Source organism: Cyclobacterium lianum (assembly GCF_900143075.1).
GTDB lineage: Bacteria > Bacteroidota > Bacteroidia > Cytophagales > Cyclobacteriaceae > Cyclobacterium > Cyclobacterium lianum.
On record NZ_FRCY01000013.1, the window covers coordinates 1 to 57,671 of the forward strand.

Below are 57,671 nucleotides of genomic sequence, written 5' to 3' on the forward strand. Positions count from 1 at the left end.
TCCCGAACAGAGAAGTTAAGCCCTGCAGCGCCGATGGTACTGGGGTTACACCCGGGAGAGTAGGTCGCCGCCTCATTTATTCAAAAGCCCTTTGGATCACACCAGAAGGGCTTTTTTTATGCCCTGGGGCGAAGTAAATGTTCACCACAGATTACGCAGATTCGCACAGATAGTATTTAGGAAAGGAGTCCGAAAGACACCACGGATAGCACAGATTTTCACAGATAGAATTTGAGTGTCAATGCAAAACCCCTCATATGTTCATCTATGCCTTATGTGGTTCCCTTTTTTTATAATATAAGTGATATACCAAATTTTTAATTAACCTTATTTTTCAATCAGGCTAAATTTATAAAAATCCAAATTTTCTGCCTCGGTGGCAGGAAAATAGGAATTCATATAAAACTGACCGTCTAGCAGAAATGGATTGCGTAGCATGCGATCACTATTTTTTCCAAGGGAACTTTCCATTAGTTTTTTTCCATCTGTGTCAAATACGGACAAGTAACCAATGTTATTCATTGAATTCTCTTCATTAATGTCAATATGAAACCTGAAAATCTTATCGTTTTCAAAATCAATCAGCGGAACATCGAAGCTTGTAAATAGTGTATTTCCAATTTGAGTTGTGCCTGTTGATTCCGGTGGCGAGAAATTTGTTCCATTTTCTATCTTTAAATCCAGGCTACTCATCGTGCTATTTGCCAGATTGTACATGAAAACTTTAGATGAAAATCCGAAGCCAAACACAATGTGGTTGTCTGTAATGTTGTACTTAGGCCTTTCGTGTTGCGCATAAGTTGAATTGGGTTGTGTTTTAAACTCTTCGGGAAAAAAAATATCAAGTGGTATTAATTCGACCCGCAGGTTTTCATCAATCCTCATTTTTACAAATAAGGGATATTCCGGGTAATCCGCCTTCATTTGTAGATTTGGGCGGAATACCTGTAACACATATTCATTTTGATTGATAATCGGTACATGCGACATTGAACTTGTTATATATAAGTCGTCTTCGTATTTGTCACCGAATAGGTTGCTTAGTTTGCTTAATATATCTATTTTTTTAATCGTTTCTCCAGAATTATTGATGATGTAATAAGAAGGGAATGATTCAATTAAAAAGGTGCTGTCACTCAGGGGGAAGAAATCATTTATACCGCTGGAAATAGAATTGGGCCCATCACCTGTTTTAATGGTAATTTTCCTGATAAATTTGGTTTCCACCGGGTTGGTAATGACAATATTTTTAAACCGATCCAGGAATAAATGTTGGGGACTATCTGTATTTTCGATTGAAAATAAGGAAAAAACAGGGGACACAATCGTGTCCCCAAAAGCGATAGATTTTTTCTCTACTTCGAGATCATAATCTGGCGCTTGCCGTAAATCTCCCGGGTTACATGCAGTAAATACCAATAGGAGTGCAATGAATTTCATGTGTTAATATTTGTTTTAAGCGGTCAGATGCCTGCCTGTCGGCAGACAGGGAATCTCGCATGATTTATAATCATCCCACTGTGTGACGGGTACGTCACGCTCGATTCCATGAGTTGGTGCAGGAAGAGTTGGGTCCATGACTATATTCCAATTATACTGCTCGCCATTACAAGTATCATAAACTGTTATATTCGCTATTAATTTCATTCCCACTATATTATTGGTTTAAATTAATAAAATATTTGTTAAGAAGAAATCTGGTAAGCGATGTTTCCCGTGAATGGTAGGTTTTTTCCTACGATTGTTCACCATGGGAAGTCGGCAAGTAGCTGAACAGATAGGTAAAGAAGCCGCGCCTGGCATCTCCGCTAGCTGATTGGTTGACAGGTTGTTTTTTTTCGAACTGTAGCATCGCATGCTCTTTGGTAAACGCCAAAAGGTTTTTTTAGGGCCGGGAGCAAAGGAAATTCTCACCACAGATAGTACAGATTCGCACAGATTGAATTTGAGTATCAATGCAAAAATCCCTTATATGTTCTTCTATACCTTATGTGGTTCTTTTTTTAAACCATATAAGACATATAAGGAAATATAAGGGTTAGGGCACGAGCGGGAGAAATCCCAGCAAATTGGTGGCCATCCGAGGGTATAAGAAATAGTCATTAAGGATTTTATCCAACCAGAATAGGATCCGAAGAACCCCTTATATGTTCTTCTCTGCCTTATGTGGTTCCCTTTTTTTACCATATAAGGACACATAAATATATCGTAACCCCTTCCATGTCCTTATTTTCCTTATGTGGTTCTTTTTTCAAACCATATAAGACATATAAGGAAATATAAGGGTTAGGGCACGAGCGGGAGAAATCCCAGCAAATTGGTAGCCATCCGGGGGTGTAAGAAATAGTCATTAAGGATTTTATCCAACCTGAATAGGATCCGAAGAACCCCTTATATGTTCTTCTATGCCTTATATGGTTCCTTTTTTTTACCATATAAGGACACATAAATATATCGTAACCCCTTCCATGTCCTTATTTTCCTTATGTGGTTCTTTTTTCAAACCATATAAGACATATAAGGAAATATAAGGGTTAGGGCACGAGCGGGAGAAATCCCAGCAAATTGGTAGCCATCCGGGGGTGTAAGAAATAGTCATTAAGGATTTTATCCAACCTGAATAGGATCCGAAGAACCCCTTATATGTTCTTCTATGCCTTATATGGTTCCTTTTTTTTAAACCATATAAGTGGTATAAGGGCATATTAGGCTTAGACCACAAAGAAAAAAATCTGTGGAAATCTGGGTTCATCTGTGGTGAATCCTTCAGCGAAATAATTGAAAATAAAATAGCCTCCCTAATAAGAGAGGCTATCTGATCAATTCCCGGATTTTTATTTACCCTACAGTAATTTGCTTTACCTTATTCTGGATTTCCTTTTTGGGTATGCTGACCAAAAGAATGCCATCCTTGTACTGGGCATTGATGTTGTCAATGTCCGCTTTCTCTTCAGGTAGGAAAAAGGACCTTTGGAAGGATTCATAATGAAACTCCCTTCTGGTTACCTGATCTGTTTCTTCCTGAGCTTCGGATTTCTTTTCTGAAGCGATCACCAGGTGCTCATTTTCATAAGAGATGTTGAAATCTTCTTTTTTCAGACCGGGAACGGCCAGTTCCAACAGGTAATTTTTATCATTTTCTTTGATATTGACTGCCGGTACGCTGGCTTTGAAACGGCTCAGGGGAGCACCCAGGTCAAATGCCGAAGGCATGTCGAATAACCTGTCAAACAAATTGTCAAAGGCAGGTACCTGGGATCTTTTTCCGTTGTTTGCTACTTTCATCAGTGTCATGGCTATAATAGTTTTTGGTTTTACAATGCTTTTTTCTTCTTGAAAAACAAACCAAATGCCATTTTTAAAATAGCTATAAACAACTGAAAATTAAGACAATAAGTCATAGGGGAGCTCTAAAATAAGTCAAATTGTCTAATTAAATTTTGAAATAATGCCAAAATGTCAATACTGTAATCAGTCGTAAAATAGCCCTGGAAGCCACAGGCTGATTTCGGGAATGTAGGTGAGCAGCATCAGTACTCCCAAACTGACCAATAAAAATGGGAATCCTGCCCTGGCAATTTTTTCTATGGAAACCTGCCCTATACTGGAGGCCACAAACAGGCACACCCCCACAGGAGGTGTAGTCAGGCCAATGACCAGATTAAAAACCATGATGATGGCAAATTGTACAGGATCCACACCTACCTGCATGGCTACTCCCAGCAGAACAGGAAAAAGGATTAAAAGTGCTGCTATGGTTTCCATAAATGCCCCTATAAAAATCAGGAGCAAATTGATCAATAGCAATAAGATCCATTTGTTTTCGGTGAGTTCCAGCAGGCTGTTGGCGATCAAAAGGGGCAGTTCCTCCACCGTCATGATCCAGGCAAAGAGGTTCGCAAAACCTACCAGTACCATCAATGCTGCAGTGGTTTTGGCCGATTGCAGCAAAATGGCTGGTATCATCTTCAATTTCAACTCCCTGTAAACCCAAAGACCGATGGCAACAGCATAAATGACCGCAACTATAGAAGCTTCAGTGGGAGTGAAAACCCCGCCAATAATGCCAAAAAGAATTACAAAAGTCATCATGATCGCCCAAAATGCTTGTATAAAGCTTTTGAATATTACCCTTAGAGGTTGTTTGTTGCTTTTGGGGTATTTCTTCTTCACGGCAATAAGGTAGGTAGTCAGCATAAAGCCCAGACCCAGCAGCAAACCAGGGACAATTCCGGCTACGAATAATTTTCCTACAGATAAACCCGTCAATGTAGCCGCAATGATCATGGGAAGGCTGGGAGGAATAACCGGTCCTATGGTGGAAGATGAGGCGGTTACGGCACAGGAAAAGGGAGCATCATACCCCTCTTTTTTCATGGCAGGGATCATGACTGAACCTATACTGGCAGTATCGGCTATGGCCGTACCGGAGATGCCTCCAAATAGCATAGAGGCCCCTACATTGGCCAGGCCCAGTCCTCCTCTGATATGTCCCAGGAGGGCATTGCAAAAATTGATGATCCTTTGGGTGATTCCGCTGGCATTCATCAGGTTGCCAGCCAGGATAAAACCTGGAATGCTGAGTAAGACAAACACATCTATGCCGGCATACATCTTTTGAGGAATGACCATCAATGGAATATCGCTAAAGATCAGGTAGGTGAAAGCGGAAATCCCCAGGGCAAAAGCGATAGGGAAACCCAGGATCAGTAAAATCAGGAACACCAGAAAAAGCAAAACGGTCATTTGATCTTCTTTAATAGTTCAAAAACACTATACAGACCCACAAAAAAACCCATAATGGCCATAGCACCATACATAAAGGCCATGTTGAGATGGAGCGAAGGAGATTTTTGTAAGGTGACGATATCCATCAGGGGGAGACTAAACGCGAATTGGGTAAACATCAGACAACTGATCAACACCAGGATAAAAACCTCCATTTTGGATTTTGTCTTAGGAGACAGCCTGTCCAGTAGCGTATTGACACTCACATAGCCATTGTCTTTTACAGCAAGGGCGGCACCGATGCTAACGAGGTAGATAAAACAAAACCGGGCCAACTCCTCCGTCCAGTTTGGTGACCAGGGGAGCGCATATCTGGCTACAACCTGCAGTACCACCACCGCAATCATCATGACAAAACTCAGGTTCAGGAAAAACCCCAGAATTTTGTCCAATAGGGGAAAATGGGTCTTGATCATTCTACCTGCTGGATTCTGTTTAACAAATCGATCTGATCGGCATCAAAAGCTTCCATTACTGCCCTGTTGGCGGCCTTCCGGAATGCTTCTTTGTCCACTTCTATGAATTCCATGCCCTGGTCCAAAAGGAATTGGTAATCTTTCTTCTCCTGCACCAGAAACAACTCATGCTCATACTCCTGCATCACCGCAGCAGCTTCATCAATGACTTGCTGAAGGTCAGGCGGCAGGATTTCGTACTTTTTATTGCTCATCACCACATAGGCCCAGCTTTTCACATGTTCGGTCAGCATGCAATATTTTTGCACCTCGTACAATCCCGCATCCTTGATCAAAGCGAATGGGTTTTCCTGACCATGTATGGTAGATTGTTGCAATGCGGTAAATACTTCCGAAAAGGCCATGGGAGTAGGTTTTGCACCCAGGGCACTCCAGGTATCTACGTACAGCGAGACAGCCGGCACCCGCAGGATCATTCCCTGCAGCTCCTCCGGATGCCGGATGGGGCGGTTAGCCGTAAGGTTGCGGGCTCCTCTTTCAAACCAGGCGATGGGTCTGAATCCGGCAACGTCCAGAATATGTTGCTCTATCTCTTCTCCAAGGGGGCCACCGGCTACCTTTTTCAGGTGATCGGAATCGCGGATGGCAAAGGGGGTGGCACACAAAATGGATTTGGGCAGGCTCCAGCTCTGAAGGGATTCTCCGGTGATCATGATATCGGCACTGCCTACAAGGAGTCCGGTAAGGACATCCATTTCTTTCCCCAGTTGTTCATTGGGATAGACTTTTACTTCCAGCCGGCCATTGGATCTTTTCTTCACTTCCTCGGCAAACTTCAGGCTGGCCTGGTGCCAGCCATGTTGGCTGTTGGCCAGGTGACCAAATCTCAGTACATATTCGGGTTTGTTTTTTCCTCCATCGCTACAGCCCGTTACTGTCAGCGCTATTAAAAATAGGAATAAGTGCAAAGCAAATTTTGGGTGCATTGTTTTTGACATCAAAACCATTGTGCCGGGTTATGGCTTTTCAAATTGCTTTCAAAGTACAAAAAAATTCGGCCACAGCCTTTTCTTTTCTAAAATTTAGCCCCGACCACCACGGTTTTTCTGATCTGCAGGACCTTACCGTCCGGGTGGAACAATTCACAGGAAACAATATAGTAACCCGCATTGACTTTTTCTCCCCTTTCGTTGGTACCATCCCAGGTGTAAAAACCACTGCTACCCCATATCTCATTTTGACACAGCTCCCTGATGGGTATACCTGTAGGTGAAAATATCCTTAAAGTGGCCTGGTAGCCGGGCCTTTCCATTTTGTAGGAAATGGTAGTAAATGGCTGTTCCCCCGTCGCTTGTGGTACAAATACCTCAGGTGAAAGGTGAATGCCCCAGTCCTGTGAGGGATCGTCAAAAACCTGTGAATTTCTGAACCCCGGACTTGCATGGCCTACATGAGCGCTTGCCGAATGCCAGTTTTCGGGATCATTGACCGGTGACATTACAGAGTATCTTTCCAGCGAGATGCCCTTTACATCCCTCAGAAATCCATGGTGCATGCTTTCATCATAATCCAACCTTTCTTCCCAAAGCTCTCCAGGGTCCAGCAATACTACCGAACCGGAACGGATGGGGAAGCTGGGCAACGACATCTCCCAGAAATTTTCTCTATTGGCAGTGGGATATTGTGTTGCGAGTTTTTCCCTGTCCGTGGTGAGTACCAGGTAGCTGAAGGGGTCCATGATCAGATCCTCACCCGATATCACCCTTCTATTGGCGGTTTCCCCGTCTACTTTATTGGCCAACTTCCAGTTTTTCAGATTCAATATCTTTGGCGAGTTGTTGTACACTTCTACAAATTTTGGCGCTCCTGCCGGGGGATTAAACAAGACCTCATTCAGCAGCAGGTCTCCTTCCTCGGCGGGCACAGGAATTTTGATCCAGGCATGGTTGGCTTCGGTAGCTATGGCATTGCCCGCACAATCTCTCCAGGAAATAACACGCAGTTCATAAGCCTGATTTTCCTGCAGTTCCGATTCCAGGACGATGACCCATTGGTATTGATTGGTGGGGTCGGGGTAGGAATCCAGTATGTGTACTGCGGGCCTCAATTGAAATTCGCTGGTGGAATTATTGACTCCGGCAGGCTTTGAAAATTTGAGCAACAGTTGATTTCCCTCTCGGGGAATTGCAGAAAGGAGTTTCGGGGCCTGCCGATCAGGGCTATCGTCAAATGCACTGTTTTTTGCTCCGGGAGTACCTCTGCGTTCACTGCTCGATGGGGCATAGTTTTCAGGTGATTGGCAGGGATTAAATGGGTTGATCAGCTCCAGGCTGAAACCATTACCGGCAATTTCTCCTCCCAGGGGCATGGAGGGATCATAAATCAGGCGGTCTACCAGATCTCCCTGGCTGTTGTAGAGAGACATTTCATCGCCGCCATTGAGTATCGTTGGCCAATGCCGCAGACCCAATACCTGACCGAAGGGGGCAAAAGCTTTTTTCATCCCTTCCGGACAGAGAATCAGGTACTCACCGGCAGCCAGTGTCTCCCTGGGCAGGCTGGTTTCACTCCGTGAGTTGGCAACTTTCATTCCGCCCAAATGGAAGGATTTGTCCGTAGGATTGTAGATTTCAATGTATTCGCTTTCCGGAAGTGGATTGCCAGACCTGGGTGCCGGCATGATTTCATTGATGACCAGCTCTCTAAACGAGGGTATTTCTGGCGGCTGATAGCTGAAGGCCATGGATTGATGGGTTATTGCATGGCCATCCAGGTCCTCCAATGAGTGGATTTCCAATACAATTTCCTGACCGCTTTCCCAACCACTCTCGAAGGTAAGCAGTACCTCCTTTCCCTCGTTCTCCAGAATGACTTCACCTGGAGAAATGCCCTCAATTGCATAAAATTCCGGAACCAGGGCCAAAACGGGATTCAACGCTTTATCGAAATAGAGAAGTAGACGATTTCCAGGCAAGGGTACTACGGCCTGCAACTCAGGAGGGAAGGGGTCCCATTCCAGCTGCCTGAGACTTCCCGACATGAGGCTTCCGTTTGCAGCGTTCCGGGGAGGTATTTTTAAAGTCCATAGGCTACCGGAGGTTAAAGGCTCATCGATGATCAATTGAATCTGGTTGGGTTGACTTTTATTGAGCAGCGAGACTACGCTCCGTTCATCTTCCAGAAGACGAAACTCCCCTTCCCAGAAATTGGCTGTATCTAAAGGTTGGAGCTGATTGATCAGGACTAACTGTGGATGTTCAACCCAGAGGTCATAAATACCGTCAATATAGAGCAACCGCGTCTGAAAGGGCAAACCATTCGCGCCGTTTTTTGCCAGGATAGGCTGAATGAACACTGAGAGGCTGTCGTTTAGCTGAAGCGGCTCCGCCAACCGAATTTTTGCCTGGTATGTGTTTTCCATCAGCAATACATGCTCTGCCTGGGTATCGCTAATACGATAATTTTCAGGAAAAAGCAAGGTCGCCGGATCCGGATAACCCGTGAAAGTTACCATGAGGTGTTGCTCGTCCCAGATTTCTACTGCGCCGACGCTCATATATTCATTGCCAATAGTTGTACTGATAGCTGAAGCAGTTTCTCCGCTTATAGCCCGGACCTTGGGAATCATCACTCTGAGCTGCTTGTCCAGGAGCGGATTTTGAGAGTGGATGGTCAGCTTGAGCCGATCCTCTGAAAGGTAAGCCTCCTGAGCAAGACTTGCGGCTACCCAGACCGAATCGGGCTTTTCAATGGCTTTGGTCCAGACCAATTCAATCACAAAAGGAGACCTTAGAAAGGCCGTATCGATTGCGGGAGCCAGGGTGTCCCAGGTAAAATCCCGGTGGATGCTTCGGCTCATTTCGGCTCCGTAGAGATCCCGGAGCTGATGCACACTGAGCCGGTATGCGCTGCCCGTAGTCCAGGCTGAATCAAATTCAAGACTTACCTGGCTGGAATGGGGCATGGATAGTTTGGAGGGATGGCCTACTCCCCCATCTACTTTGTATAGCTGAGGTATCAGCGCCCATTTCTGATCCAATGCCTTATTGAAAGTCAGTAGTAGGCTGTTGGCCGAGGGGACTTCTAACTCACTGATATTGATGTTGCGGGTATCCCAGACAAATTCCTTGCTCAACGAAATTCGCTCCCGCCCGTCTGGATCTCTCATGCCGGTAATTTCTAACTTGAGTTGTTGATCAGGGGGGAAGTCTCTGTCAAACACCAAAAGAAAGGCATCTGCTTCTTCTTCAACGGGTAATATTTGTTCCGGGCGCAAGGCTTCAGGTCCCAGTTGGTAATTTTCGGGATCCAGCGTGCTGTTTGGCGCTAACGCGGTATTGAACGCAATCATCAGCATATTTGGAGAAGAGAAAAAGACACTGTCCACGACGTCCTCCCAATAGAAGGAGATGGTATCAGCAATGAAATAGTTGCCATACTGGTCCGCCAGGCTATCGGCGACCAACAGGTAGTCCTTGCCTAATTGGAGAGGGGTATCCAGTTGCATCCGCAGCTTATTGAGCGCGGTTTTCTCTACACTGGCGACAAGGATTTTGGTGGAGTCATCCAGAAACCTGAAATTTTCCGGCTGAATGGTTGGTGACAACGCCTCATCAAATACCCACAAGATTTCGTCTTCATTGATCCCCCATATGCGCTCAGATTGGGGTGGCGTGACATCATATACGAAGGCAATTTCCTCGGTAGAAAGATCGACGCCAAAGCAATCAAACATGCTACCCACTTGCAGTTGATAATGTTGGTTGGATTCCATTGCGCCTGGCAGCTCCAGTAGTAGCGTATTGTCTGTATAAGCCAGAACCTGTAATTTTTCACCCGAAAGGTAAAATTTCGGCATAGGACTAAGCGTCTCTGGTAAGGGCTTGGAAAAAGTCAGTTGGAGCTGATTGGCTGTAATTGGCCTTAGCCCGGTGATCTCAAAGGGACGACTATCTGCCAGCTCGCTGAAAATAGAATTTTGCTGTCCGGGTGTTCCCCCTTTTGAGTCGACGGAAGCATTCCAGTTGTAGGCATTGCTGCAGGCCTGAAAAGGGTTGATCCTTTCCAGCGCCCAGCCTCCCCGGGATTTTTCCGGATCCCGGTAGTGGGCAACAGCATAAAAAAGGCTGTCAACCAGCATTCCAAAACCATCCCGGATAGTAATTGTACCAGAACTGTTGTTGAGATTCGGGAAAGCGTCTATGGCTGCAGTCTCGCCAAATTGCTCAAATAGCGTTTTATTGTCTGCCGAACAGAGGATAACATGGGAAAGCGGATCCATTGTTACTTCTTCGACCCGCCGACCGTTCAGGGAAAAGTTCTTCAGCAAAAGCGGTTTTTCGGTACGGTTAAAAAGCTCAATGTACTCTGCACTGGATTGATCGGGTAATACTGGATCTGGAGGAACCAGTCCTTTGGGATTGGGGTCAGCCATGACTTCATTGATGATGAGGCTGGCTTGAGGAGTCGGACTGGACAGCTCAAATACATACTTCCAATCTTCATACAGCTTCTCTTCCTTCAGTCCGGCTATCCGTTCAATTGTTAGTGTGTAGCGGTTGGCATAGAGGTAATCGTCAAACTCCAGTAGTAATTTATCGGGTTCTACCAGATTGGTGCTCAGGGGAGTACCATACAGGTTGTCGAGAAAAATATTCCCGGTAGGGAGTTCGATTTCCTGATTGAAATGCAGCAGCAGGTAATTGCTTTCCCTCACTTCAACTTCATTTACCGCCAGCGCTAGAAGCTGAGTTTGCTGCTCCCTAATCGAGAAATCATCGATAAACAAACGGGCTGCCGTCCCGTTGCCAGCTCCATAGTTGACTTCCAGTCGTATCCATACCTGTTCCAGGTTTCGAAAAGGCTCCGGAATCACCGGGTAAAAAGGGGCATAAGGTGTGTCTGCATTTGGAAAGGTTGTGGCATCTCCAATGGGGATTCTTTCAGAAAACCCCAGCTCCGGATTTGCTGAAAGAGAGAGGAATAAGCTGACTGGCCTATCGCCCGACCCGTTTTTTCCGGTCCTGGCATAGAAGGAAATTATAGGGTTTTGTAACCCTGCAGTCGATGTTTTTATGTAAATTTGCGCATTGAAACTGCCGGTGGACTGAATTCCCAGGGCATTGGACTGATTCAGTCCCTCTCCGGTGGCCTGAAAGACCCGGCTTGTGCCTGTACTAAGCTCGTTGGCGGACCAGCCAGGCAAAAATTCTTCAGGATGGTTGCTGATGGTAAAATTGCTTTCGAAATCCTGAACTAACAAGGTTTCGGTTTCAGGCGAATGCGCAAAACCTAGTATGGCAAAAGCAATGAAACTCCATACAGAAAAGATGGCTTTCACTGAATGAATATAACTAAAAGTATATAAAATAAGTATTCTTAAATAAAAAATGTTTTTCTGATCACAAAGCAGGAAAACAGAACCGGTCAAAATTTAATCGACATGAAGTTAGCCGTAGTAGGAGCCACCGGACTGGTAGGCTCAGAGATTCTTGAGGTGCTGGAAGAGCACAATTTTCCTTTTGATGAATTGTTGTTGGTCGCCTCCGAGCGGTCGGCAGGGAAGAAAATTACTTTTAAGGGGAAGGAATATACGGTAATTGGCCTCAAGCAGGCCGTAGCAGAAAAACCGGACATTGCCATTTTTTCTGCGGGAGGCAATACTTCCAAAGAATGGGCTCCTTTGTTTGCTGAAGCCGGTACCATAGTGATTGACAACTCATCGGCCTGGAGAATGGACCCCAGTAAAAAATTGGTAGTTCCCGAAATCAATGGTAAAGTCCTTCGGATTGATGACCGCATCATTGCCAATCCCAATTGTTCCACCATACAGATGGTACTGGCCCTGGCGCCTCTCAGGGAAAAATATGGGATCAAGCGGATAGTGGTATCTACCTATCAGTCCGTAACCGGTACAGGTAAAGATGCCGTGGACCAGATGATGGCCGAAAGAAAGGGTGAGGAAGCCACTATGGTTTATCCCTATAAAATTGATTTGAATGTACTGCCGCATATAGACGTTTTTCAAGAGAATGGCTATACCAAGGAAGAGATGAAGATGATCAATGAGACCAAGAAAATCTTTGGTGACGACAGCATTCAGGTGACCGCAACGGCGGTCCGGATTCCGGTCATGGGTGGGCATTCAGAGTCAGTCAACGTGGAGTTTCATAAGGATTTTGACCTGGATGAGGTAAAGCGTTTGTTGTCCAATACGCCAGGAGTGGTGCTGGAGGATGATCCGGCCAATAACGTGTACCCCATGCCGCTGAATGCGCACAAGAAGGATGAGGTATTTGTGGGTAGGTTGCGCAGGGACGATACCCAGCCCAATACGCTCAACATGTGGATTGTGGCGGACAACCTGAGGAAAGGTGCTGCTACCAATGCGGTGCAGATTGCCGAATACCTGATGGAACACAGCATGGCCTAGGTGGAGCTGGAAGCCACATATCATCCACGCCTGATGCAATTTGTGCAGGATCATTTCAATGAAGATCCTGCACAATTGCTTTTGAGGCATAAGGAGATCCCGGGCCTGGACATCAAGGCTGCTGCCCGGCAGATTGCCATGCGGCAAAAATCCAGACAAAAACTGCCTTCCTGGTCGGCTAACCCTTCCCTGATTTTTCCACCGGCACTCTCTATGGAGCAATGCTCCTCAGAGGTTACGGCCCGGTATAAAAGCAGTTTGTTTCATGGAAATACCCTGGCTGACCTCACCGGTGGCTTTGGGGTGGATACTGTTTATCTGGGAGAAAACTTTACTCAGCTCACCTATATAGAGCAACAGGATGAATTGGTGGAACTGGCCAGGCATAACCTCCCCCAACTTTTGAATAACCGGCAATTGAGGATTATCCACCAGGATGGTATCGCTTTTCTCCAACAAACCAGGGAAAAATTTGACCTGCTCTTCGTGGATCCTGCGAGAAGAGGAAAAGGCAACCAAAAGTTGTACCGGCTACAGGACCTGGAACCGGATGTAGTGGAGAATTGGACCTTGCTACAGAAGAAGTCGGCCAATATCCTGATCAAGGCCTCCCCCATGCTGGACATCAGCATGGCCAGCCGGGAATTGCCTGGTATCTCAGAAATCCATGTATTAAGTGTAAAAAACGAGGTCAGGGAATTGTTGCTTGTGCACAATGGCTCGCATCAGCCCCTGAAAATTATGGCCGTGGAAATCAATGGTCAGGACCAAAGTGTTTTTTCTTTTTCCCCGGAAGAAGAGCTCAATGCAGCACCCGCATTTTCCTTTCCCCAAAAATACCTGGTCATTCCCTATGCCGGTATATTGAAAGCAGGAGCATTTAAAAGTTTTGCGGTCAGGCAGGGATTGGCCAAACTACACCCTCACACCCATGTATACACCACCGATCAATTTCCGGAGGCCGTTCCGGGGAGGGTATTCGAGGTGTTGGAGGAAATCAAAGCGGACAGGAAATCAATAAAAAAGCTTTATCCGGAGGGGTTGGTCCATGTAATTTCACGAAATCACCCCTTAAAGGCAGACGCATTCAAAAAGAAATTCCGGCTAAGAGATGGGGGAGATGAATTTTTGCTTGCAGTCAGGCTAATGAATGAAAAGACGGGGGTTTGGCGGTGCAGGCTGGTTTGATGTGCTGATTTGCTGATGTGTGGATGTGCTGATTGTTGATGATGCAATGATTGGATGGTTTGATGATTTGATTTTGTGCACAAAAACAGTCCTGCCTGCCAAGACAGTAAACTCCTATCTAAATTCATGAAAATCATTTTGAAAGTGGATGTTTTAAGCTTATCAGGATCATTTTTCGTAAAATACTTGAAATGATTAATTTTCCTTTTTAAATTAAAGGAGATATGATTAAAGAAATTAAAAAATATTACAAAGAGTTGAGAGATACTGATTTGAAGCGAATAAAAGTAACTTCAAGCGGTGATTTTTATATGACGAGTGAGGACCTTTTTAATGACAAGAAAGAATCGGCCAATCTGATCCAATCCCTGACTAAATCTGTACAAGATTACAAAGAGAAGGCTATTCAAAAAAGGATTAGTGAGGAGTCCCGACCCCATTCCAAGGGAAATGCCTAGATTTGATCTTTTATTGCTTCCTTTATTAGGTGGTTATTGGTTCTTGAATTTATTCTATTACACAAAATATTATCATCAACGAATTGAAAGACAAAGACTAATTTTTAATTCTTCTATTGTTGCTGTTTTTATTTCGGGTATTGGTTTTTTATTGGATTCAATTTTAGAGAAATATTTTTTTGGTATACGAGAATTTTTGGGTCATCTGATTCCGTTTGATTGTAATGGTTTTAATCAATCCCTTTTAATTTTCGGGATATCACCTATTTTGGCATTCTTGCTGAATATAACGCTACCTAAAAGTTTTCTTTTTCAATTGATTTTGAAAAGTAGAGGGGATCAATTGGAAAGAATATTCTGGGAATCTTTAAAACAAAAAGAAGATAAAAATAAGCTGCTGATGGTAACAACCAACAATAATAAGGTTTACGTTGGTTTTGTAAATAACATCCAAAAACCAATCGGAGACAACTATGTTGGAATTTTACCCTATTTTAGTGGGTATAGAGATAAAGACACGCAAGAACTGGTTATTACAACCGATTATTTTTCAATTATTGATAAAATGGTTGAAGAGGGGAAGGAAAAAATGATTGATAGCAAAATTGGAGTTACATTACATAAATCAAGCATTCTATTTGTTTCAAAATTTGATCAAGAGGTATTTGATAGATTCAATTCTTAAAAGCCCGGGGTTAAGTATTATTTAATGAATAGTTTGCTATCACCCAATTCAAGTTGGTAACGTGTTTAAAATATTCATTATCAAACGGTTTTAGTGTAGAAGCAATAATAGAAATTGGTTAATTGTCAATTCAAAACGCCTCACATGTTCGACATCATCGGCGACATTCACGGGTACAGTGATCAATTGCTGGTATTGCTCAGGAAGCTGGGGTACAGGATGGAAGGAGGGGCCTTTTGCCATCCGGCCAGGACCGTACTTTTTTTAGGAGACTATATCAATAAAGGACCAAAAATCAAAGCAACGCTGAAAATCGTAAAGGCCATGTCAGACAAGGGTTCGGCCATCGCTTTGATGGGTAATCATGAGTTCAATGCCATTTGGGACCTGTTTCGACTCGAAGATGAAAGCCTGCCGGCAGACCATTCTTTCCAGTGGGAAGACAGCCTTTTGGCATTTGATAATAATTGGCAAGAATTCAAATACTACGTAGATTGGTTTAAAAACCTGCCTCTTTTTTATGAAAACGACTATTTCCGTGCTGTTCATGCCTGTTGGGACTCTGGGCATATCGCTCTTTTAAGGGAAAAACTAGCTGGAAAAGCACTTACGGGAGAGTTGATCACAAAAACACCTGAATGTAACAGGGCACTTGCAGAGACGCTCAATGGAAAGGAGTTGGCATTGCCCATAAATCTTTCTATTCAGGATGGAAACTTAGCAGAAGTAAGCAGGATCAGGTACAAATGGTGGGAGGATCCCGCGCAAATGAGCTATAAAGATTTCAGTGTTGACCCGGTGGATTTGCCCGACCTTGCTCTGGACCTGTCACTGATAAATGACAGGCAATATTATGGGGGAGGAGAAAAGCCTGTGTTTTTTGGCCATTATGGACGGGCCGGATTTTCTTCCATTATCCGGCATAATGTGTGTTGCCTGGATTTCGGAATGGCCAATGGAGGATACCTGGCAGCTTACCGAATGGATCAAAGTATGAATTTGTCCAATGGGAAGCTGGTGTATGTATGAAGGTTTTTTTTCTTTATCTTACCTGTGTGAACCAATAAACCTGAAAATGAATCGAAGAAACTTCACCAGGAAAACCGCGATGGGTCTGGCCATGGCCGGAATATCACCTTACCTTACAGCTTTTGGTGCTTCACAAGGAAGCGTCAGACTCGGAGGCCCCATATACCAAAACTACCAGTCTCCGGAAGACTGGGTAGCGGCCGTTCGAAATAAAAACTACAGGGCAGCCTACTGTCCGGTAAGTCTGGATGCCGGAAGCGATGAAGTCCGGGCTTTTGAAGCTGCGGCCAAAAAAGCAGATATCGTCATTGCGGAGGTCGGGGCCTGGAGCAACCCCATCAGCCCGGACAAGGACATGGCCCGGGAGGCCTTTGAAAAGTGTACCCGATCCCTGCAACTTGCAGAAAGCATTGGCGCCAACTGCTGTGTCAATATCAGCGGCTCAAAGAATACAGATCACTGGGCCGGACCACACAAGGATAACCTAACCTCCGACACCTTTGACCAGATTGTAGAGGTTACCAGAAAAATCATCGATGAAGTGCAGCCCAAAAGGACTTACTTTGCACTGGAACCCATGCCCTGGGCTTTTCCGGACTCGGCAGACAGCTACCTGGACCTGATCCGGGCCATAGACAGAAAGGCCTTTGGCGTACACATGGATCCCATGAACCTGATCATCACGCCAAATCTATATTACGGCAATGCAGCAATGATACAATCCTGTTTTAAAAAGCTCGGACCCCATATCCGGAGTTGCCATGCCAAGGACATACAAATAAGGGAAGATTATTACATGCCCCAGTTTACGGAAGTACGGCCAGGCCTCGGGGTATTGGATTATCAGGTGTTTCTTCAGGAGCTGAGCCAGCTTTCAGACATTCCCCTTATGATGGAGCACCTCAGCTCTGCCGAAGAATATGACCTGGCAGCAAGGTATATCCGTTTAGCGGGGCAGAAAATCGGAATTACGGTTTAATCTTCCAGAATTTTCTATTCCCATTTAATGCAAAATACCTATCGTCATCCCGATTGCTGCGTTTTTTAAAAGGTTAATTCCCCTAATGACAGCAGACTCAGGAACAGCAGCAATGCAGGGACACCATAATATTGCAAGACCATAAGGCGGTTGCAGCGCTGCATGAACCAGAGTACCAGTACGGGGCGAATAAACCCCAGTATCAGGCCAAGACCCGCCAGCAGGAATAAGATTTTCAGACTTGCGATAAGGATTTCCATAAGGCAAAAAAAGGACAGCCTGCAGCTGTCCTTTATCAATAAATTAGCATAATCTTGACACCGGCAAAACCAGTACAGGCTCATCTGAAGTTTGGAATGCCTTACTTTTTGCGCTTGACTTCTTCCATTTTATAGCCCTCAAAAGTATCACCGACCTGGATGTCGTTGAACCCTTTGATAGAAACGCCACATTCATAACCATATTTGACTTCGTTCACGTCATCTTTGAAACGTTTAAGGGCGCTGATTTCACCTTCATGGATCACGATACCATCTCTGATTACCCTGATTTTATTCTTTCGCTGGATGTACCCATCGGTCACATAGCAACCCGCGACGGTACCCACTTTCGAAATTTTAAATACCTCTCTGACTTCGATATTTCCGGTAATGACTTCTTCGAATTCAGGTTCCAGCATGCCTTCGATGGCATCCTTGATCTGGTTGATGGCATCATAGATAATGGAATAATGCCGGATTTCAATTTCCTCTTGCTCAGCGAGCCGCTTGGCGTTGGCGGACGGCCTTACCTGAAATCCTAGTATAATGGCGTCTGAGGCAGAAGCCAGCAATACATCTGATTCAGAAATCTGGCCCACTCCCTGGTGAATGATGCTTACTTTCACTTCATCTTTTGAAAGTTTGAGAAGTGAATCAGACAGGGCCTCTACGGAACCATCCACATCCCCTTTGATGATGATGTTGAGTTCTTTAAAGCTACCTATAGCCAGTCTTCGACCAATCTCATCCAGCGTGATGTGTTTTTTGGTACGGAGACTTTGTTCTCTTTGTATTTGTTCTCTTGAATTGGCAATTTCTCTCGCTTCCCGCTCCGAGTCGTACACTTTGAACACATCTCCTGCCTGAGGTGCACCACTTAAGCCCAAGACCTGTACAGGAGTGGAGGGACCGGCAGCTTCTACCTTCTGACCCAGATGGTCAAACATGGCCTTTACCCGGCCATAATGCTGCCCCGCAAGAATGGTGTCACCCACTCGCAGCGTGCCTGCCTGCACCATGATCGTGGTCACGTAGCCTCTTCCCTTGTCCAGGGAAGCTTCCACTACAGTACCGACAGCATTTTTATTCGGGTTGGCTTTGAGTTCGAGGATTTCAGACTCCAATAGTACCTTTTCCAAAAGATCATCTATCCCCTGCCCACTTTTGGCTGAAATTTCCTGGGACTGGTATTTTCCTCCCCAATCTTCCACCAATAAGTTCATATTGGCCAATTCCTCCCGGATCTTGTCAGGGTTGGCATTCGGTTTATCTACCTTGTTGATGGCAAATATCATGGGCACACCTGCCACCTGTGCGTGGTTGATGGCCTCTTTGGTTTGTGGCATCACATTGTCATCAGCGGCAATTACGATGATGGCGACATCAGTAATCTTGGCACCCCGGGCACGCATCGCGGTAAAGGCTTCGTGACCAGGTGTATCCAGGAAGGCAATTTTATGACCTGTGGAGGTTTCCACGTCATATGCGCCGATATGCTGGGTAATCCCTCCAGCCTCGCCGTGGGTCACCTTGGAGCGTCTGATATAATCCAGCAAAGAAGTCTTCCCGTGATCCACATGTCCCATGATGGTTACGATGGGAGCTCGTTCTACCATTTCCTCCGGATCTTCCTCTACCTTGATCTCGGCTTCCTCTTCGTCGGATTTGGTAAACTCAACATCATAATTAAACTCATCGGCGATAATGGTGATGGCCTCTGCATCCAGTCGCTGGTTAATAGACACAAACATGCCCAGGCTCATACAAACGGATATTACTTCGTTGACGGAAACGTCCATCAGTGATGCCAGGTCATTGGCAGAGATAAACTCTGTTACTTTGAGCAGTTTGCTTTCCTCAGGAGTATCGCTGACTTCCTTCGATCTTTCAGAGCGCTTGTCTCTGCGGTTCTTGCCTTTTCCCCCCGCTTTACCGCCACCCTGCAGTCTGGCGAGGGTTTGTTTGATTTGATCCTGAATCTCTTTCTGGGTAGGCTCTTCTTTCTGGAACCTTGCATTTCCCGGCCTTCCTCCCGGCCGGGCGGCGCCTTTGTTGCCGCCTTTTCTGGCACCCTGACCGGGACCTTTTCCTCCCGCTCCTGCGGCACCAGGGCGGGCGCCCTCAGCTCCTCTGGCAGACCTGTTGTCAATGCGTTTCCTGGGTCGTTTTTTCTTTTCTTTGTTGCGCTCATCCGATGAGGCCACCGGTTTGCTTTTCTTTTTGGATTTGTCCTTCGGGAGTTCTATTTTTCCGAGGACGGTAAGGCCTTTTAAAGAATCTGCTCTTGCAGAAATCACGCGATCCTCTGATTTCCCAGCTTCGGTTTCGGTAGCCTCTCCTGACCCTTCTCCTTCAGCAGCTTCTTTCGTGTCAGCAGGCTTTTCTGCGGCCGGTTTTTCAGTTTCAGCAGGCTTTTCTGCAGCCGTTTTTTCTTCTCCGTTGTCCGGGCTCTGCTGGGGCTCTGGCTTCTGTTCTTCCTTCGCCGGAGCTTCAGCCTTTTCTTTTTCTGCCGGCTTAGCGGGTTCCTCCCGGCTGCCGGATTCTTCTTTCGTTATTTCCTTCTCTGCATCCTTTTGAGGAGTATCCGCAAAAGGCTCCTTAGGGGCTACTTTATCGTCAGATTTCTTATCTTCGGCTTCTGCCTTGGTGCTTTTACCCTCCAGATCGATTTTTCCTACTACTTTAATGCCTTGTAGCTTAGGGGCTTCCGTAGAAATTTTTCCGGTATCTTTATCAGATTGTTTTTTCTCTTCTTTAGCTGCTGCGGCAGGTTTTTCAGGTTCAGGCTTTTTGATTTCCTTCTCTGGCTCAGACTCAGATTCAGCGCGTATGGTAAAATTCTCATTGTGTCTTTTACCAATTGACAGATGGGAGGCCTCTTCCTTCTCCTGAGCAGAAGACCTGAACTCTTTGGCAAGCATATTGAAATGCTCCAAACTGATCTTAGAGTTCGGGTTACTTTCTACCTCAAAGCCCTTCTTCGCCATGGACTCAACAATGGTGGCTACACCCACATTGAGCTTTCTGGCTACCTGGCCTAATCGCATCATTTTTTCTTCTGACATACTAATACCTATTCCTGTACTTTAATATAATGCAAATATAAAGGGGATAACGAATTATCTATCGTTATTTGCTATTCAAATTCCTGTTTTAATATTTTAAATACATCATCAATCGTTTCTTCTTCCAATTCAGTTCTCCTCAAAAGGTCTTCCCTTGTAAGCGCCAGGACGCTTTTTGCAGTATCCAGGCCGGTTTTCTTGAGCTCCTCAATTACCCAACCTTCAATTTCATCAGAAAATTCGGACAAGTCTACATCTTCCTCGTCTTCATTACCTGATGTTTCCCGGAAAACATCAATCTCATAGCCGACCAGTCTACTGGCCAATCTGATATTGAAGCCTCCTTTACCGATGGCAAGAGACACCTGATCCGGTTTTAGATAAACCGAAATCCTTTTTTCCTCTTCATTTACCTGAAGGGAAGAAACCTTTGCCGGACTCAATGCCCTGGAAACATACAAGTCCAGGTTGTCCGTATAATTGATGACATCAATATTTTCGTTCTGCAGTTCGCGGACTACAGCGTGAATCCTGCTCCCCTTCATACCTACGCAAGCTCCTACCGGATCGATGCGATCGTCGTACGATTCTACGGCAACTTTGGCACGCTCTCCCGGCTCCCGCACGATTTTCTTTATGGTGATCAGGCCGTCATATACTTCAGGAACTTCGTTTTCAAACAGCCTTTCCAGAAAAATAGGAGAGGTCCTGGACAAAACGATCCTGGGATTGCCATTGATCATTTCCACTTTGTGAACGATGGCCCTTACCTGGTCACCCTTCCGGAACCGATCCTTTGGGATCTGCTCTGATTTGGGCATGATCAGCTCATTGCCTTCACCATCCATCAAAAGCACTTCCCTGCCAAGGATCTGGTATACTTCGGCATTGATGATCTCACCTACCAATTCTTCATATTGCTGAAACAGCAAATCTTTTTCAAGGTCTTTGATCCGTTGTATCAGGGTTTGCCTGGCCATCATCACCGCCCTTCTTCCGAAATCTTCCAATTCGATCTTTTCATAGGTTTCTTCTCCTATTTCGAAATCAGGCTCAATTTTTCTCGCCTCTGACAAACTTATTTTGTCATAATCCCAGATGTCCTCAGAGTTGTCATCCACAATTTCCCTGATCCTTACAATCTCCAGATCCCCCTTATCAGCATTGATGATGACATCAAAGTTTTCATCTGTTTCGTACTTTTTCCGAATCATTGCCCTAAATACATCTTCAAGAATGCGGATCATCGTCGGTCGGTCCACATTTTTTGATCTTGCAAACTCTGCAAATGATTCAATCAGAACTTTAGCATCCATTGTTTTTATTTGAAAGAGACTAATACTATAGATTTCCTAATTTGGTCAAAAGGCAAATTCAGACTTTCCTCAACGGCCTTTTTTCCTTTTTCTTTTTTCTTCGTCAAAAGCGAAATTCCCCTTTGATCTACTGCTGTCAATTTGCCCTCTATCGTCTGATCGTTGGCAAGCACTACCATGAGGCTTCTACCAATATTTTTCTGGTATTGTCGTCGGAAGCTCAGTGGAAAATCTACCCCCGGTGAAGAGACCTCCATGACGTATGCGGTATCCATGAGTTCCTTGGCCTCAATTTCTTCTCCCACTGCCCTGCTTACCAGGGCACAAGTGTCAATATTGATGCCATGGTCAGCATCAATCAGGATTTTCAGCGATTTTTTAGGGCCTTTCTCAACGATCTGAATATCCACCACAAAGTGGCTGCTATCCGGGAGGTGCTTATCCACTATTTCCGCTATCGTTTGCCTCATATTCATATCTTTTTGCTTACTTGCTCCAGACTTTGCTCCCAAAATGATTCATAATGAAAGAGGGGACTGCATGTCCCCTCTTGTTTCATTAACTAATTCAAGCACAAATGTAATAAAATTATTTTCCTAAAAAAAGTATTGAAAGTTTGATAAATTTGCCCCATGCAATCAAAAAAGTTGAAAATATACAATACACTATCCAGAAAGAAAGAATTTTTTCAGCCCCTCAGTCCGCCCCATGTGGGCATGTATGTATGCGGACCGACCGTATATGGCGATGCCCATCTTGGGCATGCAAGGGCGGCCATTACCTTTGATGTAGTATATCGATACCTTTCGTTTTTGGGATACAAGGTCAGGTATGTTCGTAATATTACCGATGTAGGACACCTGGAAGCAGATGCCGATGATGGAGAGGATAAAATCGCCAAGAAAGCCAAGCTGGAGCAACTGGAACCCATGGAAGTGGCCCAGCAATATGCTACCTCCTACCACCGGGATATGGATTTGCTCAATACGGTGAGGCCGGGTATAGAGCCCAGGGCCACCGGGCATATACCCGAGCAGATTAGCCTGGTAGAGAAAATTCTTGAAGAAGGCCTGGCATACGAAGTAAACGGCAGCGTTTACTTTGACGTATTGAAATACAATGAAACCAAAAAGTACGGGCGCCTTTCTGGTAGGGTGGTAGAGGAATTGATGAGCGGCAGCCGGGAACTGGACGGTCAGTCCGAGAAGAGAAATCCGCTGGATTTCGCGCTTTGGAAAAAAGCCTCTCCCGAACACCTGATGCAATGGGACTCCCCCTGGAGCAGAGGTTTTCCTGGTTGGCACCTGGAGTGCACTGCCATGAGTTCTAAATATTTGGGAAACCAATTTGACATACATGGGGGAGGAATGGACCTCATGTTTCCTCACCACGAGTGCGAGATCGCCCAGGGCAATGCCTGCCATCATGCCGATCCGGCCAGATACTGGATGCACAACAACATGATAACCATTAATGGGCAGAAGATGGGCAAGTCTCTCGGCAACTTCATCACCTTGCAGCAGTTGTTTTCCGGAGATCATGACAAACTGCAGCAGGCATACAGCCCCATGACGGTGCGTTATTTTATCCTTACCGCACATTACCGGTCTACCTTGGATTTCTCCAACGAAGCATTGCAGGCGGCCCAAAAAGGATATATAAAACTGATCAACGGACTCCGGATTGCAAAACTGCTACGCTATCAGGAAGACCCGCAGGTGCTCCCCGAGGAGAAGCTGGTGCAGCAGATAGAAAAGAGCATTGCAGAGGCCTACGCTTCGATGGATGATGATTTTAATACTGCCCAGGCAATCGGACATCTTTTTAATTTGCTGAAAAAAATCAACAGCCTGAACACGGGGCAGTTGCATCCGGCACAACTTGGTCCGGCCGTATTTGAAAAGCTGAAAGCGACTTTCAACTCCTTCATCTCGGATATACTTGGACTCGTAGAAGAAAAAGGCGACCATCAGGAAGCACTGCTCAAGGTGATTCTGGAGTTTTACGAAAAAGCCAAAACCGCCCGGGAATACCATAAGGTCGATGAAATCCGTAAAGCACTGAAAGCTGCCGGTTTGATTATAAAGGACATGAAAGACAAAGTGGATTGGGCATATGAAGAGTAAAATAGGCATTCTAATTCTGACACTCCTTTATTGTTCTTGCGGGGAGCAATCTGTGCAGGAGGAAAGGGCAACAGCAGTAACCCCTACCAAGCCTGTACCCAGTTTCAGTGCAGACTCGGCTTATGCCTTCATACAGCAGCAAGTAGATTTCGGACCCAGAGTGCCCAATACCGCTGCCCATAAGGAAACCGGTGACTGGTTGGTGGAGAAGTTAGTAAGCTACGGGTTTTCAGTGACAGAACAGGAATTTACCGCCAGGGCTTATGATGGAAAGATCCTGGATCTGAGAAACATCTTCGGTAGCTACCGGCCTAAGGCCACCAAGCGGATTCTGCTGGCAGCCCATTGGGATACCAGACGAATAGCCGACAAGGATACCGAACGCATAGATGAACCGATAGACGGGGCCAATGACGGTGGCAGCGGAGTTGGGGTGTTGCTGGAGATTGCGAGGGTTTTGCACACCGACACGCTGCAGCCGGAGGTAGGCATTGATATCATATTCTTTGATGGTGAAGACGACGGTGAGCCCGAGCATCGCAATTTCAGGGATGGGAGTCAGGTCTGGTGGTGTCTGGGTTCGCAGCATTGGTCAAAAAACCCCCATGCCAAGGGATATACCGCTTATTATGGCATTTTGCTGGATATGGTAGGAGGTAGAAACGCCCGCTTTTATAAGGAAGGTTACTCCATTCAATATGCCAAAAACCTGGTAGACCGGGTATGGAACAATGCCCACGATCTGGGATATGGGGAATTTTTTCCCATGCGGCGTACCGAGGCCATCACAGATGATCACCTGTTTGTCAATCAGGATGCCAATATTCCCATGATCAATATCATCGAATTCAGTCCCGATTACGGATTTGGTCACTACCACCATACCCACGAGGACAACATGGAGCTTATTGACAGGAAAAGTCTGGAGGTAGTGGGAGAAACAGTCTTATTCACCATATTTCAGGAAAACTGATTCAAATCCAATAGCCATAGTTATGTCTGTCGCTTCCAGAATAAAAGCAGTATTTCAGGAAAAATTCCATTCGGAACCTCTTTTGGTGCGTTCTCCGGGCCGGATCAACCTGATCGGAGAGCACACCGATTACAACAATGGTTTTGTGCTCCCCGCAGCCATAGACAAGGCCATCTATTTGGGTTTTGCCAAAAATGGACGGCAGGAATGCCGGGTTTTTTCAGTCGATTTTGAACAGGAAGTGACCTTTTCGCTGGAGGCCATGCAGCCCCGGAAAGGATGGATCAACTTTGTGATGGGAGTGGCTGCTCAACTGGTGAAGGCGGGCCACAGGCTGGAAGGATTTGATTGCGTCTTCGGTGGGGACATTCCCATAGGGGCGGGACTGTCCTCTTCTGCAGCGCTGGAGAATGGCGTCGGATTCGGACTCAATGAGTTGTTTGGGTTGGCGCTTTCTCCTCTTGAGATGCTGCAGTTTTCACAGCAAGCCGAACACGAGTTTGCCGGCGTTCAATGTGGTATCATGGACATGTTTGCTTCCATGATGGGAAAAAAAGACCATGCCATACGCCTGGATTGCAGGTCTCTGGCCCATGACTTTTTCCCTGTGGAGCTTGGTGACTATCAGTTTTTGCTTTGCAATTCCATGGTGTCCCATTCCCTGGCAGAATCGGCCTATAACGAAAGAAGAAAAGAATGCCAGCAGGGAGTGGATCGGGTGAAAGCCCGGTTTGAAGCCGTGAACAGTCTGCGGGACATCAGTAAAAGCATGCTGGATACCGTTAAGCATGAATTGAGTGGAAAAATTTTTCAGCGCTGTGCCTTTGTCATAGAGGAAAACGAACGGGTACAGCAGACTTGCGAAGCACTGTCCCGGAATGATCTGGATGAGTTTGGTACCAACCTTTACAAATCCCATGATGGTCTGTCCCGCGATTATGAAGTCAGCTGCCCGGAAATGGACTTTTTAGTAGATTTTACCAGAGAGCTACCCCATGTGTTGGGAGCGAGGATGATGGGAGGGGGGTTTGGCGGCTGCACCATCAATCTGATCAAAAAAGGGGAGAAAGAAAATTTCAAACGCCAGATAGGAGCTGCTTACCAGGCCCGTTATGGAAAATTGCCGGAGACTTACGAAATAAAGATAGTTGACGGCACCAGCCTGTACGAGTCTTAATCCACCAAACATTTTTATTATCGGGTATAAAATCCGTATATTTTCGGGTGTTTTTTAACAATAACCAAATCTGATAATAATGAGAAAAATTTGTTTGCTGGCCGCTTTGTACCTGTTGTTTTTTCAGGTAGAAGCGGCACTTAAGATGCCCAGGGTATTTGCAGATCACATGGTATTGCAGCGAGGTCAGGAAATACCCGTTTGGGGTGAGGCTGATCCACGGCAATGGGTGAATGTGAACTTTCAGGGTAAAAAATACCGGGTCAGAGCAGACCGCGAGGGAAAGTGGATGCTAAAAATGGATGCCTATCCGCAGGGCGGTCCCTATACCCTAAGTGTGGATACCAAAGATGATTCGAAGGTTTTTGAAAATGTAATGATGGGCGATGTATGGCTATTGGGAGGCCAGTCCAATATGGAATGGGCGCTGAAAAACACCAACAATGGTGAAGATAGCATCAAGGCCGCTGACCACCCAAACATCCGCTTGTTTGAAGTGGGCAGAAACCTGAGTCTGGAACCCATTGATGATGTTCCGGAAGCCAGATGGTCAGTTTGTTCTCCGGAGACTGTAGAGAATTTTTCTGCTGTGGGCTATTATTTTGCCAGAAGGATACAAACGGATTTGGACGTTCCTATTGGACTGCTGGATATCAACTGGGGAGGTACCGTTTCAGAGGCCTGGACCAGTGCGGAGGCCCTGATGTCTCATGAAGATTTTCGGGAACGTGTCGCTACCAACAAAACTGAGGGACCTCGTGATTTTTCGGATCCGGAAAACAGAAAGCCAAACCTCTGGCCATCCAGCTTATATTATGGCATGCTGGAGCCGGTAATTCCATTTGCGATCAAAGGGGCCCTCTGGTACCAGGGCGAGTCCAATGCAGGACGTTCCTATCAATACCGGGAAATTTTTCCTTTGATGATCAGGGATTGGCGCGAACAATGGGACCAGGGAGATTTCCCTTTCCTCTGGGTGCAATTGGCCAATTTCAGAGCGGCAAAGGAGGAGCCTGGTGACAGCGACTGGGCAGAGCTGCGGGAGGCTCAGAGCATGACGCTCTCCCTGCCCAATACCGGTCAGGCGGTAATCATCGATAAGGGAGAAGCGGACGATATCCACCCAAGGGACAAATGGACGGTAGGAGAACGGCTCGCCCGGGCGGCCAAAAAAATTGCTTATGACATGGATGTGGTGTACAGCGGGCCCACCTTCAGGAGTATGGAAATCCAGGACGACCAAATTAGGATCAGCTTTGACCATGTGGGCTCCGGCCTCGTGGTCAAGGACAAATATGGCTATGTAAAAGGTTTTGCTGTAGCAGGTGCAGATAAAAAATTTCAATGGGTGAAAGGCTATCGGGACGGAAACCAGATCGTGCTGGAAACGGGAGATATTGCCGATCCTGTTGCCGTCAGGTATGCCTGGGCAGACAACCCTGATGATGTAAATCTTTACAACAAAGAGGGTTTACCTGCCAATCCATTTCGCACAGATGAGTGGCAGGGGATAACTTACGGTAAAAAATAAAAATGGATTGACAAGAAAAACACCCCCGGGGAAAGGTCCTGAATTGACCTGGCCGGGAGTGTTTTTTGCCATGGTTTATCGTTCCGGTTGCACCGGTTATGACCCCCTTGACGAAAATTGCATGCCCCATTCTGTTGGAAGCTACCGGAGATTACCTATATTATTTCCATCGAAAATACAATGAAACTCTTCATAGAAGGTGTACAAAATTAGTGGGATCGACGGTGCTAACCTTCTGCTTTTACCGATAGGTGTAGGTTTTTTGACATGGAGGAAAGGACACGAGAATTTCTGACAAGAATCCCAAATGAAAGACCGCTTCGGAGCCGGTTACCAAAACGCCGGAAGAAGAAGGGCTGATTTTTCGGATTTTAGTCAGTCCACAGCAAATTCAGATGCTACTGGAGCGTGAATATCCAAACATGGACCTTTTGGTCCGACGGGAATTGACGAATAAATTTACAATTCAAACAAGCTGATGCTGAAGTAGGATTTGGTATCGGTAAAATGGTGGTCTGACTTAAATCCTGCCTGCATCCTGATCTGATCCAGGTCTTCGAGACTGTATTTTTGGGAGACCTCCATGTGTATGGCTTCATTGGCAGAAAAATTAATGATTTGATCGGCTACACTCACCTGCTGCTGAATTTTGCTGATCAGGAAACTTTTCGTAGCTCCGCTGATGGGATCATAACTGGCATAGTGGTCAAACAGTGCGGTATCAAAATTGCCGGACAATTCCCGGTTGATTCTTTCCAACAGGTTGAGATTAAAACTTCGGGTAATACCTGCGGGGTCATCATAGGCAGCCAAAATAGTTCTTGGGTGTTTTTTCAGGTCAACTCCCAACATAAAATAATCCCCCTTTCTCATGAAATTTTTTACAAAGCGAATAAAATCAAGGGCTTTTTCTCCTTCAAAATTTCCAATATTGCTTCCGAGAAAAAGAATAATTTTCGGGACTTTTCTGGAGGTGATTTTTTCCAATGTTTCGAAGTAATCTCCTGCAATGGGTTTGATACAGAGGTCGGGAAGTTTTTGCTGCACGATATTTTTGTTCACCGCAAGGATCTCCGGAGAAATGTCCAAAGGGATATAGGTGATATTCTTTTTTTTCCGAACGAGGGCTTCCAGAAAAAAGGCTGTTTTACTGCCGTCTCCGGCACCCAGTTCTACGATGTCGTAACCCGCTTGTGGGAGTATGCCGATGATGTCCGTTGCCCGGTGTTGTAATATTTCTGTTTCGCATTCAGGCAGGTAATATTCGGGCATGCGCATGATCTGCTGGAAAATGGCTGAGCCCCTGTCGTCGTAGAAATATTTGGAATAGAGTTTTTTTGGGCTTAATTGCAAACCCTCGATGATGTCATTTTCAAATGTGTTTGTCGTCATAGCGATTGGGCAAGTCTGATTCCTGAAAAAATCCATCTGGAGGGTGGAGCAAAAAAGTTTCTGTAGCTATTTCTGCTGTGCCCCTTGGGTGTGGCTGAGGAGGAACCTCTTAAGACATGTTGGTTGACCATAAATTTACCATTGTATTCCCCCAGTGCCCCGGGTGCTTTCTGGAATCCCGGGTAGGGAAGGTAAGCGCTGCCAGTCCATTCCCATAATTGTCCCCAGGCAAAATGTGGGGACGCAGCTTCCCATTCAAATTCGGTGGGCAGGCGCACACCTTTCCATTCGGCGAAGGCATAGGCTTCATAAAAACTCAGGTGTTGAACGGGTAGGTTGGGGTCGACGGGTACCAGGCCGTTAAAAGTATACTGTTTCCATTCCCCAGCCGTGTGATGCCAGTACAGTGGAGCCCTAAGCCGGTGATTTTGCACAAAATCCCAGCCGTCGGCATGCCAGAGGTTGAAATCCCTGTAGGCGCCGGAGTCAATAAACTCCATATAGGCTCCATTAGTTACCAATTTGTTTGAAATTTGATAAGGTTCTAGAAAAACCCGGTGCTGTCCCCGCTCATTGTCATAACAAAAGCCCTCTCCGGCAAACCCGATTTCGTAAACACCCTCGTCCATCCCAAGCCACTGTTGCTCCTGGTGTTCGGGCTGCGTAGCGAAGGCATCTCCGTAAGCAGGGAAGGTAGGTTGATGGCCGAGAATGTATTTGATGTCATAGACCAGCAGTTCCTGGTGTTGCTGCTCATGGTTTATCCCAAGTAAAACGATGTCCAGCGCTTCCTTAGAGGCCTCTCCGGACATAATAAAGTCCATTACCTTCTCTGTAACATGCGCCCTGTACGCCATTACTTCGCGTACAGGCGGGCGACTCATCAGGCCCCTGTTGGGGCGGAGCACCCTTTCTCCTGCATTGTTGTAATAGCTGTTGAATAGATAGGCAAAGTCAGGGTCGTACACCCTGTATCCGGTAATAAATTTGCTGAGCAGAAATTGCTCAAAGAACCAGGTAGTATGCGCCAGGTGCCATTTTGGCGGCGAGACATCCACGATAGGCTGGGGAACATAGTCTTCCATTTCCAGGGGCGCACAAATCTTTTCCGTATGTAGTCTGCAAGCTTTGAATTGGTCTAAAAGTGATGCTAATCCGCTTTGGGGTTGGCTCAATTTCACTGACATGCTTTTTTGGTTTTGGTTGGTTTTTCAAAACAAATAAAAAGGACTAAAGTTTTTCTTACTGTAAGGCACAGCAAGATTCGGGCTGATTTGGGCAATAATGGAAATTTTAACGGTAATTAATCGTAAAGTTCCACGATCATATCGATTTCCACGGCAATATTATTCGGGAGGGAACTCATGCCAATGGCTGCGCGAGCATGTTTGCCCTTGTCTCCAAAAACCTCGACCATCAGGTCCGAAAAACCATTGATGACCTGAGAATGTTGCTTAAAATCCGGGGAAGCGTTTACCATTCCCTGAGCACGGACGATATTTTTAACCCTGTTTAGATCCCCGATTTCGGCTTTGAGAGAAGATAACAGCGAAATTCCGGTAAACCGGGCTGCTTCTATCCCCTGTTCGAGCTCCAGCTCTGAGCCGAGCTTGCCGATCACCTGTGTACCATCGGGCCGATCCGGTCCATGGCCTGCCAGGTAGACCATATTTCCAGCCGTTTTAGCCTTGAGGTAATTGGCAGTGGGCGCATTCGGCTCAATCAAAGTAATACCCAGATCTTTGATCCTTTGTTCTGCATCTATTCCGTCTCCAACGTGGGTAGTGGTGCTTTCTTGATTTTCCGTGGAAACAGTTGTCTCCTTTTCACCACAGGACAGAAGACAGAAAATGGACAAAATTGAAAGAAAAGTTAGTTTTTTCATTTGTTTGTTTTTATTGGTGTGATTTAAGTGGTTCCGAAATCCACCCGTGGGTAGAAATAAATTTAGATCTGGTTCATGTGGCAAGGGGGGGTCCGGAGGGAACCATAATCCTTTCCCTTCTGGGGCTGCCATCCGGCCTTTTGGCTGTAAATGAAGCCGTGAGGTACTCTCCCATAAAAACTTCCCCGCTGAGTTGTCCGCTATTCAGTTTGCCGGTAAACATAAATGTCACAGAATCACCGGGCTTACGAAAATTGCTTCGCATTTTAACGGTATTCCCTTCTATGGTACCGTACAGATCCTGGTCAGCAAAATCACTCATATGGGTACCATTCAGCCAATTCCCGTCCTGCTCCAGGAGCCACCTGTGTGTGCTTTCACCACTGAAAAACTCCATTTGTACCTCCCATTTTCCCGATAAGTCGGCGCCAGGGGCAGCCATGGATGTGTCGGCTGGTTTTCTACTGGCAGAAAGGGTTTTGTAAATTCTATCTGCTACCACATCTGCCTCACCAGGCTGCATCTGGTTTGGACTGATGGTGATGGAGGTGAGGCCGTCCTGATTGCGGCTTCCGACGGCGATTCTTGGTGCAGTCCGGCCAAAGAGTTCTGCCACTTCCTCCCCACTGATATGCAAAATTGCGGGATCCCAAAGGATTTGGAGCATGGGAGCCCGGTTGTTCAGGTCGTAGGGCTGGTTGATCTGATGGGTCACACCCTTGATTTTCGTTGCCCGGTCAGCGATGCTGTTTAGCCAGTCCATCCAGGTATCCCATTCCTTCTCATGGTCCCTGGTGGTCCAGGCTTCCACAGCGGCCAGCATGCCCAGCATTTCTTCCTTACCTACCTTGTTGTCTCTTCCGGGTCCATGGTGTGGAGAGCTGGCTTGCCAGGCAGACAGCATAAGGTCTTTTCTCCCCAAAAGCAGTCCGGCACACTGTGGCCCGCAGATAGCCTTTCCACCGCTGTAAGCGACCATGGTAGCTCCCCTTTCAAAATGCACACAGGGGATGGTCAGGTTTTCTGCCGCTGCATCCATCAGGATTGGAATTTCCATAGCCCGCGCGATTTTGGCGATGTTTTCCAAAGATAATGGCTGACCTGTAGCTGAGCCGCGGCCGGAAATCAGGTAGATCATGGCAGTTTTGGGATTGATCGCCTGTTCCAGTTCCTCCGGGCTGCTTACTTCTACGATGGTCACCCCGATATTTCTTACAGCATGGTCGTATACATTTCTGGAATGGCGCGGGATGATCACCTCCGTTTTTTCAAATCCGCTGAGGTCAGGGATCCTGAGCAGCTTTTCGGGGTTACCACCCGTGACGCAGGCGGCGGTAGCGTGCTTCATGGCGGCAGCACAGCCGGCCGTAATGATGCCAAAATCAGCTTTGGTGATCTCAGCCAGTCGCTCGCCTATGGCGAAAGCCAGTTCGTCATACTGCACAAAGTTTTTTGCAGCTGCGGCCATCGCCTGATGAACCTCAGGACGCTCAATGGATCCGCCTATTATCGTGAAGGTCCCCCTGCAATTAATGATAGGTTCGAGACCCAGAGAGCGGTAAATGTTTTCATCCAGGGCAAGGGGACCAGCCGCAGTTCCACTTCTTTTACCAGCCATCAGGGGCGACATGCCCATCAGACTGCCTCCCACGGGCAGTACTGCCAGGTTTTTAATCATTTCTCTTCTGTCCATAATTCAATAGGCATAATTTTTAGCAGCCAAACCATTCAGGTCATAAACGATTTTACCACCTTTCATGGTAAGCTCTGATTCCAATTTATATTTTCCTTCAATTTTATTTCCACCGGCGTCTACAAAGCCGAAGTTCCCCTCATGCAATTTAAGAAGTGTAAGGTCTGCCACAGCTCCTTTACTCAGGTGGCCCAGGTCTGTCCGCCTGATGGCCCGGGCAGCCTGCCAGGAGGCCCTTTCGATCACATCGGGTACCTCCATCCCAATATTAATAAATTTAGACATGACATTCAGCATGTTTTTCATGCCAGCATTCATGCTAAACCGGTGGAGATCGGTGCCGAAAGTGTGGGGCAAGAGTCCCTGTTGCACGGCAGGGATGGCCTGGCTGAACCAGAATCCTGCTCCTCCGTGCCCTACGTCGAACAATATACCCCTGTCATAGGCCGAGTGCACGAAACTTCTGACCGTCCCCTGCTCATCTACTACGGGCATGCGCTCGGCAATCGCTTCATAGCTGTGGGTAATGATGTCACCAGGTCTCATCCTCTCCAGTTGATCGGAAAGGCTGTATTCGGGCAGGTGGCATTCTACCAAAAGCGGTTTATCCGCCATTCCCGAGGCTTTTAGGGCGTTTTCGAATGGAAGCCATTCTGATCCGGTATAGTGGCCGATTTTGATACCGACCAGGACGTCAGGGTACCTTTGCAGCATGTTGAAAGCCATTTCAGGATCCATGTCCAGCAGATTTTCCTGTTCCGGAGCGCCGCTCATGCCGCTGCCTGCAATGTTCAGGAATGCCAATATCCGGGTTTGAGATGCATCGATGACATTTTTTTTAAACAGCTCAAAATTTCTCCATCCGGAGGTTCCCGCGTCTACCATGGTGGTGATTCCGGATCGAAAAGAGAAATCGTCCGGAGAAACGCTGGAAAATCCATCGGCAAAGGTTTTTGGTTTGCTGCCAACGAAAACATGGGTATGCAGGTCTATCAATCCCGGGCAAAGAATTAACCCGGTAGCATTGATTACCTTTTTTGTTTCAGCGGAGGGAATTTCCCGGGCAACCCTGGCAATTTTCCCTTGCAGCAGGCCCACATCCATGGTGTCGCGTATGCCATTTTTTGCATCGATCAGGTAGGCCCCCTTGATCAGGATATCCAATTCCTGGGCAGGCACTTGAAAGTACAGGCTGAATAGGAAAACAAAGATTGGCCACTTAATCATGACGGTTATTTTATGTTTTCCCCCAGTTCTGATTCCCAGTGCGGAGCACTGAGGCCATTCAGGTCCCAGACAATCCTTCCTGCGCGTATGGTCATTTCGGTTTCCAGTTTTTTGTCCCCGCTGATTCTTGTCCTGCGGATATCCTGAAAACCAAAATCTCCTTCCCTGAGGCTAAATACAGCGATGTCTGCCTCTGAACCCGGATCCAGGTGGCCCAGGTCTTCTCTCCTGATTACCTGGGCAGGATTCCAGGTCGCACGGAGAATGACATCCTGCAGACTGAGTCCCATATTCATAAACTTGGAAAGGAGGTTGGCCATGTCCTTAAATCCTCCGTTCATGCTGTCTTTATGTAAGTCGGAACTGATTACATCCGGAAGAAATCCCTGCTGAATGGCGGGGATCGCCTGGCGGAATGAGAATGCACCTCCTCCATGACCCACGTCAAAACGTATTCCTCTTTGCTGTGCCTGAAAAACAAAAGGTTTGACTTTCAGGTTTTCATCGACGATGGTTTCCCTGTTATTGGGTCCATAGGAAAAAGTATGGGTAAAGATATCTCCGGGTCGGAGATGTTGCATGAAAAGCGCTTCTATAGAATTGGGCGGCTGGTGTTCGCCGAAATCTACCATTACAGGTACATTGGCAAGATTTCCCGCTTCTACTGCGAGGTCTACCTGGGTAAAATCTCCCCAGTAATGGGCAGATTTAATCCCGACCAGAATTTCCGGAAACAGACGGCTGATCATGTGTGAGGTCATCGTAGGATTCATGTCCATCACATTCTGCTCTTCAAACCTGCCGTACATACCGGTACCTACGATATTGAGCAATGCCAGTATTCGCGTTTGGGATTTGTCGATGGTTTGTTTTTTAAATTCCCTGAAATTTCTCCAACCAGAAGAACCTGCATCTACCACTGTGGTAACTCCGGACCTGAAGGTAAATCCATCAGGAGGCAGGCTGGTAAGGCCATTCGCTATGTAGGACTCTGTGTCGGTGCCGTGAAAGACATGTACGTGCATGTCGAGAAGGCCGGGAGTGACGATATAACCACTCAGATCGATGGTTTTTTTGGCATCTGTGGAAGGGATCTCTTTTTCAATTTTTAAGATCAATTTGCCGGAGATGGCAATGTCTGCTATGGCATCAATTTCGTTTTTCGGATCCAGCACCCGGCCGCCCTTTAGCAGCAGATCAATTTCCTGCGCCGGAGCATGAACGATAACTAGAAAAGTCATCCAAAGCAGTAGCACTTTCAGATTAGGGTAGGGTGGCAGGGAGGTAAGGTACATGGCTCAGCAGATCAATTTTTCAGGGAAATGGAGATAAAGGATGTAGGCAATTCAAATGGAAGTAGTGGAAATATTGTAAAAATAAATGTTTTTACAAAGGCATATTTTATAAAAATATCAGCTATCCATATTTTTACTTTTTATTGAGATGGAAAATTTTCAATTTGACGAGCTGAAGCAATAAACCTAAAATCTACTTCATGGACACTGGCGAAAATTCGACTAATAAAAACCTGTTTCAGAAAATTTGGCTTTTCATGCTCGGGATAGGTCCGGGGATATTTTGTATTGGTTATACTATCGGCACGGGCAGCGTTACTTCCATGGCAAAGGCCGGAAGCCAGTTTGGCATGCAGTTGCTGTGGGTGCTGGTCCTGAGTTGCCTGTTTTCCTGGGTATTGATGGAGGCATATGGCAGGTATGCGGTGATTACCGGACAGACCTCCATATACAGTTTCAGGACAAAACTGAAAGGAGGAAAGGTGATCGCTTACCTGGTGGTTGGTGGGATTATTTTGGCGCAGTGGAATTCCTTGTCAGGAATTTTAGGTTTGAGTGCCAACGCCATCTATGAGATGATCATTTTGTTTTTTCCGGGAGTATCGGGAGATGCTTATTGGCCTGTATTGGGTATTGCGATCGTTTTGATTTTGCTGATGTACTCGCTGCTGTGGGTAGGGCAGTATTCTTTTTTTGAAAAGGTTTTGATCGTATTTGTGACGATTATGGGGCTTTCCTTTATCATTTCTATGTTTGTGGTGTTGCCGGATCCTGCCCAGATGGTCCGCGGGCTGATCCCCTCTATCCCGGAAGTAGCCGGTGGAAAGCTGCTGGTCGCAGCGTTTGTGGGGACTACCATGGCTGCACCGACCTTTGTAGTGCGTCCCCTGCTCATGAAAGGCAAGGGCTGGGGACCTGCACAGGCGGGAGAGCAATCCCGGGATGCGCTCACCAGCGCGGTTTTGATGTTGGTCATCAACCTGTCCATTATGGCAGCAGCTACCGGAGCCTTGTATGCAGAGGGGAGAACGATAGAAAAGGTGATGGACATGGTATATACCCTGGAGCCTGTGGCGGGCAAATTTGCTGTTGCGGTATTCATGACCGGGGCTTTGAGTGCCGGTCTTTCCTCTGTATTTCCTATATTGATGGTGGCGCCGCTGTTGGTGGCGGATTATAAGGAGGGCCAATTGGATACCAGGTCTGTACGGTTCAGGGTTTTGACTGCTGTTGCCTGTCTGGTAGGTCTCTCGGTGCCGATTCTGGGGGCCAACCCCATTTTTGCTCAGATTCTCACACAGGTGGCTGCCGTATTTGTGCTGCCGCTTGTCATCGCCTGCATCCTTTACCTGATCAACCAGAAAACGCTGATGGCTGATCACAAAGCCGGGTTTTGGTTAAATCTCGGATTGGTGGCGGCATTGATTTTCGCCTGTCTGATATCATATACCGGATACCTGGCCTTAATGGAATTGATATAGGGTAGTTGGAATCGCTTCATCTCATCGCTGCGACTTCTGATTCACTTACTGCAGATGCCGAGTTTCCAAATGCCTGTCGGATATAGCTGAGTAAAGGAGCAAGCTGCGCATCAGTGAGAAAGCTATGGGCTGGCATTATGCTGTCATACCGCTCTCCGTTAGCCAGGATCTCTCCTTCCATACCTTTCTTCCCTGCATTTGGTCATCATAGCAGTAGGGCCAGCCGTAGTCATCCCCCTGAGGGCTATATTGCTGTCATGACCTTGACCGTATCTCAATTTTACATAGATATCGCCATTGCTGCTGACGGCCAGGTGTCGCCCTTTTCCGATGCTGTCTGCTATCGCCAATCCACCAAACCCATCTGGAAACTTCAGGCTACCCTCGTCCGCATCGGACTGAGGGAACAATGGGGGCGAACTGCATGAAAATAGTATTGAAATAAGGATAAATGGTATTAAAAAATAATTTACGGGTGTCGCTTGATTCTGGATCATAGCTTGAGTGGTACCTTTAACATCAACTGCATTTAAGCGATTGGCATACTGATATGTTTTTCATAGTGAGTAAAAATATGGTATATATTTTATTATAGGTTATTATTTTACCGGAAAGTTTGGATAGATACTTTACAAAATAAACACATAGGTTTAGGGTGAAAAGTGAGATAAAATTTGATAAAAAAGACAAATTCGATAAAAAATATTTTTTTTAAAGAGGAAGTTTTTAAGGAAATTTTCCCCATTCCCCATGCAGGGTTTTTATAAAAAATATTTTGCAGGTTTGATGGTTGCTTGTAAGTCAAATTATTCCTAATATTAAGTTTAATTCGCCCCAACCTAACCGTCCATCAGACCCTGCAGCACAATCAAACAGGAATATGATATATAAAAAAATACAGATTGTTTTATAAAAAAATTTGATATGAGTTTCGGGAGTATCCGAAGGGTACTGTCTGGGTTACCGGCAGTTTTGCTTCAATGAATTATTGAAAGAATTACACTACTCAATTTATGACGATTGTTCAATTAAACTTATGAAAAAAAGATTACTTGTTTTATTTCTGGCCTTGTTTTCTATACAAGTCATGGCCCAGGAACGTACCGTCACGGGAACGGTCACAGATGCGGATGCCGACTCGCCCTTACCCGGGGTCAGCATTTTGATTAAGGGCACAAATACGGGTACCATTACCGATATCGATGGACAATACAGCATCAGTGTTCCTGATGCGCAATCAATATTGGTGTTTTCTTATTTGGGATATGCGCCGCAGGAAAGAGTAGTTGGTAATAACAGTGAGGTCAACGTTGCACTTTCTTCGGAGCTTGAGGCACTTTCAGAGGTAGTGGTGACTGCCTTTGGTCTGGAAAGGGAAAAGAAAGCCCTTACCTATACGGTGCAGGATGTGAGCACACAGGAGCTTTCGGAAGCCAGAGAGCTTAACGTGATGAACTCCCTTTCCGGAAAAGTTGCTGGTCTTTCGATCAACCGCTCAGGTAGTGGTGTCGGCGGATCTACACGTGTAGTGCTTAGAGGTAACCGATCCATTAGCGGAGACAGCCAGCCCCTTTATATTGTGGATGGTGTGCCTGCCAACGGCATAGAAAACCTGAACCCCGATGATATAGAGAGTATCAACGTGTTGAAGGGTCCAAACGCTGCAGCGCTTTATGGGAGCCGGGCCAATAACGGTGCGATCGTGGTCAATACCAAAAGGGGACGCGAAGGTGGTTTTCAGGTAAGCGTAAACACTTCGTACATGTTTGATCAACCCCTGATTTTGGCTAATTTTCAGAATATATATGGTCAGGGGAGTAACGGTAATTACGCTCCGGGATCCGAATTTTCCTGGGGTCCCCGGATGGATGGCTCTTCTGTGGCACATTGGTCTCCGGACCCGAACAGACCACGGGATACCTATTCTTTCCTGCCTCAGCCGGATAATATCAACGATTTTTACCAGACCGGTCATAACCTGGCCACTACTCTGGCAATTACAGGAGGAAACGAGAGAAACCAAACCTATTTCTCCTACACCTACACAGATGCGGCAGGTGTGGTTCCGGGCAATGAGTTGGGCCGGCACAGTATCAATCTGAGGCTGACCAATAAGCTGACCGATAAACTGACGCTGGACTCCAAAGTCAACTATATCCGTCAGGACATTGACAATCAATTGGCTCAGGGAGAAAATTTCTCCAATCCAAACAGGCATATCATGCGCCTGCCCAGGAATATTACTACGGAGGATATTTCTGACTTTGAATTCATCAACCAGAATGGCTTGCTTCGTCAGAATTATTTCAATCCGGGCTCCAACGGCGGTGCCAATCCCTATTGGACCATCAATAGGAATCTCAGAAAAAACACTTCCGACAGGGTCGTGGCCTTTACCTCACTTAGCTATCAATTGGCTGAGGGATTGACGGTATTGGGTCGGGCTGCTTTGGATCGTTCGTTCGGCACCAGTGAGGAGAAGTTGTATAACGATAGCTATATCATCGCCCAGAACGGACGGTATTCTATAGGTCAGTCCGAAAACATGGAGATCAATACAGACTTCCTGATCAGCTATGAAAAAACACTGAGCCAGGATTGGTATTTCAATATCAACGCCGGAGGTAATAGCCGGATCAACAGAAATTCGAGCTTGAATTCCAATACTGGCCAGAACATGGTAGTGCCCAACTTTTTTGCATTGACCAATACGCAGCAGGTGGTATCTACTCACGGTGTAGGTGCTCCTAAGGATGTTAATTCCCTGTATTCCTTCGCTCAATTGGCCTGGAAAAATGCTGTCTTTCTGGATATCACTGCCAGAAATGACTGGTCCTCTACCCTGCCCAAGGACAATTGGTCTTTCTTTTATCCTTCTGTAGGTTTGAATGCGGTTATTTCAGACCTGATGGTATTTCCGGAATGGTTTACCTTTGCCAAAGTAAGGGGATCGTTTGCAGAGGTAGGTAATGATACAAGCCCCTATCAATTGCAAAGAACGGCAGCGTTTGCGGCCGGTGGTTTGGGAGGATATCTTTCCCTGAGCACTACGCTCCCCAACGAAAACCTGCTTCCTGAGACAACCCAATCGATAGAGTTGGGTGGAGATTTCCGCTTCCTTGACAACCGTCTGGGGGTTGATTTTACTTACTACAAAACCAACTCTTTCAATCAGTTGTTTACTGTTGCGCTGCCCGTAGGATCCGGTGCTTCGAGCTTCTTTACCAATGGCGGAGATGTACAAAACGAAGGTATAGAGGTAGTGCTCAACCTTACTCCGGTTAGAAGAGCTGATTTTAACTGGAATATTACAGCGAACTTTGCGCGCAACATCTCTATGGTTAACGAAATCAATGACCAGCGCCCCAGCATTGTCGTAGGTAGCGATTTCCTGAGGCAATTTAGGGTAGAAGAAGGCAAAATGTTTGGAGAAGTATATTCCAGGGGTTATCTCAGAGATGACCAGGGAAGGGTGATCGTTGGAGAAAATGGTGTGCCCCGTACTACTCCCGGATTTACCGTTCGCGTGGCCAATTACAATCCCATCTGGTTGGGCGGTATCCAGAATTCATTCAATTATAAAAATTTCCGGGCCAACTTCACCATTGATTTCAGGCAGGGTGGTAGCATTGCATCACTTACCAATGCGATCATTTATGCAGACGGCATGACGGAGGAGACCCTGCAGGGCCGAGAAGGAGGATTAATTTTTGGCGAAAACTTCATGGAACACGAAACAGCAGTGAGGGAAACCGAAGACGGTACTTTCGTTCCTAATGACATTGAAACGACCGCTGAACTCTTTTGGGTCAACATGGGAGGAAGGAATGCCCCTATCGGTGAAGTATTTTCCTATTCTGCTACCAATGTAAGGTTGCGTGAGGCGGTGATTGGCTATACCATACCTGCCGCAAAACTTGAGGGACTTCCCATAAATAGTGTCAACGTTAATTTTGTCGCCAGGAACCTGTTTTTCTTCCTGAATGAAGCTAAAAACATCGATCCCGATGTCACAGTAGGAACTGCTGCATCTGCACAGGGTTTCGATTCATTCGGACCTCCGACTGCCAGATCCTTTGGTTTTAACGTTAATTTAGGATTTTAATAAAAGTTAAGATGATAAAAATATCTAATATAGCAATGGGTTTATCACTTACAGCCTTGACTTTAGGTGGCTGTACGGAAAACTTTGAAGAGTTGAATACCCAGCCAAATGCCATCGTAGCGTCCAATCTGGATATAGGCTTGTTGGGACAGGCGTTTGCCAATGCCCAGGGCAGGGCCATGTATCTGGCTCCAGGCGGAAGTACGGCAGGTTTCCAGACCGCACAGAGCTTGTTCGCCGATTTGTACGCCCAATACTTTGCCACCACCCAGGTGAACTTTGATTCGGACAGGCATGTGCAGGTGGGAGGTTGGTCCAATGGTGCCTGGAATTATTTTTATGGGCAGGCAGCACCGGTGATCCAGTTTGTGGAGGAATTTACTCAAGAAAACGAACTTCCTCTTGAAAATGCTTTTATCAAGGTATGGAAGGTAAATGCCTATCACCGAATATCCGATTACTGGGGCCCGATCATTTATTCATCTTTTGGTAACGGAGAGACTTCTGTGCCTTATGATTCTCAGGAGGAAGTCTACCGGGATTTATTTACGGTTTTGGACGAAGCAGTAGCAGTACTGAAGCAGAATACCGGAGGAAGTGCCTTTGTAGGCCATGACCAGATGTTTGGCGGCTCCGCAGATAAGTGGTTGACTTATGCCAACTCTCTCCGATTACGTTTGGCCATGCGGGTGAAGTACGTAGACCCTGTCCTTTCCAAAGCTGAGGCGGAAAAGGCTGTAGCCGATGGCGTAATGGATTCCAATGACGATAGCGCCTTTATCAATACCACTGTTCAATCCCGAAATCCCTATTGGATCATTACCAATTGGGGGGAATTCCGGATGAGTGCGTTGATGGAAAGCGTAATGGTAGGATACGACGATCCACGTACCGGGGTTTATTTCAGTGAAACGGTGGATTACCAGGAGGATGGGGAAGGTCCTCCGTACAAAGGTCTGAGAAATGGTCTTTCCCGTGAAGATCTGGGGGAAACTGGTTGGAATGATGCCCATTCGGATATGGGTGTTATTTTTCTGAATGAAGGACGTGGAGGAAGTGCTGCCGGTGAGCCTTGGAGAGTATTGAGCGCCGCGGAAGTCCAGTTTTTGCTGGCCGAAGGTGCGCTTGAAGGATGGGCCATGGGCGGTTCCGCTCAGGAGTTTTACGAGAAGGGAATAGAGTTGTCTATGTCTGAGCCCAGGATTGGTGCCGATCCGGCAGCCATACAGGCTTATATCAATAGCGACAACACACCCAAGCCGGTGACATTTCCCGGCCGACCAGAATGGAATCTGGCTCCCAACTCAAACGTGCCCGTAGCCTTCCTGACCGGAGGGACTAAGGAGCAGCAGTTAGAACAAATATGTACCCAGAAATGGGTGGCCATTTATCCTGATGGATGGGAGGCCTGGGCAGAACTGCGAAGGACCAATTATCCCACTCCTTATCCCCGTTTGAATTCCGACAATGAAGACGTGCCTGCAGATGAAGTCATGCCCCGGTTGATTTTCGTACAGGGAGAATATGACAACAATAATGCGGCGGTGACCGCAGCAGAGGAATTGCCTGAATTGACCAGCAGAGGTGGAAATTCCAATGGAACCAAGCTTTGGTGGGATGCCAAACCAGAATAAAAATTCAATGGACATATTTTTAAAAAAAGTGCCGCTATTAACGGCACTTTTTTTAGTTTTATAACAAATGTTTCCCTTATGCGGCAGCTATTAACTAAGTTATATTTTCTATTAATTTTTTCTGTTTTCATTTCCTGTGGAGAGGAAAATCCCAACGCACTGTTTACGGAATTGTCCTCCGGGACCACTGGCGTAGACTTTACAAACCTGGTACGCGAATCGGATGAATTCAACGTTTTGACCTATGGTTATTTCTACCAGGGTGGAGGAGTAGCAGTGGGGGACGTCAATAATGACGGCTTACCCGATATTTACTTTACCGGTAATATGATGGCCAGCAAACTGTATCTAAATAAGGGCAATTTTGAGTTTGAAGACATCACGGAAGCAGCGGGAGTGGCAGCGGCTGGGTTGTGGAACACAGGAACTACCATGGCGGATGTGAACGGAGATGGGCTGCTGGACATATATGTGTGCAGGTCTGCCGCCAATGATCCGGACAACCGTAAAAACCTGCTGTTTATCAATTCAGGGGACCTGACCTTCCGGGAAGCTGCGGGTGAGTTTGGTCTGGATGATCCGGGTTACTCGACCCAGGCTTCTTTTTTTGATTATGACAATGACGGGGATCTGGATATGTTTCTACTCAACCACTCCACACAGGAATATGCAGGTTTCAGCAGGATTGATGGTTCTTTTAAGAAGCGAAGGGGGGCCTTTCTGGGAGACAAACTGTATCGAAACGACAATGGCTCCTTTATCGATGTCACACAGGAAAGCGGTATTATAGACAATGTGCTGGGTTTTGGTCTGGCTGTGACAGTAAGTGATTTCAATGCAGATGGCTGGTTGGATATTTATGTAAGCAATGATTACAACGAAGAAGATTATCTTTATCTTAACCAGCAGGACGGCAGTTTCAGAGAAATGCTGGAGACCCATATGGGCCATGTGTCTCTCTTTTCGATGGGTGCTGATGCCGCTGACCTGAACAACGACTTGTTGCCGGACTTGCTCACCATGGACATGATGCCGGAATATAATTATAACCAAAAGACCATTCTGGGACCCGAGAACTATGACAAATACCGGGAACTTCTGAATAAGGGTTTTCATCCCCAGTCCATGCGCAACATGCTGCAGCTTAATCAGGGAGATGGAAAATTTGTGGAGCTGGGCCAGTATAGCGGAATTGCTCATACCGACTGGAGTTGGGCCGTACTGGCAGCGGATTTTGACAACGACGGCTGGAAAGATATATTTGTCACTAACGGCTATGCCAGGAATTACCTGGACATGGATTTTTTAAACTACATGGTCAGTGAAAGGATCAGGACCAATCAGTCTGAGAAGGAGGAAGCACTGACCGATTTGATAGACAAGATGCCTCCCATCTATGTCCGGAATTACCTGTACCACAATCAGGGAAACCTGACATTTGAAAACAAGTCCAAAGATTGGGGCCTTGGGCAGGAGACCGTTTCGAATGCTGCCGCCTATGCAGATCTGGATGGAGACGGAGATCTGGATCTGATCGTGTGCCATACCAATGAGCCCGCCAGTATTTTTCGCAATAACAGTGAAAAACTGTTTGACCATGCTTTTCTCAAGGTGAAATTGAAGGGAGCAGAAAAAAACACTTCAGGAATAGGTGGTAAGGTAGTGCTCCACGCCGGCGACCGGCAGTTTTTTCAGGAATTGATCCCGGTGAGGGGCTACCAGTCATCCGTAGATCATGAATTGGTTTTTGGTCTGGGTGCTCATGCCCAGCTGGATAGCCTTGAGGTGTGGTGGCCCGGTTCAGGATATCAGTTGATCCGAAATCCGGAGATCAACCAGACCGTTGTCCTGGATCAAAATGATGCGGAGCCTTCTCCGCCCCGCGGGCAAGCAAAAAGTACCTACCTGCAGGAAGTAGAGGATGCACTGGGTTTGGATTTTATTCATCGGGAGACTGGTTTTCTGGATTTTACCCAGGACAGGCTGATGCCCAATACTATGGGCGCTTTGGGTCCCAAGCTGGCCCTCTCTGATGCCAACGGTGATGGACTGACGGACGTATTTGTTGGTGGCGGGAAAGGGCAGGCAGGGAAGCTTTTTGTTCAGCATCGGTCAGGAAAATTTGTTGCCTCGCTGCAGCCAGATTTGGAGGTAGATAGTATAGCAACTGATACTGATGCAGTCTGGCTGGATGCCAATGGCGATAAATTCCCCGATCTGTATGTGGTCAGTGGAGGCACGGATTTCTCCGAGGGCCATGAGGCCTATCAGGATCGTTTGTACCTGAACGACGGGAGGGGCAGGCTCGTTCGGGCCGGAACGGCCCTTCCTGAAATGCCTGTCAGCGGAAGCGTGGTAAGTGTGACCGATATTGATGGCGACGGTTTTCCCGATTTATTTGTAGGTGGCAGGTATTTGCCGGGGCGATACCCGGAAGCACCAAGGAGCTATCTGTTATTGAATGATGGCAAGGGGAATTATACAGATGTGACAGCGAGATACAGCGAGGCATTGTTGTCACCGGGTCTGGTGAGTGATGCGGCCTTTGCCGATCTGGATGGAGACGACAAGGACGAATTGGTACTAACCGGTGAATGGATGGGAATTCAAATTTACAAACAGAACGGCAGCCGATTCGATGCTGTTCAGCAGGAGCTTGCCGCAGAGACAAGGGGCTGGTGGTTGAGCCTGTACCTGGAAGACCTGGATGATGATGGAGACCTGGATATCCTGGCCGGCAATTATGGAGAGAACACCGTTTTTCAGGCCAGCGCCAGTCAGCCAATGAAATTGTTTTACAAGGATTTTGATAACAATGGACGAACAGATCCACTGCTGACTTACTACAAGGCCGATACAAATGCTTTTGCTTTTAGCAGAGACGAGATGATCGGTCAATTGCCGGTAATGAAGGGTAAATTTCCAGACTACCGTTCTTTTGCAAAAGCTGGAGTGACGGAAATATTACAGGGGTTGGGAATGGAGGGTGCAGACACCTTACAGGCTCACCGTTTGGCCTCCCTACTCCTTGAAAATGATGGGACGGGTGGATTTTCTGAAAAGTCGCTTCCGGAAGCAATACAGTATTCTCCGCTGTATGCGCTGGAAAAGATCCGTATCCCGGCTATAGCCGGTCCCTTACTGCTTAGTGGTGGAAATCTCAGCAAAACCAGGGTTAGCACCGGCAGGCTGGATGCCAATCCCGGATTTGTCTACGCAATGGGCGATGGAGAGACCTGGAGTTTATTGCCACCCGTGTATACCGGCCTGCATGTCCCTGGCGAAGTCAGGGATATTAAAGCACTGAAGGTGCAGGGAAAACAGTATTACCTGTATGCGCAGAATGATGGCAAAATACGGGTGTTTACGCCCGGAAAGGAATAATGTAATATCTAACGCATTCTCAAAGAGTTGATTTTTTCCAAGCTTTTTGCTTTGAAGAAGATCATAGTCAATCACTCCTTTGGGGGTTTTCTGTGCCAGTAGGAGGCAAGTACAGATCCGGTGATGTTCATCAATGGTCCAAATACGGCTGGCGCAAGACCCACAGTGGCGATTTTACCCATTTCTTTCGCCAACCCGGAAGCCAGCCCTCCATTTTGCATGCCTACTTCCAGGGCTACGGTGCGCGCATCTTTCTCGTCCAGTCCAAACCAACGGCTTACCCAAAAGCCCAGATTGTATCCCATGATATTGTGGATAAAAACCAGGATGATCAACAGCCCCCCAATATCGAGCAGGCTGTCTCTCCCTGCTGCAGTAATGATCACGATAATTACGCCGATGCCGATCATGGAAACCAGTGGCATGGCATCATCCAGCCACTTGGCTTTACCGCTCAGAAATCTGTTGAACAATAGACCTGCTCCGATAGGTATGATGACCATTTTTATTATGCTCCACATCATATCCAGGACATCGATTGCTACAAATTCTCCCGCCAGAACTTTCATCAGGAGTGGGGTCATGAACGGAGCCAGCAGCGTAGAGATGGCCGTTATCGTAATCGACAGGGCCAGATTCGCTTTGGCCAGGTAACTCATCACATTGGAAGCCAATCCACTCGGGGAGCAGCCGATCAACACCAGCCCAGCAGCTATTTCCGCAGGGAAATTGCTCAGACTGGCAAGAATAAATCCCAAAATGGGCATGATGGTAAACTGGGAAAGCAGGCCGATAAAAACACCTCTTGGCATTTTTACGACTCCGGCAAAGTCTTTGATCGACATGGAGGTACCCATTCCAAACATTATGATTTGAATCAGCGGGGTAATCAAGTTGCTGTAGGCATACCCTTTATATTCCACAAAGTACTCCGGATAGTACATGGCGGCAGTCACACCGGCAAAAATCATTGTGGTATAGGTGAATCCTTTGAGTTTCTGAAAACCGCGAAATCCGATACCCAGCAATACAAAAAACAGGATGAGCACCGGGCCGGCCTCAGCAATCATCCCTGCCAGGATCATGATGAAAGTGAGGAGCAGGCACAATAATCCTGCTCCTAATAAGGTTTTGAAAAGTGTTTCTTTTTTCAAGGTTTAATGGGTTTTGAAGGTACAGGAAAAACGCTCTAAGCAGCAATATTCATATATACGCAATGCAGTCCATTTCCACCAGAGAATCTCCGGGTACGCCGCCATATGTGGCTACAGTAGTCCGGACAGGAGGTTTGCTCCCGAATCTTCCCCTAAATACCTCATTCATGCCTTTATAGTCATTCAGGTCATGCAGGTAGACATTTACTTTCAAAACCTTTTCCATAGAACTGCCGGCTTTTACCAGCTCTTTTTCCAGCTCTTTGAGCACATGGTCGGTGTGGGCTTTGATATCTCCTTCAAAATGGGCGCCCTTTCCGGCGATATAAACGGTATTTCCCAACTTAGTGGCGCCGGAAAATAACGGCACATCCTGCTCTTCCTGAATGTTGAACGCCTCTTTCTCGGGCGCCGAATCGGTGTTGGCTTTGGCTACTGCTCCTACACCGGCGATACCGGCAAGGCTGGCAAATAATTTTTTGATGGTACTTCTTCTTTTCATCTTTTCCATGATGATGGGTATCAAGTTATGGTATGCATTAAAACCATTGAATATATGGGAATAAATTTTTTTCTCCAAATACTGCCGTCTTATCAGCATGGTGCCGAAAGGGAATGGCTGCCCCTGCATCAGGAAGTGGAGAGATCCTCGAGCCGGCTACAGGGAAAATTTTGGTTTTTCCATCATGCATTAATTACTTTTTATATGTAAATTCACTTTGTATGATCAGGACTCAGCCTGCGATTTTTCGGGTTGTTAGAAATGTTGTATTTTGTTCAACTAATCCCAATCAAGATGTCAATAATAAAAGAAAAAATTTGGTATGCACTATTGCTGATCCTGGTAACTGGAGGATGTAGCGGTACGGACAAAAATAAAAATATGGCGAAAAAGAAAGACATGGAAGATCTATACAAAAGTGAGCGGTTCACTGAAAAAAGCGAATTCACTTCCGGAATAGAAGGACCGGCTGTAGACAAAGAGGGGAATCTTTATGTAGTAAATTTCGGAAAGGCAGGCACCATCGGCAAGGTCAGTCCCGGGGGGGATGCCAGCCTGTTTGTTACACTTCCGGAAGGTAGTACCGGTAATGGGATTCGTTTCAACAGTAAGGGTGAGATGCTCATAGCGGATTATACGGGCCATAACGTATTGAAAGTTGATATGGAATCCCGTGAGGTTTCCGTTTATGCTCACCATGACGGTTTGAATCAGCCGAATGATCTGGCGATCATGGATAACGATATACTGTTTGCCAGTGACCCAAACTGGGGAGAAAGTACCGGGCAGATCTGGCGTATCGGTCCGGATGCACAATTCGAGCTTTTGGAATCGGGAATGGGTACAACCAATGGCATTGAGGTCAGTCCTGACAACAAGACCCTGTATGTAAACGAATCCGTACAGCGAAATGTCTGGGCTTATGACCTGGACGAAAACGGTAACCTTTCCAATAAGCGGCTGATTCACACCTTCGAGGATTTTGGTATGGATGGCATGCGCACAGATGCGTCAGGTAACCTGTTTATCACCCGCCATGGAAAAGGGACCATCGTGCAGTTGTCTCCAAAAGGTGAATTGATTAGAGAATTTACCGTATCGGGGATGAAACCCTCCAATATTGCCTTCGGTGGCAGCGATGGAAAAACGGCATATGTCACCCTTCAGGACGATGGGAACATTGATCGTTTCAGATCAGAACATCCGGGGCGGTCATTTCGAAAGTAAATGGGGCAAAGCTCTTTATTCTTTTTTTGTGATTATGGCTTATCAAAAAGACGGTGACAGGCAGTGGACCGATGTATTGAAGCTAAGTGGTATAGGTGCCTGGGAAATTGATCCCCATCGTGAAACCTTCAATTGTTGTGATATTGGATGCGAGCTGCTGCAAATTCCATGCAACGAAGCTGTGAAACTTTCTTCGCTGCAGAACAGATTCAGATATGGATTTCAACAGGTTTTTGAAAGTAGCATCAAGGATTTTTTGGAGAAACAACGTGAGTTTCAGCAAGAATTGGAACTGCACTCAGGAAGCCGCATAAGGATTAGCGGCAAGGTGGTAGAGGATCAGGGAACACAGCGATACTGTGGATCCATACAACCTGTTGTGGCGCATCGATCAGCCTTGAGACCTGAGCTTTTTTCCGAAAGGGATGACCTGTATAGTATATTATTTCAGGACAACCCCATGCCCATGTTTATCTGGGAATTTGAAACCCTGAATATAATTGATTGTAACCGCCAGGCATTGCTCAAATATGGATATAGCAGGGAAGAGTTTTTGAAACTAAACATCAGGGATATAAGGCCCATAGAAGATATTCCACTCATTGAGAAACACACCCTGAAATCGGATATTTACGGGGATATTCACCAGAAAACCTGGAGGCATCTAAACAAGGCGGGTGAAATCATGCAGATGGAAATTACCGGGCACCTGGTGGAAATCGCCGGCAAAAGATGCGCGATGGTCCTGCTCAATGACATTACAGATCGGGTAGAGGCAGAAGAACAACTATTGGAAAGCTTGAAGGACATGTCCGATTACCGATTTGCGTTGGATGAATCCTGCCTGGTAATGATCCTTAATAGGGGCAGAAATGTGGTTTATGTCAATCAAAAATTTCAAGATATTTCAGGTTTCAGCAAGCATTCGCTGCTCTCAGGTACCATAGAAAATATCTATGATGAAGAACAATGCCCGGCGGTAAAAGACTGTTGCGAGGCCCTGCAAAAAGGGGAGATCTGGAGAGGAGAACTCAAGGGGAAAACAAAACAGGCAGGTTTTTTCTGGGTTGATACCGTAATGATTCCCTTCAAAGACAACCATGGTGTTGCTTATCAGTACATTTGGGTGGGCTATGACATTACTGAAAAAAAACTGGCAGATGAAGCATTGGTAAAAGAGCGCTCCCTGCTTCGGGCGATCATTGACAATTTACCGATTCAAATTTATGTGAAAGACACCAAGGGTCGCCACATTATCAACAACCGGTACCAGTACGAGAACCTTCTGGGTCAGGCTTCAGAACAAGAGACGCTGGGGAAAACCGTATTCGATTATTTTCCGGAAGAGATTGCAGCAGGAATGGCTGAGTATGATCGCAGAATAATCAATGAAGGGAAGCCAGTATTAAACGTAGAAGAATATTACCATGACCAGGAGGGCCAGCTGGTTTGGTTGCTAACCAATAAAGTCCCTCTGAAAGATAGTGAAGGAAAGGTGCTGGGACTGGTGGGCATGTCAAGGGATGTCACCGATAGAAAAAGGGAAGAAGAAAATCTGATCAGTTTAAATAAAGCGCTTGAAAAGAAGGCATTGGAATTGGAGCGCTCCAACCAGGAGCTGGAACAATTTGCCTATATCGCTTCACACGATTTACAGGAGCCCTTGCGCATGATCACCGGATTTTTAGGTTTACTGGAAAAGAAATACGAGTCATTGCTGGATGAGAAAGCCCGGCAGTACATTCATTTTGCGGTGGATGGAGCCAGCAGGATGAAAAATATCATTATGGACCTATTGGTTTATTCCAGGGCGGGTAGAATAGAGGAGAAAGTTAAGGAAGTCTCGGTTGCAGAATTGGTCAGCAGTGTGACCCAACTGCACAAGGAATTGATCAAGCAAAAGAAAGCCCGCATCAGTCTGGGTAATCTTCCCAAACTTAAAATTCCGGTTGCACCGATCCATCAGGTTTTTCAAAACCTTATCAACAATGCACTTAAATATCAAAGAGAAGATCGAATACCTGAGGTTAAAATCCATGCTGAAAAAGGTGATGGCTGCTGGACGTTCTACGTGACTGATAATGGTATAGGCATCCCTGATGATCGCAGGGACCGTGTCTTTATATTATTTTCCAGGCTACATGCTGATAGAAATTATTCCGGAACAGGCATCGGGCTGGCCATGTGTAAAAAAATCATTGAAAACCTGGGAGGAAGAATAGGGTTTAATTCTGTGGAAGGCGAGGGTAGTACTTTTTTCTTTACCGTGCCGGATTCAATTGGGAACCCGGAATGAATCCGGAGTCTTATAAAGGTAATTCGTAGGTTTTGGTCAAAAATTTTGTTTATTAATTCTTAGAAAATTCATGTAAGTATTGGATATGAGTGTTATATTTTCTTAATTATGATGTTTTTGAAATATTAATTGAATGAATTAAAAATCAGCGGTAGGTAATCAATAGTGTGCTTATCATTGGTTTTAGTGGCCTAACCAATTATGTTTTTTCGCAGATAGCAATGGTAAAAGATCAGGAAGGGTATCATTTGTTGTTGGTTGAGGATAATCTCGGGGATGTATTGTTGATAGAAGAGTACCTTCATGAGAAGATCCTTGATCTTGACCTGACGGTGGTGAATACATTCGAAGAAGCGAAGGAGAAGTTAAGTGATCCGAAGGGTCTTTTTGATGCCATCATTCTGGATCTTTCCCTACCGGATTTGCAGGGAGAGGCGCTGATCAGGAAAGTGAAAGAGCTGGCAAGAGGGGTTAGTATTTTGGTGCTTACCGGCTATTCCGATATTGAATTCGGGATGAAATCACTTACCCTGGGGGTCTCAGATTACCTGCTGAAGGATAATCTTTCTCCTACTTCCCTGTACAAAAGTATTGTTTACAGCATTGGGCGAAATGAGATTTCCAGACAATTAAAAAATTCGGAAAAGCGTTACAAGGAACTCTTCCAACTCAGCCCCCAGCCCATGTACTTGTATGACATGAAAACGCTGGATTTCCTGGATGTTAATGAGGCGGCTATTGATCACTATGGTTATTCCAAGGAAGAATTTTTAACCATGAACTTGAGAGATATCCGGCCGAAGGAAGAAGTATCCAGACTCGAAATGGTGATCGCCGGTATCCGTGAGGGTAAGAAAATCCCCGGCCCCCTATTATTCAAACATCAGAAAAAAAATGGTGATATCATCACGGTAGAAATAAAAAGTAATGTAATTGACTATCAGGGCATAAAGGCCGAAGTGGTATTGGCCAATGACATTACCGAAAGGGAGCAGTACATACATGCCATCGAGGATCAAAACAAACGGCTACAGGAAATTGCCTGGATGCAATCCCACGTAGTAAGAGCCCCATTGGCACGTTTGATGAGCCTGGTAATGGCCATGGATGCATTGGAAAAGGACTTTGGAAAAGACAATTTCCGGAAGATGATCATGGATTCCGCTGAGGAGCTCGACGATATCATCCGGGAGATCGTAAATAAGACCGATAAAGTAAGCCTTAAAGCAAAAAATAGCGGTTGATAGCCCCTTTGAATAGACTATCCCGTTTTTTTTCTGGCCGTACTACTGTCGTCAAGGAGGTAATAGCCCTGTAGGAGGTCATTGAATCCATTTTTGGTGAGTGGTTTGAGTTGAAACGAAAATACATTGTGAAATAAATTCGCTTTTTCCCGGTCCTGGAGGCTGTTTGAAGAGGTCAGGATAATTACCGGGATCTCGATTTTTCTTTTTCTCATAAAGGTCAGAATGTCCCAGCCACTTACGATCGGCATATTTAAGTCCAGAAAGATCAACTCAGGTCTTTCCGTTTCCAGGGCAGCCATGGCCAATTCCGGATCGTCAAAATCAAAAATTTCCAGATCTTCACGAATCATGGACAAGTACTTTCTATTAAGCACATTGGTGATCTTCTGGTCATCTATTAAAAATACTTTCATGTGTTTATAATTGTCTTTAAGTTGCCACATGGAATCTTCGCATGAATTATAATCATCCCTCCGTGGGTCGCTTGCGTCATGCTTGATTTCATCTGTTTATAATTTGATTTTTAATTGCCATAGGCCTGCCCGGATGACACCGGTCGGACGGAGAATCTCGCATGCTTTATAATCATCTCAGGGTATGTTGTCCTCCTCCTGCTCGATTTCATACTACGGCGGTATTAATTGTCTTCGTTTTCAAATAATTCTGATCTTTTCACCACTTCAAGTATGGCATGATCCAGGTCAACCACTGATGCCGAGAGCAGCGGCAAAATATCGCTTACGTATTCTTCTACAGGCAGATCGTCTTTGATTGCCACCATACTGATCACCCGTGTAAGCGGTTCTCTCAGTTGGTGGGAATTGAACTGGATGAGCGTCTTTAATTTGCTGTTGGAATCTCTCAGTCGTGTCGTTTTTTCAATAATGATTGCTTCCTGTTGATTGTTCAATGCCTGAATTTCTGCATTTTTCTTTTGTAATATGCCTGTTAGTTTTGCCAATTCCCGGTTTTGAGCGTGGATGAGCTTTACCATTTTCAGGTTTTCTATTCGGGTGGATAGCAATTTATTCAGTACTTTGACCAGTGGTATGCTTTTGTCACCAAAAGGGCTGTCCGCATGGGAGCTGACACATAGCAAGCTGAAGTGATTGTTTTCGCTCTCAAACTTCCAACAGTACGTGCTGACCCGGCTTTTCTCACAATAGTGGCTCAGCGGAAGGCCGGTTTCTAATACCTGCCTGGCAATGGGCTCCAATTGAGGCAATTGACAAGTACTATAACGGGCATTTCCAAGCTGATCCACCTGAAGACAGTCTACATCTTCGTCTTCAACAAAGAAATACTGGAATTCCTGAAAATTAATCAGGTATTTCAGGTGTCGATTGATTTCAAATGGTAGCTCCTGGATGTTTTTGACCGCAGATATCCCTGCCGAAAATTTCACCATGGCCTCAAACAGGATTTTATATCCCAGATAAGGATTGGAAACTTCCATCTTACATCGAATAGCTTAATTCAACGATTTCATTATCGATTTTTATACCCGAAATATTTGCGATCGTGTTGAGCATATTCACCAGGTCTGCCTGAGCAAAAAGTTCCTGGATTTCCTCTGAGTTAAAACCGGCCTTAGTCAGCGCTTCAAAGTCTTTTTCTTCCAAATGACCATCCGAGAGTGCTGCGTTGGCTACCGTTCGCACTGCCACTTTGTAGCTATTCGGTACCAGGTCACTGTCCATGTTTTCGGAAATCAGGAAATCGGGGTCTGAGCTCAGGGATTTGCCCAGCATATCCGCAAATAACTTGTGCGCTTCTGCACAGTAGTTACACTGCCGCTCCGCAGAGACTGTATAGATGATCAACTGTTTGATGATATTGGGAACCTTCCCTTCGCAGAGGGTGGATTTTAATTTGATCCAGTTCCCATTTAGCAGAGCGGGGTTCCCTGCCTGGCATTTAAACCAGTTAAGCACAAATGGAATTCCCAGGGTTTTTTTGGTATCATCATAGATCGCTTTGATTTCCAGATCAGCATCCTGATACTCAATGATTGAAAAACTATTTTTCATAATCGTGTGCAGTTAAAAAATCAGACATTTAACAAATTTATTCACAGACAAAATTAAATTATTTTTTTATTTTATAACAAAAAATTATATAAGTTATTTTCAAATATTTATAGAATTACATTTTTAAATATTTGAAATATAGTTTAGTGTATTTATTCAGAATGTTTGGCTTCAGCTAATTTTTTGGTCGGGATTGATTGGTTTAGGTTTTTTTCATAACAACCCTATACCCTTTCTGAGAATCGATGTCCCGGGCTACGATTATTGCGTTTTCGGGGTGCCAGGAGGTTGTGTCTTCAGGTGGAAACGCATGGGGAAAGATGTCCGTTTTCAGGGTGCAACGGAGCAACAGGGTGCCAGCCTGGGGTCCTCCGGCATGGCTGCACTTAATATAAAATGCCCTCCCGAAAGGGAAGGCATTTACTATTTAATTACTGAGCTTACCGGCCAGCTTTCAGCGCGTAAAAATTCTTTTATTGTATGATTTCCTGGGCGGCCAGTCCGTTGAAATCGTAGACGATGTTGCCGTCTTTGACCGTCATTTCGCATTCCAACCGTTGGTTTGTCTCTACTTTTTGTCCGGTTCGGTCCCAAACGCCGAAGTCACCTTCCCTGATGCGCAATATGGCCAGGTCGGCGATGGCGCCTTCAGAGAGGTGGCCAAGTTCTGTTCGCTGTATTACCTGTGCAGGCTCCCAGGTGCTGGCGTTGATTACGTCCGGAAGCTCCATTCCCAGTGCCATAAAGGTGGTCATTACATTCAGCATATTTTTCATTGCAGCATTCATGCTTCCGCCATGTAAGTCAGTGCTGATGGTATTGGGGTAGAGGCCTGCTGCCAGCGCAGGGATGGCCTGGCGAAATTCAAAGCTCGCTCCTCCATAGCCGACGTCAAAAATGATTCCCCTCTTTTGGGCTTCAAGCACGAAGGGCTGGAATTCCCGGGTTTCCCGGTCTACCACGGTTTCTCTGGCTCCATTCAGTTCTGCATAGGTGTGGGTATATATGTCTCCAGGTCTTAATCGTTCGAAGAACAATTCTCGTATGGAAAGTGGTTCAAACTGGTTAGAGCCTCCAAAGTCTACAATCACCGGCATTTTAGCAATGTTGCCGGCCTCCACTGCCCGATCGATGGGAATCCAATCCCGGCTGCTATAATGAGCGACTTTAAATCCTACCACATGCTGCCTGTTTTGCTGTGCCACCATGGCACTTAATTTGGCATCCATATCTCCTGTATTTTGCTCCCAGGCTCCTCCGCGCATTCCTTCACCCACAATATTCATGAACGCCAATACGCGGGTTTTACTTGGTTCGATAATATTTTTCTTGAATGTATCGAAGTTTTTCCAGCCTGGACCACCACAATCTACAATGGTGGTGACACCCACCCTGAAGGTGAAGCCGTCTGGCGGCACTGCGATCAATCCATCACTTAAATAATGGTTGGGCTGAGTGCCGTGAAAAACGTGCCCATGTATGTCAATCAATCCGGGAGTCACCAGCATTCCCTGTGCCGTGATGGTTTTTTTGGCCTGGTCAGCGTTTATGGAGGAGGCAACCCTGGCCACCTTGCCATCTGTAATGGCAATGTCCATAATGCCGTCAATACCGTTTTTCGGGTCTATCAACCGCCCGCCCTTAATCAGCAGGTCATAGGATTGGCCGAAGATTGCTCCACTGGAAAATACCAACAGGAGTAAGATGAATAGGCTTTTGATTTTCATGGTTTATACTTTTGCAATGTTTAATTCTTCAGCGATTCTTTTTGCCACTATTCGTTCTTCCTTTGGGCGCAGCATAAAAACCGTCATGCTTATTGCATGGTCGCCTCCACTGATTACCTCAATGGATGGCTTGCCCTGGCGGAGTTTTTCCTGCATCTGTTCCCGCGTCAGATTGATTTTATTTGGATCCCAGGAAATTTTCAAATAAGGGGTATGGTTGGCAATTTCTGGTACGGACACTTCTGTGGTTACGCCTTCTACTTCTTCCACGACTCCAGCCACGTAGGCCACTTTGTCCTCCCACTCCTGCCATTCCTTTTCATGGTCTTTTTTAATATATTCGTCCAGGGCTACATACATGCCGAGGATTTCTTCTTTATTCACTTTCATGCCCCTGCCGATGGTTCCGCCTCTGGGTGGGGCACTTAATCTTGCTGCTTCGATCAGGTCTTTTCTTCCCATAAGAATTCCGGCGCTCTGCGGACCTTTCATGGCTTTGCCACCTGAAATACAGACCAGGTCAAAGCCCATGTCATTGTATTTCCAGAGATTTTCTACCGGAGGTACATCTGCAGCCATATCTATCATGGTAGGGATACCGTGTTTTTTGCCCAGCGCCACCCATTCTTCATGTTTGATCTTGCCATCCGGGGCCTGATAGTTTAAAAACCACATCATGGCCGTTTTGTCATTAACAGCCCGGTCTACATCTGCTGCGGTTTCCACTTCCACCACGCTGACACCGGTATTGGTAATGGCGTGGACGTAACCGACATTATGGGATTTCTGGACGATCACCTCTGACTTCATGCCTTCAAGATTGGGCAGTTGCCGTATTTTGTCCCGGTCCGTACCCGTCAATACTCCTGCTGTACCCAGAACCATAGCAGACCAGCATCCGGCAGTAACAGTGGCCGCTTCGGCATGGCAGAGTGCTGCAATTTTTTCTCCCACCTTGTCCTGAACCTCGTCCAGCATGATATAGTGCCGTGATGAAAAATTGATCGTGTCCATCACTTCCTTCGGCATAAGCGAGGCCGTCATGGCGGTATAAGTGCCAGCCGCGTTGATAAAACTGCGTAATCCCAGTTCCTTGACAATGTCTCTCTTAGGGCTCGTTTCTTCACTGGCAGCCATGGCACCCGTCAATGGTACTCCACTACCGAGTACTCCACCAATTAGTGGAAGGGAACCCAATCTTTTTAATAATTTTCTTCTGCTAATCATATGTACATTTGTTTTTGGTGTGTCTGACCTTCCCGGTATGGGAAGGTACCTTTCACCCTCAGTCTGCTACTTCTACAATCATTTCTATTTCTATGGCAATGTTATTCGGGAGTGAACCCATACCTACAGCGGAGCGGGCATGTTTGCCTTTTTCCCCAAATACCTCTACCATGAAGTCAGAAAAACCGTTCATGACGCGGGGTTGCTGGGTAAAATCGGGGCTGGCATTGACCATTCCCAGCACTTTTACGATTCGATTTACTTTGTTCAGGTCTCCTATTTCAGCCTTGAGAGAGGATAAAAGGGCAATTCCCGTAAGTCTGGCAGCCTCCTGCCCTTCGCTTACCGTCAGTTCTGTACCCAATTTTCCCTGGACGCTGGTACCATCGCCCTTTGAAGGGCCATGTCCGGAGAGGAATATCAGATTTCCGGTTCTGACCGCCCTTACGAAGTTTGCCGTCGGGGGCGAGGGTGTGGTGAGGTTGATACCCATGGCTTTTAATTTTTCTTCCGGTCCCTGCTGTGCGTAGGTAATCATGGGGACAGAAAACAGGAAGATTACCAATAGCGATTGAAGTGGTTTAAGCATTTTTTAGGCTTGTTTTTATGGTTGTATACATTCATTTACAGTTTATTCATTCCAGGCTTTACTTCCCAGTCCATTGAGGTCCCAAACGATGCGTCCGGCCCTCAGGGTCAACTCCGTCTCTAGTTTACGACTTCCGGCATGGGCCTCGCCTGC

44 protein-coding genes and 1 rRNA gene (1 of these 45 running past the window's edge) are annotated in these 57,671 nt (G+C 46.2%); 18 read left to right on the forward strand and 27 right to left on the reverse strand.

The features are described 5' to 3' along the window. Positions 1-76 (forward strand): 5S ribosomal RNA (gene rrf, locus BUB19_RS24845); the annotation flags it as partial. 251 nt (positions 77-327) lie between these two features. On the opposite strand, the gene BUB19_RS17720 is transcribed toward rrf, so the two are convergent. From BUB19_RS17720 to BUB19_RS17745, 6 genes are all read right to left on the reverse strand, one after another. Beyond that, positions 328-1,440 (reverse strand): hypothetical protein, encoded by a 1,113-nt coding sequence (locus BUB19_RS17720; RefSeq protein ID WP_073096270.1) that lies wholly within the window; start codon positions 1,438-1,440, stop codon positions 328-330. A gap of 1,398 nt (positions 1,441-2,838) precedes the next feature. Continuing rightward, the gene (locus tag BUB19_RS17725; protein ID WP_073096272.1) at positions 2,839-3,294 is read right to left on the reverse strand and encodes an Hsp20/alpha crystallin family protein; all 456 of its coding nucleotides are present in this window, start codon (positions 3,292-3,294) and stop codon (positions 2,839-2,841) included. 177 nt (positions 3,295-3,471) lie between these two features. Further along, positions 3,472-4,746, reverse strand: a complete 1,275-nt coding sequence (locus tag BUB19_RS17730) for a TRAP transporter large permease (RefSeq protein WP_073096274.1) — start codon at positions 4,744-4,746, stop codon at positions 3,472-3,474. Then, positions 4,743-5,204 (reverse strand): TRAP transporter small permease, encoded by a 462-nt coding sequence (locus tag BUB19_RS17735; RefSeq protein ID WP_073096276.1) that lies wholly within the window; start codon positions 5,202-5,204, stop codon positions 4,743-4,745. Before BUB19_RS17735 ends, BUB19_RS17730 begins: the two co-directional genes overlap by 4 nt. Then, positions 5,201-6,190 carry a TRAP transporter substrate-binding protein gene (locus BUB19_RS17740; protein ID WP_073096470.1) on the reverse strand — a complete coding sequence of 330 codons (990 nt, stop codon included), beginning with the start codon at positions 6,188-6,190 and terminating at the stop codon, positions 5,201-5,203. Before BUB19_RS17740 ends, BUB19_RS17735 begins: the two co-directional genes overlap by 4 nt. 89 nt (positions 6,191-6,279) lie before the next feature. Then, positions 6,280-11,544, reverse strand: coding sequence for a lamin tail domain-containing protein (locus BUB19_RS17745; RefSeq protein WP_073096278.1), 5,265 nt, complete (start codon positions 11,542-11,544; stop codon positions 6,280-6,282). A gap of 102 nt (positions 11,545-11,646) precedes the next feature. On the opposite strand from BUB19_RS17745, the gene BUB19_RS17750 reads away from it, so the two are divergent. The 6 genes from BUB19_RS17750 to BUB19_RS17775 all read left to right on the forward strand — a co-directional run bounded on the left by BUB19_RS17750 (position 11,647) and on the right by BUB19_RS17775 (position 16,975). Continuing rightward, complete coding sequence (locus tag BUB19_RS17750; RefSeq protein WP_073096280.1) at positions 11,647-12,636, forward strand: aspartate-semialdehyde dehydrogenase; 990 nt, start codon at positions 11,647-11,649, stop codon at positions 12,634-12,636. Positions 12,637-12,669: 33 nt separating this feature from the next. Next, positions 12,670-13,824 (forward strand): THUMP-like domain-containing protein, encoded by a 1,155-nt coding sequence (locus BUB19_RS17755; protein ID WP_084097458.1) that lies wholly within the window; start codon positions 12,670-12,672, stop codon positions 13,822-13,824. 224 nt (positions 13,825-14,048) lie between these two features. After that, positions 14,049-14,282, forward strand: a complete 234-nt coding sequence (locus BUB19_RS17760) for a hypothetical protein (protein WP_073096285.1) — start codon at positions 14,049-14,051, stop codon at positions 14,280-14,282. Next, positions 14,275-14,967: a hypothetical protein gene (locus tag BUB19_RS17765; RefSeq protein WP_073096287.1), complete on the forward strand. Its 693-nt coding sequence runs from the start codon at positions 14,275-14,277 to the stop codon at positions 14,965-14,967. Before BUB19_RS17760 ends, BUB19_RS17765 begins: the two co-directional genes overlap by 8 nt. Before the next feature lie 144 nt (positions 14,968-15,111). Continuing rightward, positions 15,112-15,996: a metallophosphoesterase gene (locus BUB19_RS17770; RefSeq protein ID WP_073096289.1), complete on the forward strand. Its 885-nt coding sequence runs from the start codon at positions 15,112-15,114 to the stop codon at positions 15,994-15,996. A gap of 46 nt (positions 15,997-16,042) precedes the next feature. Further along, a complete protein-coding gene (locus tag BUB19_RS17775) occupies positions 16,043-16,975 on the forward strand; it encodes a sugar phosphate isomerase/epimerase family protein (protein ID WP_084097460.1) in 933 nt (310 codons plus the stop codon). A gap of 65 nt (positions 16,976-17,040) precedes the next feature. On the opposite strand, the gene BUB19_RS17780 is transcribed toward BUB19_RS17775, so the two are convergent. The 4 genes from BUB19_RS17780 to BUB19_RS17795 form a co-directional block, all read right to left on the reverse strand. Further along, positions 17,041-17,235, reverse strand: coding sequence for a hypothetical protein (locus tag BUB19_RS17780; protein ID WP_073096291.1), 195 nt, complete (start codon positions 17,233-17,235; stop codon positions 17,041-17,043). A gap of 101 nt (positions 17,236-17,336) precedes the next feature. Then, a complete protein-coding gene (infB, locus tag BUB19_RS17785) occupies positions 17,337-20,300 on the reverse strand; it encodes a translation initiation factor IF-2 (RefSeq protein WP_073096293.1) in 2,964 nt (987 codons plus the stop codon). Between the two features lie 71 nt (positions 20,301-20,371). Then, positions 20,372-21,616, reverse strand: a complete 1,245-nt coding sequence (nusA, locus tag BUB19_RS17790) for a transcription termination factor NusA (RefSeq protein ID WP_073096295.1) — start codon at positions 21,614-21,616, stop codon at positions 20,372-20,374. A gap of 5 nt (positions 21,617-21,621) precedes the next feature. Continuing rightward, a complete protein-coding gene (locus BUB19_RS17795; protein WP_073096296.1) occupies positions 21,622-22,092 on the reverse strand; it encodes a ribosome maturation factor RimP in 471 nt (156 codons plus the stop codon). A 156-nt stretch (positions 22,093-22,248) separates the two neighbouring features. Here BUB19_RS17795 and cysS point away from each other — a divergent pair, with 156 nt between their 5' ends. From cysS to BUB19_RS17815, 4 genes are all read left to right on the forward strand, one after another. Beyond that, positions 22,249-23,742 (forward strand): cysteine--tRNA ligase, encoded by a 1,494-nt coding sequence (cysS, locus tag BUB19_RS17800; protein ID WP_073096298.1) that lies wholly within the window; start codon positions 22,249-22,251, stop codon positions 23,740-23,742. After that, a complete protein-coding gene (locus tag BUB19_RS17805) occupies positions 23,732-24,715 on the forward strand; it encodes a M28 family peptidase (protein ID WP_073096300.1) in 984 nt (327 codons plus the stop codon). The genes cysS and BUB19_RS17805 overlap by 11 nt, the downstream gene beginning before the upstream one ends. Before the next feature lie 22 nt (positions 24,716-24,737). After that, positions 24,738-25,892, forward strand: a complete 1,155-nt coding sequence (galK, locus tag BUB19_RS17810) for a galactokinase (protein ID WP_073096302.1) — start codon at positions 24,738-24,740, stop codon at positions 25,890-25,892. Positions 25,893-25,971: 79 nt separating this feature from the next. Further along, the gene (locus BUB19_RS17815) at positions 25,972-27,423 is read left to right on the forward strand and encodes a sialate O-acetylesterase (RefSeq protein ID WP_073096304.1); all 1,452 of its coding nucleotides are present in this window, start codon (positions 25,972-25,974) and stop codon (positions 27,421-27,423) included. A gap of 459 nt (positions 27,424-27,882) precedes the next feature. Here the strand turns inward: BUB19_RS17815 and egtD are convergent, their stop codons facing one another. The 6 genes from egtD to BUB19_RS17845 all read right to left on the reverse strand — a co-directional run bounded on the left by egtD (position 27,883) and on the right by BUB19_RS17845 (position 34,915). Next, the gene (gene egtD / locus BUB19_RS17820) at positions 27,883-28,815 is read right to left on the reverse strand and encodes an L-histidine N(alpha)-methyltransferase (RefSeq protein ID WP_073096306.1); all 933 of its coding nucleotides are present in this window, start codon (positions 28,813-28,815) and stop codon (positions 27,883-27,885) included. Continuing rightward, positions 28,812-30,002, reverse strand: a complete 1,191-nt coding sequence (egtB, locus tag BUB19_RS17825; RefSeq protein WP_073096308.1) for an ergothioneine biosynthesis protein EgtB — start codon at positions 30,000-30,002, stop codon at positions 28,812-28,814. Before egtB ends, egtD begins: the two co-directional genes overlap by 4 nt. A gap of 116 nt (positions 30,003-30,118) precedes the next feature. After that, positions 30,119-30,700, reverse strand: coding sequence for a RidA family protein (locus BUB19_RS17830; RefSeq protein WP_073096310.1), 582 nt, complete (start codon positions 30,698-30,700; stop codon positions 30,119-30,121). Positions 30,701-30,773: 73 nt separating this feature from the next. Then, complete coding sequence (locus BUB19_RS17835) at positions 30,774-32,393, reverse strand: aminotransferase class V-fold PLP-dependent enzyme (protein ID WP_073096312.1); 1,620 nt, start codon at positions 32,391-32,393, stop codon at positions 30,774-30,776. A gap of 3 nt (positions 32,394-32,396) precedes the next feature. Further along, positions 32,397-33,620 carry an amidohydrolase/deacetylase family metallohydrolase gene (locus BUB19_RS17840; RefSeq protein WP_073096314.1) on the reverse strand — a complete coding sequence of 408 codons (1,224 nt, stop codon included), beginning with the start codon at positions 33,618-33,620 and terminating at the stop codon, positions 32,397-32,399. Between the two features lie 5 nt (positions 33,621-33,625). Beyond that, positions 33,626-34,915 (reverse strand): amidohydrolase/deacetylase family metallohydrolase, encoded by a 1,290-nt coding sequence (locus tag BUB19_RS17845; RefSeq protein ID WP_073096316.1) that lies wholly within the window; start codon positions 34,913-34,915, stop codon positions 33,626-33,628. A gap of 257 nt (positions 34,916-35,172) precedes the next feature. On the opposite strand from BUB19_RS17845, the gene BUB19_RS17850 reads away from it, so the two are divergent. After that, positions 35,173-36,396, forward strand: coding sequence for an Nramp family divalent metal transporter (locus BUB19_RS17850; RefSeq protein ID WP_245802895.1), 1,224 nt, complete (start codon positions 35,173-35,175; stop codon positions 36,394-36,396). A gap of 16 nt (positions 36,397-36,412) precedes the next feature. On the opposite strand, the gene BUB19_RS24240 is transcribed toward BUB19_RS17850, so the two are convergent. Then, positions 36,413-36,577: a hypothetical protein gene (locus tag BUB19_RS24240; protein WP_178371528.1), complete on the reverse strand. Its 165-nt coding sequence runs from the start codon at positions 36,575-36,577 to the stop codon at positions 36,413-36,415. Beyond that, on the reverse strand, positions 36,555-36,893 hold the full coding sequence (locus BUB19_RS17855; RefSeq protein ID WP_178371529.1) for a hypothetical protein: 339 nt from the start codon (positions 36,891-36,893) through the stop codon (positions 36,555-36,557). The genes BUB19_RS24240 and BUB19_RS17855 overlap by 23 nt, the downstream gene beginning before the upstream one ends. Before the next feature lie 539 nt (positions 36,894-37,432). On the opposite strand from BUB19_RS17855, the gene BUB19_RS17860 reads away from it, so the two are divergent. From BUB19_RS17860 to BUB19_RS17870, 3 genes are all read left to right on the forward strand, one after another. Then, positions 37,433-40,501: a SusC/RagA family TonB-linked outer membrane protein gene (locus BUB19_RS17860; protein ID WP_073096322.1), complete on the forward strand. Its 3,069-nt coding sequence runs from the start codon at positions 37,433-37,435 to the stop codon at positions 40,499-40,501. Between the two features lie 11 nt (positions 40,502-40,512). Continuing rightward, positions 40,513-42,135, forward strand: coding sequence for a SusD/RagB family nutrient-binding outer membrane lipoprotein (locus BUB19_RS17865; protein ID WP_073096324.1), 1,623 nt, complete (start codon positions 40,513-40,515; stop codon positions 42,133-42,135). Between the two features lie 78 nt (positions 42,136-42,213). Next, complete coding sequence (locus BUB19_RS17870; protein WP_073096326.1) at positions 42,214-45,519, forward strand: VCBS repeat-containing protein; 3,306 nt, start codon at positions 42,214-42,216, stop codon at positions 45,517-45,519. Between the two features lie 71 nt (positions 45,520-45,590). On the opposite strand, the gene BUB19_RS17875 is transcribed toward BUB19_RS17870, so the two are convergent. Both BUB19_RS17875 and BUB19_RS17880 read right to left on the reverse strand, forming a co-directional pair. After that, positions 45,591-46,673 (reverse strand): bile acid:sodium symporter family protein, encoded by a 1,083-nt coding sequence (locus BUB19_RS17875; protein ID WP_394333886.1) that lies wholly within the window; start codon positions 46,671-46,673, stop codon positions 45,591-45,593. Between the two features lie 49 nt (positions 46,674-46,722). Beyond that, the gene (locus BUB19_RS17880) at positions 46,723-47,184 is read right to left on the reverse strand and encodes a RidA family protein (RefSeq protein ID WP_073096476.1); all 462 of its coding nucleotides are present in this window, start codon (positions 47,182-47,184) and stop codon (positions 46,723-46,725) included. Positions 47,185-47,469: 285 nt separating this feature from the next. On the opposite strand from BUB19_RS17880, the gene BUB19_RS17885 reads away from it, so the two are divergent. The 3 genes from BUB19_RS17885 to BUB19_RS17895 all read left to right on the forward strand — a co-directional run bounded on the left by BUB19_RS17885 (position 47,470) and on the right by BUB19_RS17895 (position 51,942). After that, positions 47,470-48,402, forward strand: coding sequence for an SMP-30/gluconolactonase/LRE family protein (locus tag BUB19_RS17885; RefSeq protein WP_218588573.1), 933 nt, complete (start codon positions 47,470-47,472; stop codon positions 48,400-48,402). Next, positions 48,329-50,698 (forward strand): PAS domain S-box protein, encoded by a 2,370-nt coding sequence (locus BUB19_RS17890; protein ID WP_178371530.1) that lies wholly within the window; start codon positions 48,329-48,331, stop codon positions 50,696-50,698. The genes BUB19_RS17885 and BUB19_RS17890 overlap by 74 nt, the downstream gene beginning before the upstream one ends. A gap of 167 nt (positions 50,699-50,865) precedes the next feature. After that, positions 50,866-51,942 (forward strand): PAS domain S-box protein, encoded by a 1,077-nt coding sequence (locus tag BUB19_RS17895; protein ID WP_245802896.1) that lies wholly within the window; start codon positions 50,866-50,868, stop codon positions 51,940-51,942. 17 nt (positions 51,943-51,959) lie between these two features. On the opposite strand, the gene BUB19_RS17900 is transcribed toward BUB19_RS17895, so the two are convergent. From BUB19_RS17900 to BUB19_RS17935, 7 genes are all read right to left on the reverse strand, one after another. Further along, a complete protein-coding gene (locus BUB19_RS17900; protein WP_073096332.1) occupies positions 51,960-52,358 on the reverse strand; it encodes a response regulator in 399 nt (132 codons plus the stop codon). Positions 52,359-52,582: 224 nt separating this feature from the next. After that, positions 52,583-53,401, reverse strand: a complete 819-nt coding sequence (locus BUB19_RS17905; RefSeq protein ID WP_073096334.1) for a hypothetical protein — start codon at positions 53,399-53,401, stop codon at positions 52,583-52,585. Position 53,402: 1 nt separating this feature from the next. Continuing rightward, positions 53,403-53,975 carry a carboxymuconolactone decarboxylase family protein gene (locus tag BUB19_RS17910; RefSeq protein ID WP_073096336.1) on the reverse strand — a complete coding sequence of 191 codons (573 nt, stop codon included), beginning with the start codon at positions 53,973-53,975 and terminating at the stop codon, positions 53,403-53,405. Between the two features lie 473 nt (positions 53,976-54,448). Next, entirely contained in the window at positions 54,449-55,702 is a 1,254-nt protein-coding gene (locus tag BUB19_RS17920; RefSeq protein WP_073096340.1) for an amidohydrolase/deacetylase family metallohydrolase, read from the reverse strand. 3 nt (positions 55,703-55,705) lie between these two features. Beyond that, entirely contained in the window at positions 55,706-56,929 is a 1,224-nt protein-coding gene (locus BUB19_RS17925) for an aminotransferase class V-fold PLP-dependent enzyme (protein WP_073096342.1), read from the reverse strand. A gap of 58 nt (positions 56,930-56,987) precedes the next feature. Further along, positions 56,988-57,518: a RidA family protein gene (locus BUB19_RS17930; RefSeq protein ID WP_073096344.1), complete on the reverse strand. Its 531-nt coding sequence runs from the start codon at positions 57,516-57,518 to the stop codon at positions 56,988-56,990. Between the two features lie 42 nt (positions 57,519-57,560). Further along, positions 57,561-57,671: the 3' end of an amidohydrolase/deacetylase family metallohydrolase gene (locus BUB19_RS17935; protein ID WP_073096346.1), read on the reverse strand. The gene runs 1,140 nt beyond the window's last position; the window shows 111 of its 1,251 coding nt (coding positions 1,141-1,251); the start codon falls outside the window, past its right edge; its stop codon occupies positions 57,561-57,563.

Coding starts and splice junctions, on each gene's coding strand:
- BUB19_RS17840 (WP_073096314.1), bottom strand. CDS start 33,620: ATGATTAAGTGGCCAATCTTTGTTTTCCTATTCAGCCTGTACTTTCAA.
- BUB19_RS17830 (WP_073096310.1), bottom strand. CDS start 30,700: ATGAAAAAACTAACTTTTCTTTCAATTTTGTCCATTTTCTGTCTTCTG.
- BUB19_RS17850 (WP_245802895.1), top strand. CDS start 35,173: ATGCTCGGGATAGGTCCGGGGATATTTTGTATTGGTTATACTATCGGC.
- BUB19_RS17890 (WP_178371530.1), top strand. CDS start 48,329: ATGTCACCCTTCAGGACGATGGGAACATTGATCGTTTCAGATCAGAAC.
- BUB19_RS17855 (WP_178371529.1), bottom strand. CDS start 36,893: ATGATCCAGAATCAAGCGACACCCGTAAATTATTTTTTAATACCATTT.
- BUB19_RS17880 (WP_073096476.1), bottom strand. CDS start 47,184: ATGGAAAAGATGAAAAGAAGAAGTACCATCAAAAAATTATTTGCCAGC.
- BUB19_RS17870 (WP_073096326.1), top strand. CDS start 42,214: ATGCGGCAGCTATTAACTAAGTTATATTTTCTATTAATTTTTTCTGTT.
- BUB19_RS17835 (WP_073096312.1), bottom strand. CDS start 32,393: ATGGACAGAAGAGAAATGATTAAAAACCTGGCAGTACTGCCCGTGGGA.
- egtB (WP_073096308.1), bottom strand. CDS start 30,002: ATGTCAGTGAAATTGAGCCAACCCCAAAGCGGATTAGCATCACTTTTA.
- BUB19_RS17765 (WP_073096287.1), top strand. CDS start 14,275: ATGCCTAGATTTGATCTTTTATTGCTTCCTTTATTAGGTGGTTATTGG.
- infB (WP_073096293.1), bottom strand. CDS start 20,300: ATGTCAGAAGAAAAAATGATGCGATTAGGCCAGGTAGCCAGAAAGCTC.
- BUB19_RS17750 (WP_073096280.1), top strand. CDS start 11,647: ATGAAGTTAGCCGTAGTAGGAGCCACCGGACTGGTAGGCTCAGAGATT.
- BUB19_RS17740 (WP_073096470.1), bottom strand. CDS start 6,190: ATGCACCCAAAATTTGCTTTGCACTTATTCCTATTTTTAATAGCGCTG.
- BUB19_RS17865 (WP_073096324.1), top strand. CDS start 40,513: ATGATAAAAATATCTAATATAGCAATGGGTTTATCACTTACAGCCTTG.
- BUB19_RS17930 (WP_073096344.1), bottom strand. CDS start 57,518: ATGCTTAAACCACTTCAATCGCTATTGGTAATCTTCCTGTTTTCTGTC.
- BUB19_RS17795 (WP_073096296.1), bottom strand. CDS start 22,092: ATGAATATGAGGCAAACGATAGCGGAAATAGTGGATAAGCACCTCCCG.
- cysS (WP_073096298.1), top strand. CDS start 22,249: ATGCAATCAAAAAAGTTGAAAATATACAATACACTATCCAGAAAGAAA.
- BUB19_RS17730 (WP_073096274.1), bottom strand. CDS start 4,746: ATGACCGTTTTGCTTTTTCTGGTGTTCCTGATTTTACTGATCCTGGGT.
- nusA (WP_073096295.1), bottom strand. CDS start 21,616: ATGGATGCTAAAGTTCTGATTGAATCATTTGCAGAGTTTGCAAGATCA.
- BUB19_RS17755 (WP_084097458.1), top strand. CDS start 12,670: ATGCAATTTGTGCAGGATCATTTCAATGAAGATCCTGCACAATTGCTT.
- BUB19_RS17815 (WP_073096304.1), top strand. CDS start 25,972: ATGAGAAAAATTTGTTTGCTGGCCGCTTTGTACCTGTTGTTTTTTCAG.
- BUB19_RS24240 (WP_178371528.1), bottom strand. CDS start 36,577: ATGGAAGGAGAGATCCTGGCTAACGGAGAGCGGTATGACAGCATAATG.
- BUB19_RS17725 (WP_073096272.1), bottom strand. CDS start 3,294: ATGACACTGATGAAAGTAGCAAACAACGGAAAAAGATCCCAGGTACCT.
- BUB19_RS17845 (WP_073096316.1), bottom strand. CDS start 34,915: ATGTACCTTACCTCCCTGCCACCCTACCCTAATCTGAAAGTGCTACTG.
- galK (WP_073096302.1), top strand. CDS start 24,738: ATGTCTGTCGCTTCCAGAATAAAAGCAGTATTTCAGGAAAAATTCCAT.
- BUB19_RS17910 (WP_073096336.1), bottom strand. CDS start 53,975: ATGAAAAATAGTTTTTCAATCATTGAGTATCAGGATGCTGATCTGGAA.
- BUB19_RS17805 (WP_073096300.1), top strand. CDS start 23,732: ATGAAGAGTAAAATAGGCATTCTAATTCTGACACTCCTTTATTGTTCT.
- BUB19_RS17770 (WP_073096289.1), top strand. CDS start 15,112: ATGTTCGACATCATCGGCGACATTCACGGGTACAGTGATCAATTGCTG.
- BUB19_RS17925 (WP_073096342.1), bottom strand. CDS start 56,929: ATGATTAGCAGAAGAAAATTATTAAAAAGATTGGGTTCCCTTCCACTA.
- BUB19_RS17860 (WP_073096322.1), top strand. CDS start 37,433: ATGAAAAAAAGATTACTTGTTTTATTTCTGGCCTTGTTTTCTATACAA.
- BUB19_RS17735 (WP_073096276.1), bottom strand. CDS start 5,204: ATGATCAAGACCCATTTTCCCCTATTGGACAAAATTCTGGGGTTTTTC.
- BUB19_RS17885 (WP_218588573.1), top strand. CDS start 47,470: ATGTCAATAATAAAAGAAAAAATTTGGTATGCACTATTGCTGATCCTG.
- BUB19_RS17780 (WP_073096291.1), bottom strand. CDS start 17,235: ATGGAAATCCTTATCGCAAGTCTGAAAATCTTATTCCTGCTGGCGGGT.
- egtD (WP_073096306.1), bottom strand. CDS start 28,815: ATGACGACAAACACATTTGAAAATGACATCATCGAGGGTTTGCAATTA.
- BUB19_RS17760 (WP_073096285.1), top strand. CDS start 14,049: ATGATTAAAGAAATTAAAAAATATTACAAAGAGTTGAGAGATACTGAT.
- BUB19_RS17775 (WP_084097460.1), top strand. CDS start 16,043: ATGAATCGAAGAAACTTCACCAGGAAAACCGCGATGGGTCTGGCCATG.
- BUB19_RS17900 (WP_073096332.1), bottom strand. CDS start 52,358: ATGAAAGTATTTTTAATAGATGACCAGAAGATCACCAATGTGCTTAAT.
- BUB19_RS17905 (WP_073096334.1), bottom strand. CDS start 53,401: ATGGAAGTTTCCAATCCTTATCTGGGATATAAAATCCTGTTTGAGGCC.
- BUB19_RS17920 (WP_073096340.1), bottom strand. CDS start 55,702: ATGAAAATCAAAAGCCTATTCATCTTACTCCTGTTGGTATTTTCCAGT.
- BUB19_RS17720 (WP_073096270.1), bottom strand. CDS start 1,440: ATGAAATTCATTGCACTCCTATTGGTATTTACTGCATGTAACCCGGGA.